The sequence below is a fragment of the Vallitalea guaymasensis genome (assembly GCF_018141425.1).
GTDB classification, from domain to species: Bacteria; Bacillota; Clostridia; order Lachnospirales; family Vallitaleaceae; genus Vallitalea; species Vallitalea guaymasensis.
The window spans coordinates 1095758-1153428 of sequence record NZ_CP058561.1 but is presented as its reverse complement, the minus strand read 5'-3'; the positions used below and the strand labels follow the sequence as shown (position 1 = coordinate 1153428).

Below are 57671 nucleotides of genomic sequence, written 5' to 3'. Positions count from 1 at the left end.
TGTAGTAGCTATGTCACAATTGAAAATCAAAACTATAGCTACACAGTCCATAAATGATGCAGTTAGAAAAACATTAGAAGAGAAACAAATAAATACTGATGAGTTAGTGACGTATTTCTATAATGAAAAAGGAGAGATAGTATCTTGTAGTGTTGATACTATAACCATCAATGAAATATGTGCTGATGTTATCAATAAAATCTCAGAAGAAGTGGATAAATACACAGATGAAACTATACCTATACCATCAGGTAATCTAATAGGGTCTAATATATTTGCGAATACAGGTCCTAATATAGAGGTGGAAATACTTCCTTTTGGTACAGCCACCATTAATTATGATAGGGAATTCAGATCAACAGGGATAAATCAAATAAATCATAGAGTATGGCTCAATATAGAAACCACCATGCAGGTTGTTGTTCCACTTGCATCTGAAAAAGTAACAGTATGTCAACAGGTAACTTTAGTAGATAGAATCTTAAGCGGAACAGTACCTCCTAATTATGTAAATGTTCCAGAAAGTAACATCTTGGATGTAGCACCAGGAGAATTCAATAAATAGAAATTATTAGTAGTGTCTTAATAGTGGTAAATGTAGAAAAAACCATATATAGTGATAATAAAGAGAGTTTATTATCACTATATTCTACCCAATTTCTAGTTTAATTGGGCTACAACATATCTTCGCCAGGAGCCCAATCAACTGGACATAGACCACCAGCTTGTAAAGCTTGCAAAACCCGTAGGGTCTCATCTACAGAACGTCCTACATTAAGATCATGTATAACGCTATATTTTACCACACCTTCTGTATCAATAATGAATAATCCTCTTAAGGCTATGCCTTCATCTTCAAGTAATACACCATAGTCCCTTGAAACTGATTTCGTCATATCAGAAGCTATAGGAAAATTAATTTTACCAAGATCACTATTTATCCAAGCTTTGTGAGAGTGTTCGCTATCTACACTTACACCTAATACTTCTGCTCCAAGTTTTTTGAACTCTTCTATTTTCTTACTATAACCTGTAATCTCAGTAGGACAAACAAATGTAAAGTCTAAGGGGTAAAAAAATAATACTAACCATTTACCTTTATAATCTTCCAGCTTTGCTTTACCAAAGTCACTTCCATCACCTAGGGCTGTTGCCATTTCAAAGCATGGAGCTTTTTTGCCAACTATCCTATCCATATAATTCCTCCTCATGATAATTTTTAACCTTTTATAAGAGTATTACATTTTTAGGGGAATATTATTCTATTATTAATGCATAAGATAGTTGTACAGTAATTTAATCCTTATTTAGCTTGATTTTATAAAATTATTTATGCTATAATAAAATAGTATTTGTAATTAGAACCACTATTTTATGAAAGCGTAACATATTAAGAAATCAAAATAAATTATAGCGAGGTGTTAATATGAAATTTACTAAAATGCATGGTTGTGGGAATGACTATATTTACATTAATGGTTTCCAAGTAAAAGTAGATAATCCTGCCCAATTATCCATTAAAATGAGCAATAGACATTTTGGAGTAGGTTCCGATGGAATAGTGCTTATATTACCTTCAGATGTAGCTGATTTTAGAATGAGAATGTTTAATTCAGATGGTTCAGAAGCTGAGATGTGTGGAAATGCTATCAGATGTGTAGGAAAGTATGTTTATGATAATAAGATGACAGACAAGACTAGTATAACAATTGAAACACTAGCTGGAATTAAGATACTAGATATGACAGTAGTTGATGAAAAGGTGACATATGCAAAAGTTGATATGGGAGAACCAATATTAAAGGCAGAAGATATTCCTGTAATCAGTGATAAATCTCCTGTAATTGGGGAAGAGATAGATGTTAATGGTAAAACATTTGAATTTACTTGTGTTTCCATGGGTAATCCTCATGCTATAGCTTATGTTGATGATACAGATACTTTTGAAGTAGAGAAAATAGGTAAGTTAGTTGAAATAGATGAAAAATTCCCTAAGAAAGTAAATGTGGAATTTGCACAAATAATAGACAATGAAACTATTAAGATGCGTGTATGGGAGAGAGGGTCTGGTGAAACTTTAGCATGTGGAACTGGAGCTTGTGCTACTCTAGTAGCATCAGTACTTAACAATTTAACTGATAGAAAAGCTGTTGTTAAATTAATAGGTGGAGATTTATTAATAGAATGGGATAAAGAGAGTAATCATATCTATATGTCAGGTGAAGCAGTAACTACATTTGAAGGAGAATGGTTATTATAGTAATAGTAATTAAACGGGAGGAAAACTAAATGGAGACTTATATACAAGAATTAATAGCAGACAGAATAGGTGGAAATCAATTTGGAAAGAGTACTGTAATATACAAATTTGAAAAAATAAAAAGAGCTAAAGCTGCTGCAATAAGCGAACATCCAGATATGGAAATCATTGATATGGGTGTTGGTGAACCGGATTTAATGGCAGATGAAGGTGTTGTTAAGGTGTTGTCAGAAGAAGCATCCAAGTGGGAAAATAGAAATTATGCTGATAATGGAGTTCCTGAATTCAAATCAGCCGCTGCAAAGTACTTGGAAGAGGTTTATCAAGTAAAAGATATCAATTGTGAGACAGAGGTTAATCATGCCATAGGTTCAAAACCAGCACTTGCTATGATGGCTCAGGCATTTATCAATCCGGGAGATGTTACTTTGATGACTGTACCTGGTTACCCAATAATGGGAACTATGACAAAATGGCTTGGTGGAGAAGTTTTCAATCTAAGTCTGCTTCAAGAAAATGACTTCTTACCTGATCTAAATTCCATACCTAAGGATATTTTAAAAAGGGCTAAATTATTATACTTAAATTACCCTAATAATCCAACAGGAGCAGTTGCAACTAAGGATTTTTTTAAGGAAGTTATTAAGTTTGCAAAAGAAAATGATTTGATTGTTGTACATGATTCAGCATATGCGGCTTTGACATTTGATGGGAACAAACCATTAAGTTTCTTAAGTGTCGATGGAGCTAAAGAGGTTGGAATAGAAATTCATTCACTATCTAAAGCTTATAATATGACTGGATGGAGAATTGCTTTTGTAGCAGGTAATGAAAAAGTAGTAAGCGCTTTTGCAGCTGTAAAAGATAATAATGATTCTGGACAATTCAAAGCTATACAAAAAGCTGGTATTTATGCTCTAGAACATCCAGAGATTACTGAAAAGACAGCCGCCAAGTATTCAAGAAGACATAATATGCTTGTTGAAGTTCTTAATAAGATAGGTTTCAATGCTAAAAAACCAAAGGGTTCTTTCTATTTATATGTTAAGATTCCTAAAGGTGTCAAAGGTGGCATTGATTTTGAATGTGCTGAAGATTTCTCTCAATTCTTAATAAGAGAAAAATTGATTTCAACTGTACCATGGGATGATGCAGGAGCATTTGTAAGGTTTTCTGTTACATTTCTAGCTGATACAGAGGCAGAAGAAAAGAAAGTAATTGATGAAATATATAATAGATTATCTGATGTAGATTTTATTTTTTAATTGGATTAGAATTGAATAAAATTAAATATGTAATTCAAATAATATGGACATTTCTTTAGGGAGGTGTCCATGTTTTAATTACATATATTTAATAAATTATAATATTAATTATTAAATAATGCTTAAAAAACATAATATTGAATAAAATAATAATTGAAAAATTTCAAAATAGTGATATAATATTAATAAATAGCTAATGATGATATGAAATATAAGATAAAAGAGGTGAATAGGAAAAATGCTATTGAACTGATGTGAGACATAAAACATAGCTTAAAAGAATAATTAAAAAATAATAAATAATAGGAGATGTAATTATGAAAAAAACAGTAAAATTATTAATGAGCGTATGTTTAAGTTTAGCAATGATGATGAGTATTTGTAGTTTTAACATTCAAGCAGCTGACGATGATAATGTAGATTTATATTATGCAAATATAAATAGTGTTTATGATCATGGGGTGTTACAGGGATGGAACATTCAAGGTAAAATTGCTGTAAAGAATCTGGCATATCAAAAAAATGTAGTAGTCCATTATACATATGATGATGAAACATGGAAAGATGTATCTGCTAGTTATGAGAAAACTTCAAATGACGGATATGAAATCTGGACTTTTGAAACACCTATGCAGCCATCAAACAAGTATTATTATAGATACAATTGTAAATTTGCAATTAAATATGAAGTAAATGGACAAACATATTGGGATAATAATGAAACAAAGGATTATTCTTTTAAAGGTCTTAATCTAACTAATAAACAGGATTATCAATTAAATAAGTGCCAAATGCTAGTTGATAGATGCTATTATAGATGCGGATTAAATGGAACAATAATGTTCCAAGATTTTAATCCAGATAAAGAAGTAACTGTTAGATATACAACTGACAACTGGGAAACATATAAAGATATCAAAGCTTACAAACATCCATTGTATAAACCATATAAAAATATGGAAACATGGATATTCAGAATTCCTGAAAGAGCTGATAAATACGAATTTGCAATCATGTGTGAAGTGAATGGAAATACTTTCTGGGATAATAACTTCGATAAAAATTATGTTTACACTAGATAATTATTTTTATAATAAAATAAAAGCTAATATATGATGTTGTAATAAATACTATTAATAAGTCTTATATGGATTTACATTTTTTAGAAAGATTATTATTGAACAGATTTGAGACATATGACATAGCCTAAAAGAGTAATTAAAAATATGATAAATAATAGGAGATGTAATTATGAAAAAAACAGTAAAATTATTAATGAGCATATGTTTAAGTTTAGCAATGATGATGAGTTTTTTTAGTTTTAATATTCAAGCAGCTGACGATGATAATGTAGATTTATATTACGCAAAAATAAATACAGTTGTAGATCATGGGGTATTACAAGGATGGAATGTGGTAGGTAAAATTGCTGTAAAAAATTTAGCGTATCGTAAAAATGTAGTAGTTCACTATACATATGATAATAAAACATGGAATGATGTATATGCCAGTTATTTAAAAACTTCTACAGATGGATATGAAATCTGGACTTTTGAAACACCATTACAGCCATCAAACGATTTCTATTATGAGTATAATTGTCAATTCGCAATTAAATATGAAGTGAATGGACAGACATATTGGGATAATAATAATACAAAAGATTATTTATTAAAAGGTTTTAATCTAAGAAGTTTGCAAGGGGATGTATTGAATAAGTGTCAATTATTAGTTGATGATTGCTATTATATAAATGGATTAAATGGAACAATAATATTCCAAGATTATAATCCAACTAAAGTGGTAACAGTAAGATATACAACAGATAATTGGAAGACATATAAAGATATCAAAGCGTACAAACATCCATTGGATATATATAATAATTTGGAAACTTGGACATTTAAAATTCCTGAAATAGCTGATAAATATGAATTTGCAATTATGTGTCAAGTGAACGGAAATACTTTCTGGGATAATAATTTTGATAAAAATTACGTTTACACTAGATAAATATTAATGAATTGGAATGATAGGACGTACCTATAAAGGGACGTCCTTATCTATTATTTGTTTTCAGATTACTTATAAGTATCCTATACCCATGTATATATTATAAAAAAATGATATTTACTTTATTTTAAAATATAATTAAGATAAATTAATATTTATTGGTTATTTTATATTATTAATTTTGATTCTATAACAATGTTACATATTATTAACTAAAATTATTATATAATATAAAGAAAATTGTGTTATGATAACAATTGAAAATATTCTAAATAATGGTATAATAACATGGTTAAAAATATTACTAGAAAGAAAGGGAGTTAAAATTATGAAAAAAACAGTAAAATTATTAATGAGTATTAGTTTATGCATGTGTATGATAATGACTCTATTTACATTTAACATTTATGCAGCAGCTGATGGTAATGTAAAGCTTAATTATGCAAGTGCAAAGCAAGAACGTGATTGTGGAGTATTAAAAGGATGGTATACTCAAGGTGAAATCTCAGTGAAAGATTTAGGCGATAACAAAAATGTAGTAGTACATTATACTACTGATGGAAGTACATGGGAAGATGTAACTGCCACATATTTAAAAACAGCAACAGATGGATATGATATCTATACTTTCAAAACACCTTTATGCCCTTGGAATGGATTTTACTATTATAACTATAACTGTCAATTCGCTATTAAATATGAAGTAAATGGACAAACATATTGGGATAATAATAATGGACAAGATTATTCAGTGAATGATTCAAATATGTAATGATATGGAGTTATCAAAAAAAGGCATTCTTTATGGAATGCCTTTTTTTAAGAAATAATCTCAATCTTATCTTTTAGAGTTTCTTTAGTAGATGCCAATATCTTAGAAACAATACCAACACCAATTTTTGATATGAATACTAATGTCATATCATCTAACCCCTTGGATTCATATTCAATAACATCTAATTTTTCATTTACCGTATCAATCTTATAAGTAATATCATTAACAGTTACAAACCCTTTAATCCGGTAACAGAATTCTTTTAGATTATTAAGAACTTTGATTATTTCGTCGAGTTCTATATTGTTATCTTTCAATTTCATTATTATGGTCTTAGGCTTGTTTTCAGTTGTATTTGAAGTTTCACCAATTTGATCATTAATGACAGATGAAAATTTCAGTGATTCAAAATCAATTCTACCATGAGTTATCTCATAGATTAAAGCTTTGTCATTGATTGAACGTATCCTAGCTTTTATTTCATCGGCTGTTTTTGAACTTATCAAGTCCATTTTATTAATCAAAATGATTTTACTATGTTTGATTTGGTTTTCTACGCTGACCATCATATCTATTTCTTTCATGAAATGCAAACCATCTACTATGCAAATAGCTCCTTCATAGGAAAAATTATTACTACATTGTTTTTTTAATAGGTCAATTATAGTTAACATATTGGCAGGATCTGCTAACCCAGAGCTTTCAATATAGATATTGTCCAGTTTTTTTTCTAAAAGAGCTCTAAGACTTTCTATGAAATTATCTTTTAGACAACTACAAAATATTGAGCCGTTAGTAAGCTCTATCATATCCATATCTTTTCTGCTTACTACAGAGCTGTCTATACTAATAGAACCGAATTCATTCATTAAAACACCTGATTTAGCTTCTTCGGAATCTAAAACATTTTGCAGAAAACTTGTTTTACCAGAACCTAAAAATCCTGTTATGAGATATATTTTTGTCATGAAGATCATCCTTTATAATATAAAAGTAATTGTTATATCAGAAATACATGTTCATAATATATTCTTCGTTGAATTTCATATTCGTTGATAGTTCAATATATTTACATTTTGATTTTATTACATCAAAATTATTGGAACTGTTATCATCTAGGAGATACTTGACGCAACCACCTAATGAACTATTACCGAGAATTTCCACTTTATCTTTTAGTTCTTTTTGAAGTAGTCCTATTGTTATAGCATTAGTAATATTAAGATTGCTGCCAAAGCCTCCAGCTAGAAATACTTTATCAACATCATCAAAGGATATGGAAGCTTCATCTATCAATACACTTATTCCTGCTGAAATAGCAGATTTGGCAAGTTGGAGCTGTCTGATATCTTCTTGATATAATCCTATTTCAGTTTGCTCATCTTTGTATAGTACAACTTCATCTATGTTTAATTTTCCTGTATTATCTATTACATCAGTATCAATCAACTGGGCAGTTATATCTACAAGGGCTGAACCACAGATACCTTTTGGAGTACTGTTACCAATAACATCATATTTGAATTTATCATCAACCAAGCTAATATTGCATATGGCTCCATCAATACTTCCCATACCGCATTTAATATTAGCACCTTCAAAAGCAGGTCCTGCTGCAGTTGCAGCACAGATAATAGAATCATCTTTTGTCTTCAGTGCTATTTCTCCATTGGTACCTATATCAATAAAAAGAATGTTTCCTTCTTGGTTGATAAGATCACTATAATAAAAACCTGCAGTTATATCAGAGCCAATGTAAGCTGAAACTCCAGGTAATAGAGTAACAGTACAATCAAGCAGATTATCTCCTAATAGTTGACTGTATAGGTATTCATTAAGAGATAAGTCTATTGTTGTGAAAGGACTTATGGATAATTTATAAGGATTAATACCAGTCAACAGATATTGCATGGTCGTATTTCCGCTTATAGTAATTTCCATTATATCTTTTTCATTTAATTCATATTTATCAACAATAGTTTTTATGCCAGAACTGATTTCATTGCAAATCAATTGGGTCTGAATGTTTTGCTTGTCTTTTATAGCGTAATTAATCCTGCTTATTACATCTGCGCCATAAGCCTTTTGAGGATTAACATTTTTATAAATGCCTATTTCTTTACTTTTAAGTAGGTCGATAAGTGTTATTACAATAGTAGTAGTACCAATATCAATACCCACACCATATGCAGTAATTTCATTATCAGCGGCTCTAAGTATTTCTTTGTTGTTCTTAGATAACAAATATATATCTTTTTTTAGATTATCTATATTAGATAGTCCTTTCACTGCGTTTAGAGAATATTTATAATTTGCTACTAACTTCTCATTAATTAGTTCTACAGCACTCTTATTGTTATCAGGACTTTCTATTATCCCATTAATTTTAAGTAGTTTATATTTTGGATTTTTGATATTACCAATTTTATAGTCCGTCTGTATTTTAGATGTAGCAGCTTCTTCTTTTAATTCTATAGTTATATCATTATCAATATTATGGAAGCAAGATAGAATTATTCCTTCTTCAATCTCACTATCTGTAAGGAATCTTCTTTCTTCATCTGATAATTTTATATTACCTTTTAAAAGTTTCACTTTACATTTACCACATACTTTTTTACCACCACAATATGCTTCAATAGGGAAGTTATAATGTCTAATTACGTTTAAAAGATTTTCACCTTTTTTCACTTGATATCTGTATGACTCATTTCCTTGTTTTATTATTAAATTATATTTTCTGAAAGGACAGGTCAAGTTACTGCATTTACTACAATCGTGGTCTACTGTAGTAGGAGGTATATTTGCTGAGGCTCCATAATAATAAGACAGAGTCTTAGTGGGAGAGAACATATATCCGGATGTTATAGTGATATCAGTTGTTTCTTTTTCATTAATCATATCCAGTATCGTCTTTTGGAATTTGATACTTGATTCACTAGAGCCAGGTTCTATTCTTGATGTCAAATTGATACCATTGTCACTTTGTTCTTTTTGCAGTAATTTGAATAGAGAATTACTTATATCAAATAACATCTGATCACCTATAGTATTCAACATCATACCTTTTAGATAATCATTGTTATCAAAATAACGTTTTATCTCTTCATCAATAAAACTACCTAGAGTAACTAAACAAAAAATTACTTGTTCACAATTATTGGCAATATAATTATCGTTATCTGTTATGATATAGTATCCTTTTGGTGTAATGTTCTTAACAGAATTATCAACCACTTCTTCATATATCTTGCAGTACTCGCTATAATTAGCACTATCTTCATAGCACTGCATAGTATTAAGTACTTCCTTTTTATTCATTATTTTACTAAATTCAATTACCATTCTTGATAATCACCTCCATAAGCTATCCATAAAGTTAGAGAGTTAAAATACGATTATAATTATATATTATAACTCTTAGTATTTTAACTCTCAAGGAATTCTACAGATATGATTCTATAACGCTGAATAATTCTTCTTTGCTAGGTATGATGGAAGACCATTTCAGTTCACCATTAATATATATACAAGGTAAATTGGTAACTCCCATTTTCTTACATCTAGCTATGTTAATTTTTTCTGTGAATTTATATTCAATTAAATCTATTTTATCGCCAAAGTTTTCTTTTGCTACATTAGCAGCATCCATCATATAAGTACAAGCAGCACATGAGGCAGAGTCAAGAGTAAATACTTCTACAAATGGTTTTTCTAGATTCTTGTAATCAGGTATCTCAACATCGATATCCTCATCTTTTGATTCATAGTTCTTAACCATTTCACGAATTGTATCAGTATCTTTAATAGTTTGACCTATGGCAATTGTATTATCAGTAGGTACAGCATATGGCATATCACAACCAGGAGAGATGATCAGATTTTCATGTGTCAATGTATCTATCATATTAACAACATACTTCATATTATCCTGTTGAGTTCCATGTAACATTAACGTTGTTAATGGAATATTACCACCAATAGTTATGTTATACTTATCTGTTATCTCTTTTGCTGATTTTATATCAACATTTTCATCTATAGATATTGAATCTGGACTAGTTTTACACATTACTTCAATTTGTCTAGTAGCATTACCACATACAAAGAAAGAAGATTTTGTATTCTTTACTTTTATATAATCGAAGATGGTACTAAATGAATCATGACATAAAGAAGTAAAATGTTCAGGTGATATTTGAGAAACTAGTGGGTCAACCACAGCTATTATATCCATGCCAGCTTCAGTATAGAAATCTATCATTTTTAGTGAAACTTCTGTACAATATTCCATTAATTGTTTTACATAGTTCTCATCCAATATCATATCCATAAAGAGATTGTTTCCTCTTAAATGTGATGCTAGTGTAAAAGGACCACATATCAGCCCATATAATGCAGTAGTATCACCAACTGATTCCTTCATTCTATTCATTACATCAAGAATAAGAGGAATTCTACCACTTTCTTTTGTTGGAAGTTTACATTTACATGGAATTATTGCTTCTTCTTCACAAGGATGTGTTTTTACAGATGGTGGACAATCATCAGACCATACAAGTTCACATCCAAGTATTTCAGCTTCTACTTGTAGATCAAAAATTACAGGCATACCATCTGGTTGGTATAATTTATGAGCTTCCATTAATGAGTCATATAACTTATTACCCTCTTTTAAGACTTCTTCGGCAGTATAACCTTTTATTGAACCTGCATGAACGCCAACAAATGGAACCCAAGGTATTTTATCTGTGGATTGATGTTCTAATATATTAAGTACACGCTCTTTTCCTGTCATATTAACACCCTAACCTCTCTTAAGTTTTAATTTAGTAGTTTTAGTTTAATACTAGTTCTTTAGCAATTTCTGCAGCTGAAGCAGCATCTACTGTATAACGGTCAGCACCAATCTCTTGTGCAAAGTTATCAGTAACAGGTGCTCCACCAATCATAACTTTTACTTTATCTCTTAATCCTTTTTCTTCTAATGCGTCAATAACTGCTTTCATATTAGGCATTGTAGTAGTAAGTAGAGCAGACATAGCAATTATATCTGGATTATTCTCTTCTACAGCAGCGATATATTTCTCAGGAGAAACATCAACACCTAGGTCAATTACTTCAAGACCAGCACCAACCATCATCATTCTTACAAGATTCTTACCTATATCATGTAAGTCACCTTTAACAGTTCCGATAATAACTTTACCAACTGGTTCTACTCCTTGTTCTTCCAATAAAGGCTTAATAACATCAAGACCAGCATTCATGGCTCTTGCAGCTATTAATACTTCTGGTACGAATACTTCGTTTTTCTTGAATTTCTCTCCGATAACACCCATTCCGTCTAATAATCCATTAAGGATATCAGATGGATCTAATCCTTCAGAAACAGCTTGTTCTGTTAATGCAACTACCTCTGGCATTTTACCTTTTTGTAGTTTTTCAGAAATATTTTGTAGTAATTCGTTCATTTAGCAGCACTCCCTATAATTTATTTATAATAGTATGTAATTATTCTAGTATACAATTGATATTAATTATAGAAATATAATATTTAATTTTGTACTATTTTATCTTATAGTTGATTTATCACAAAAAAATTACTAAGAGCTGGAAGAAAATGCATTTTTATGGTTACGTCAAAATGTATTTTACCACAGCTCTTTTGTTGGAATAACTATATTAATGGTTCTATATATTGTTACGAACAATTTCTTTTGCAACTTCAGCCGCACTGGCTGCATCAGTAGAATATACGTCGGCACCAATTGTCCTAGCATAATTGGATGTTATTGGAGCTCCGCCAATAAATACTGTAAGATTATCTCTTAGACCTTCTTCTTCTAACAATTTGATTGTATTCTTCATAGTTATCATTGTAGTGGTAAGTAGAGCAGACATGGCTATAATATCAGGATCATGCTTCTTGACTGCGTCCACGAATTCCTGTGGAGATATATCAACCCCTAGGTCTATAACCTGAAATCCCATACCAACCAACATCATTTTAACAAGATTCTTACCTATATCATGCAAATCACCTTGAACTGTACCAATCACTACTTTGCCAAGGTAATTAGTGACATTAGGGTCAATCAAAGGACTTATTATATCAAGAGCTATATTAAATGCTCTTGAAGCAATAAGTACTTCAGGGACATATACTTCATTCTTCTTGAATTTCTTACCTATTATATCCATAGCGTCAATAAGAGTATTTAATATTTGTTTGTAGTCATAACCTTTTTCCAATGCAGAAATAGTCAATTTCCGGACTTTTATTGATTGTCCTTCCTGCACGTATTTAGAAATTTCATTTAGAGTATTATCCATATTATCACCTTTTTAATATTGTAAAATAATTTGTCTTATATTAATTATACATTTTTCTGTATTTTCCTGGAGAGATGTTCTCATAATTCTTAAATACCTTTGTATAATAACTTTGATCGCTGAAGCCCATCATTACAGCAATATCACTTATACTGTATTTTAGGTCTAACAGATATTTTTTGCTTTCTTCAACTCGTACCATATTCAGATACTCGGAGAATTTCATATTGGTTTCTTTGCTGAAAAATCTACTGAAATAAGTAGGACTCAGATTGACGTGTTTTGCAACCTCATCTAAGGATATATTTTTATTGTAATTATTATTGATGTATTGCAAAGCTTTCTTGATTACGTTTGTATTTTCAACGTTATCTTTATTTAATTTGAATGCAAGTTCTGTAAACTTCTCTAGAACTTTAACTATCCATACACACAGTTCTTCTACATTATGAATACTAAATGCAGTCTTATAGAACTTGATATTTTGTTCAAATATTTCTTCAAAATTGCCGCCGCCTTCAACAGCAGCTCTAGACATAACAACGACTAACTCTATAATAAAAGAAATAACCTTATCATTATTACCACTATGCTTGAATAATATATAACCAAGCAGCTCATTAAGAATGGCTTTTGCTCCTTCAAGGTCGCCTCTTCTTACTTTTCCGCTTAATTCTCTTTCAAGCTCAATAGGGTATGCTTTACTAGTAAAATTATTTTCTTCTTTTATCTCTTGAATATTCTCATTTATTATTTTTTGTTCAAGATAAAAATCTTTCTTCTTTTTTAGTTCATATTTTTGGTCTCCTACAATATCCTTTGTAATGATAGATAGTAGGTTAGCTAAATATCTTACTTTTTCAGGGGCTATTATAGGTATTATCTTATAATATGATTGTAATATCCCTCTTGCTGATATAGGAATGTTATATACCTTTATTAGGTTGTCTATAACATACGGGTCAGTAATATTCATTTGGATGGGTCCTGCAACTAGAGCACCACGAAAAACATTTCCAATAATAATTGCACATGTGATATGAACTAATCCACCAGGGCAGAAGAATATATAGGATTCTCCTAATAATTCTGATTGTTTACTAGCGTATAGATGAGCTCCGCAACAAGGTGATTTATCACCTGTCAGTTCCATGAACTTAGTACAATAGTTAAACATTTCCCCTTGTGAGAATACTGTATTGCCAGTATCATCTATAAGCATACAATTTACTTCTGTTATCTTGTAAAACAGTTCCATATTTTTTTTGATAATATCTAATTCGTCGTCTTGAAAAAAATCTAGCATAATTATCACCTAACGTCTATATTTGTGTTTAGAAATATATATATATATATTATCATATATTTATAATTATTAGTTGTATAATTTTTTCTTTTTTTGGATTATTTTGTTCAAAGAATTGATATATCCAGTATTTTTTTGATTACATTAGAGTAATTTTACTAAAAATAAACCCCTCACTAACTTGACACATGTATAATTCTCATATATATATAAATCATGGTATAATATAAAGTAGAGAAAAAAATATGTATATTATAAAATATTGAGTTGGGGAGGGAAAAAATGTATAAAGTTCTTATAGTCGATGATGAATATGAAATAAGAAAAGGTATCAGTAATTATTTTCCTTGGAACGAAATAGGTTTTGAAGTTATAGGTGAAGCAGAAAATGGAAGAGAAGCTCTAAAAATCATTCAAAAGAATCCTGTTCATGTAGTACTTTGTGATATAAAGATGCCTCATATGACAGGAATACAACTGGCACAAATATTATATGAGCAATATAGTCATACAAAAATAGTATTTCTAAGTGCATATAAAGATTTTGAATATGCTAAAAAAGCTCTTGTCTATGGAGTTAAGGACTATATTGTAAAACCATCTAAGTATAAAGAACTTTTGAATGTATTTGTTAAGATAAAATCCGAATTGGACAAGTCTGAAGTTATAATAAATAAAGATAACCCTGTCAAAGACGACAAAACCCAAGATACAACTTATCATGATAAAATGATTATTACCATTAAAAACATTACTAAAAACAATTATCAGAATATAACCCTTCAACATGTAGCTGATAAAGTTAATATTAGTCCTTCATACTTAAGTAAATACTTCAAATCAAAAACAGGAGAGAATTTTTCTGATTATGTTCTAAAAATCAAGATGGAAAAAGCTAGGGAACTATTAATGGATATCAAATATAAGACCTACGAAGTCAGTGAGTTGGTAGGTTACACAAACCCTAAGAATTTTACTAGAGCTTTCAAAAAATATTTTGGACAAAGTCCCCGCAATTATAGAAACGGGGGTAAGAAATGAAAAGTTCAAGGCTGTTTATCAAAAATGTCATTGTTTTTCTGATTCCAGTTTTATTACCGGTTATTGTGCTAGGCAGTGTTTCTATTCTGATAACCAAACAATATGTATATGAGAATATAAAGCATAATAACAACAATATACTGAAACAAGAAAAAGGAAATATTGAACTTATTTTCAATGAAATAGATTCTCTGTACATTAATTTCAGTACCAACCCAGAAATAATAGTGGAGTTGAAGAAGATTCTCAGAAAGCCTTTACTTAATAGAGAAGAATATCAAATGGTTCAGACAATAAGAAAGTTCATTGATGCTCCAGCTAATGCCAAACCCTATATAAATTCTATCTATGTTTTCTTTGAAAACGATCATGGCCGCATTCTCACTACAACTGAAGGATTGATATCTAATTATGATTATTATGATATGGAGTGGAAAAAACAATTCTATGAGATGGATAATTCAAAAAATACATGGTTGGAAAATAGAACCATCAAACCCTATTCCTTTGATAAGAAAGGGAAAAGGGTAGTAACTGTATATCGTACCATAAATGCTTATGGTTCCAAAAAAAGAGAAGGTATGATTGTTCTTAACATTGATACTGATTATATAGATAATTTGTTGAACAAGCTTGATGTCATTCCAGAACAATGTATCCTGGTTACCGATGAAAACAATAATGTAATATTTAAAAATAAGGATTTGCCTTATCTAAAATCAATGAAGATAGACCAGATAATCAACAGTAATGATGAATATATAATCCAAGATATAGAAAATGAAAAATATATAATTTCTAAATTAAAATCCAACCAGTACGGTTGTAACTTTCTTTCAATAGTACCCGAGAAAAAATTATACAAAATACCTAATTTACTCACAAAAATTGTAACCTACATACTAGTTTTTCTAATAATCATTGGTATCACCTTCACTTATTATTTTATGAGAAAGAGAATCAAAAGACTTAGAAATATAGTAAGACTGTTAGATTATGCTGAACAGGGAGTAAATATATCCGGTTTCTTTCAAGACCCTAAGGATGAGTATGGGTACATTACCAATAAAATAATTGAAACGAATCTTTTGCAAAGATATTTTAAGGTACAACTATCTGAACGAAAATATAAACAGAAGACACTTGAACTATTAGCAATGAATTCTCAGATTAATCCACATTTCTTATATAATACTTTGGAAACAATCTATTGGAAAGCTTTTGAATTCACCAAGAAGCCCAATAAGATAACAGATATGATTGAAGATCTATCTGATATATTAAAATACTCTCTTCATGCAGAGAAGGAACAAGTCACTATCAAGGAGGAAATTGAAAACACAAAAAGTTATATTAAGCTCCAAAAGGTAAGATACCTTGATAAATTTCAAGTCATCTGGGAATATGATGAAGAAATATTAGAGAATAAAATAATACGTTTGGCTTTACAACCTATCATTGAGAATTCAATATATCATGGAATAAAAGAAAAGGAAGGCAATAGTGAAATAAGGATAAGGATTCATAGAGAAGGTGAGTATATCAAGTTCCAAATTATGGATAACGGATTAGGAATTAAGAAAAATAGGCTTATAGAGATAAGAGAGAAACTTGAAATGGAGGATCCGCCTAAAGGACATATAGGTATATTGAATACTAATAAGAGACTTTCATTAATGTATGGTATAGAATCCAAGTTATATATAGATAGTGAGTATCAAGAAGGGACTACAGTTCATTTTAGTGTTCCAAAGGAATAGATGGTAGTGAACAAGAAAAGATAATAAAAAATAAAAAAAGATACCTTCTGTTTTATTTGGCAAATATGTTAATAAAAAAAGATACTACTTAACAAATCGGAAGCCTTTTTGTACTAATTCAACAATGATATAATTAAATTGCTAGTTAATTAGGTGAATTTGCCTAAAAGACTTAAAATTTATTTATTATAGGAGGGTATTATGAGAACATTAAAGAGAATAGTAAGTTTGTTTTTTATTAGTTGTTTTTTGCTTTTTAGCATAGTTGGTTGTGGAAGTAAACAAGATACAGAAAGTTCCAATGGAAAAGATGATAGTACAGCAAAAAAAGATGAAACAATTGAGTTACGGTTTTCATGGTGGGGTGGAGAAGCAAGACACGAAGGTACATTAGCAGCAATAGATGCTTATATGAAAGAAAATCCAAATATAAAGATTGAAGCAGAGTATAGTGGATGGGACGGGTATTATCAAAAACTAGTTACCCAGTTAGCAGGACAGACTGCACCAGATATCATACAGATCAATTATAACTGGCTCTATGATCTAAGGCGTCAAGGTAAATTCTTTACAGATCCTAGAGACTTACAAGACATAATTGATATCAGTGGATTTAGCCAAGCAAGCTTGGATGCCATCTCAGTTGATGGAGAATTACAAGGATTGCCAACAGGCTTGAATGCAGTTGGTATGATCTATAACAAAGAATTCTTCAAGAAAAATAATATTCCAGAAGACATAGATTACTGGAATTGGGATAATCTCATAGAAGTTGGTAAAAGAGTTCACGAGGCAGACCCTAATCAATATCTCCTTAACGAATTCCCTAATTCCTTGACCAGTCTTGTGGATATGTATCTTGAACAGCAGGACAAAGAGATAATTAAAGGTGATTTCACATTAGGTGTGAATGTAGATGAACTTACAGAAGCATATGAGTATGTTCAAAAATTGTTTGATAATGGAGTTATCGCTCCTTTTGAAATTACAGCTTTATTCCAAGATAAGACTGAACAATTCCCTAAATGGCTTAATGGGGAAATCGGTATGTTCATGCAAGTTGCATCTGTAGTACCAGCTTTATCTAATAACTTTGAAGTTGGTGTAGTAAGAGTTCCATTAAAAGAAGGAGCAAAATCAAGTGGTGTGAGTATCAACGCAACTAATATATTTGCAGTTAATGATAATGGTAAACATAAGGAAGAAGCGGCCAAATTTATAAATTGGATGTTAAATCATGAAGATGGTATCAATGTCCTAAAAGATGTAAGAGGAGTTCAATCAACAGAAAATGGACGTAAGATATTATTGGATGCAGGCATCGTTAATCCAGTTATTTCACAAACTATTGATATTGCTTCAAAATATCCAGGAGAAACAAGTAATGAAGCTGAGCTGAATAGTGAATTAAAGAAAATTAAGTATCAATATATTGAAATGTTAGGATATGGCGAACTTTCACCAAGTGAAGCTGCAAGTGAGATGCTTGAAGTTCTAGAGGAAAAAATAAAAGAATTACAAGCAGATAACTAGATAAATTCAATAATAACAATAATTTTAGAATAAAGGGGCTGTTTAATTATAAAAACACCCCTTTATATACTGGAATATAAAGGAGTTGATTAAGGATGAAGCAAAAATACAAGAAAAGAAGAATGAAAGACTATGTAGGATTATTATACATCAGCCCTTTTATTATAGGATTTCTGATTTTTCAATTGTATCCGTTTATATCTTCGATCATTTATTCGTTTACGGATTTTACTATGATAAAGAAACCTGATTTTGTAGGCTTTTCCAATTATATTAACATGTTTACCAAAGATAGAGATTTTTGGAATAGTGTAAAAGTAACATTTAAATATGTACTGATGGCTGTACCGATGAAATTGATTTTTGCTCTTTTCATTGCCATGGTATTGAACATGAAATTAAAGAGTATCAACTTTTTTAGAACTATATACTATCTTCCATCAATCTTAGGTGGAAGTGTTGCTGTAGCGGTTATGTGGAGATTCCTATTTATGTATGATGGCTTAGTGAATAATTTTCTGGGAGTATTCAACATTCCACCTGTTTCATGGTTGGGAAATCCAGATATTTCATTATATACAATAGGATTGCTGGCAGTATGGCAGTTCGGTTCTTCCATGGTGCTTTTTTTAGCAGGACTAAAACAGATACCTGAAAACCTGTATGAAGCATCTGCTATAGATGGAGCATCTAAAGTAAAACAATTTTTCGTTATAACATTACCAATGCTGACACCTATTATTCTATTTAATATGGTTATGCAGACAATCAGCGCTTTCCAAGAATTCACCGGAGCCTTTGTAATTACTAATGGAGGACCAATGAAATCTACATACCTATATGGAATGATGTTGTATGATAATGCTTTTGTACATTTCAAGATGGGTTATGCTTCAGCGCAATCTTGGATACTATTCTTTATAATAGTTACCATTACAGCAATTTTATTGAAGTCGTCAAAACGCTGGGCTTATTATGAAGATGGGGGTGATTTTTAATGTCTATTGGTAAAAAAAATAAAAAGATGATTGTAAGAATCATTGCCTTTGTTTTCTTGAGTCTCTTAGGAATATTTATGACTTATCCGTTATTGTGGCTTATTTCATCTTCATTCAAGGAAAATAATGAGATATTCAAATCACTAAGTTTAATTCCCCAAAAGATTGTTATGAATTCTTATAGTGAGGGTTGGAAAGGTATTGGACAGTTTGGATATTCTACATTCTTTGGAAATACTTTTAAACTGGTTATTCCTATAACTTTCTTTACAGTCATATCTTCCACTATGGTAGGTTATGGATTTGCCAGATTCACTTTTCCATTCAAGAAGTTTTTCTTTTCGGTTATGCTTGCAGGACTTATGTTGCCAAGTTCAGTAATTATAATTCCAAGATATCTTTTGTTTAATAGATTCGGATGGTTGGATAGCTACTTACCTTTTATTGTACCAGCAATGTTTGCAACAAATGCATTTTTTATCTTTATGATGGTTCAATTCTTTAGAGGTATACCGAAAGAGCTTGACGAAGCTGGAATAATTGACGGATGTAATTCCTTGCAGATCTTAACAAGAATACTACTACCGTTATGTAAACCTGCTATTTTTTCAGCAATGCTGTTTCAGTTTATATGGGCATGGAGTGACTTCTTCTCACCATTGATATACATAAATAGCGTTAAAAAATATCCTCTATCATTAGCACTCAGAATGATGCTTGACCTTGGAGAACAAGCACAGTGGAATCAGATTATGGCTATGTCAGTATTATCCATAGTACCTCCTGTGATATTATTCTTCACTGCACAGAAATATTTTGTAGAAGGGATAAGTACCTCAGGTTTAAAAGGGTAGTAGAGATACGAATAAAAATAATGTATCATATAGAAATAATAGGGAAAAAGATGAGGTGAAGAAATGCTAACAATTGATTTGAATGGTAAATGGAAAATGAAAAGAACTACGGATGCTGATTGGATAGAAGCCAGAGTGCCAGGTTCAGTTTGTAGTGATCTACTTAATGCTGGGATGATAAGTGATCCTTTTTATAGAGATAATGAAGACGAAGCTCTTGAACTTGCTAATGATGATTATGAATATTATAGAGAATTCTATGTAGATGATGCAATTGCAGCGATGGATTGGGTTGAACTTTCCTGTGATGGACTAGATACCTTGGCAGAGGTATACATTAATGATGTGAAAATAGCAGATACAAATAATATGCATAGAACATATAAATTTGATCTTAAACATATACTTCAAAAAGGGATTAATCATATAAGAATACTGTTTAGGTCACCCCTAAGATACATGGCAGAAAAGCAAGAACAGAACCCATTATGGGGCGAACCAGAAGGTATTACAGGGTATGCACACATAAGAAAGGCACACTATATGCTAGGATGGGATTGGGGACCACAAATACCTGATGCTGGTATATGGAGAAGCATATCAATAAATGGATATAGATATTCACGACTTGAAGATGTATATATTACTCAGATCCATTCAGATGAAAAAGTACAGTTAGATATAAGAGTCCAGCATGAGAAGAAACAATCTATAGAGCTGACAGTTGAAACTGTAGTTAGAACACCAGATGATAAAAAGATTATGGAACATATGATTGTAGAGAAGGAAGAAAATCATGTCTTTTTAGACATTGATAATCCAGAACTTTGGTGGCCCAATGGATATGGCAGTCAACCCTTATATGAAGTAGAGATATTATTGAAGCAGGATGAGAAAATCCTAGATTCTAGAACCATGAAAATAGGATTAAGAACATTGACTGTCCGTAGACAGGAAGATGAGTGGGGAGAAAGCTTTGAGTTCAATGTTAATGGTGTATCCATATTTGCTATGGGAGCAAATTACATTCCAGAAGATAACCTTCTATCTAGATGTAATATAGAAAAAACAGAAACCTTGATAAAAGAATGTATTGAAGCTAATTTCAATTGTATTCGTGTTTGGGGTGGAGGAATATTTGCAGAAGATTATTTCTATGAACTATGCGATAAATATGGTCTTATCGTTTGGCAAGACCTAATGTTTGCATGTGCAGTTTATGAGATGAATGAAGAATTTACTGAAAATATAAAAATGGAAACAATAGATAATATGAAAAGGCTAAGACACCATCCATGTCTGGGACTTTGGTGTGGTAACAATGAAATGGAGTGGGGATGGGTAGAGTGGAACTTCCCTAAGACCTCAAAACTCAGAACTGATTACATCAAGCAATTTGAAATTATATTGCCAGAAATAGCAGAAAAAGTGGACCCTAATACATTTTATTGGGTAGCATCTCCATCATCAGGAGGAGGATTTCAAGATCCTAACAATGATAATATTGGTGATGTGCATTACTGGGCAGTATGGCATAAGCTTTTACCATTTACAGATTACCGTAATCATTATTTCAGATTTTGTTCAGAGTTTGGATTCCAATCCTTTCCTTGTTTGAAAACTGTAAAAGAGTTTACTATACCAGAGGATAGGAATATATTCTCTTATATAATGGAAAAACATCAAAAAGATGGTGATGCCAACGGTAAAATATTATATTATCTTTCAGATACATTCAAATATCCTAAGGACTTTGATTCATTGTTATATACATCGCAGTTATTGCAAGCTGAGGCAATCAAGTATGGCGTAGAACATTGGAGAAGAAACAGAGGAAGATGTATGGGAGCTATTTATTGGCAGTTGAATGATTGCTGGCCTGTTGCATCTTGGTCCAGTATCGATTGGTATGGCAGATGGAAAGCACTGCATTACTATGCTAAAAGATTCTTTGCGCCGATTTTATTATCAGCACATGAAGAAAATAGTAGTGTGAAATTATATGTAACCAACGAAACTATGGATAGTGCACAAGGGCATATTATCTGGAGACTTAGAAATAATTCCAGTGATATATTAGAAGAAGGAAAAATCCATTTTGAAATAGAATCTTTAACTGCCCAACTATGCAGTACACATGATTTTGAAGAGATACTTACTGATAAGTTGGTACGTAGAGAAACCTATTTTGAGTATTTCCTATATGTTAACGGAGATTATGTTGGCAGTGGCAGTTCTTTATTCGTAAAACCTAAGCATTTCAACTTCATGGAACCTGAAATATGTGCTTTGGTTGAAGAGTGTCAAGAAAGCATTATAATTCAGCTATCATCTAAAGCTTATGCAAAAGGTATAGAACTTGATTTAGAAGATATGGATTGTGTATTCAGTGATAATTATTTTGACTTATCAGCAGGAGACACTAGAACTATAGAAGTCAAAAAAGAACGTTTATCCAAGAAAATCACTGTAGATGAGTTCAGAGATAAATTAAAGATTAGAAGCATATTTGATATAACATAAGAGAAGTCTATTAAAATGATATAAGTTGCAAGTAATGGAGAAATAATTATTTGGGGGTGGCAACATGAATTTTCGTCCTATCATAGAAGGTTACAAAGATGAAATAATTCATAAACTACAAGAGCTTGTTAGGATAAAAAGTGTTAATGAAGAAGCTGTAGGAGATTATCCTTTTGGCGAGGGACCATACAAAGCTCTAGAATATGCACTGGATCTAGGAGAAAAGCTTGGTTATAAGACTGAAAATGTTGACAACTATGCTGGACATATAGAAATGGGGCATGGAGATGACATTATCGGTATATTAGCTCATTTGGATGTGGTGCCAGAAGGCGAAGGATGGACTTATCCACCTTATGAGGGAAGCATAGATAATAACAGAATTTATGGTAGAGGTACCAGTGATGATAAAGGTCCGGTTATTGCGGCTTTGTATGCGATGAAGACCATAGAAGCATCTGGTTTGGATATTAAGAAGAGAATACGATTGATACTAGGGACAAGTGAAGAAACAAGTCCTGAAGATATGAGGTATTATCTGAGTAAAAAGGAGAGCCCCACAATGGCATTTTCTCCAGATGCCAATTTTCCTGTAATTAGAGGGGAAATGGGTATATTAGAAATTATTCTAACTAAACAATGGGATAAGGTTTCTACTGAAAAATGCAGAATTAAGAATGTTATAGGTGGAAATGCAGCAAATATGGTACCTGATTTATGTACGTCCATCATTGAAGCAAATGAAATTTCTAAGAAGAAAGTTATAGAGGTCATTGATGAAATAAGAACAAGAAAAGGTATTTCTGTAGAAACCGAGGAAATTCAAGATGGAATCAAAATAATATCCAAAGGTATTTCTGCTCATGGAGGTAAACCAGAAGAAGGAATAAACGCTATATCCCAGATGCTTATGGTTTTAGAAATGTTGGATGCAGGGACTACACAGGTAAAAGAATTTATCAATACCTATAATGAGAAAATTGGTATGACATATAATGGACAAAAGATAGGTTGTGGGTTTGAAGATGACATTTCAGGAAAACTCAAATTAAATATAGGAGTCATCAATCTGGACGAAGATTCTTTGAATATAAGGCTGAATGTTAGATACCCCATAACAATAGATTCTAAAATAGTTATTGATAATATGAGAGAAGAACTTGGTAAGTGTGGTATTGATTTATTTGTAAAAAATCATCTGAAACCAATATATATGGATGAAGATCATTTTCTTGTACAAAAGTTGATGAAAGCATATAAAAAGGTAACAGGTGATTATGAAGCAGAACCTTTAGTGATATCAGGTGGTACATATGCAAGAGCCATGAAGAATGCAGTTGCTTTTGGTATCAATTTTCCAGGTGAAAAGGAAACAGAACATTTAAGTGATGAATACATAGACATAGATAATCTATTAAAATGCACAGAGATATTTGCAGAAGCACTTTACGAGTTGATAAATGACTAGATAGAAAATGCTCCTTATAACAGGTATATATGCTGTATCTGTTATAAGGAGCATTTTTATCTACTGGACACTAATTTATATTCATTAACTTAAATAATAATTATATAACTAATATATTATCTACAGAATTATATTTAGGTAACAACTTATTAGTAATAATTTTAGTTGGTTTGGTTATATCACCAATTCTATATGGTGCAACTTTGTTGAATTTATCACTATCAGCAAGTAATAACCAGCTCTGGGATTTGTTGATTATTGAAGTATAGATATTCTTACTGACTTCTGTTGATACTGAAATACCATAGTCTAAATCTATTCCTGAACAACTTGTGATTCCTTTGTTAATATTGTAAGATGCCAGATATTCATTTATCTTATTGCTAGCAGTAAATGAATGTTTTTCATGGAATACAACCTCTCCACCTACTAAAATCAATGTTTTGCATCTATCTTTTAGATGTTTGGTAGCTTCAATATTATTGGTTATTATTGAGACGTTATCATTGATATCAATATATTTTGAGAGGTAAGTACAAGTTAGTCCAGAGCCTAGAAAGATAGTATCACCTGGTTGAATGAATTTATATACATACTCAGCAAGTTTTTCGTTTTTGTTAGTTGTAGTCAATGTAGAAAATTGTGTATCATTGAGAGGCATATTTTTAGTGGAATCAGCTAAAACAGCACCTCCGTGAGTTTTGATTATCAAACCTTTTTTTTGTAAAAGGTTCAAATCTTTTCTAATTGTTACATCGCTAACGTTAAAAATCTTTGCTAAAGCTTGAACTTGGACTATTTTATCTTTTTTCAATAAATCTAAAATAGCATCTAATCTTTGTATTGCAAACATAATAGCTCCCTCTTTTATGTGAACAAGTCACTTAAAATTACATTTTTGTATTAATGATTATAACATATATGACATTTTTTTTCAAAAGAATATTTTATTTTAAGGTAACATTTGGTTATATTATGATTGTAAACAAAACAAAACAAAAATAAACGTAAGAAATTACTATGTTAACATTGCTGTATGATTTTAGTTATTGATTAGATGCTATGATAATACTAGTATTTAACCCATTTAGAACCATTATCAGCTGATTCTACACATTTTTCAATTAAACGGACACCTTCGATTCCAGCTTCAATATCAGGGAACCATAGATTATCTACCGCTTCTGTATTACCCTTATCCATAGCATCCATGGCAATAGCAAAACGATGATAAATGTTGGCCCAGGATTCAAATAATCCTTCTGCATGTCCACAGCCGATTCTATTTGCTCCAACACCAGGATCATCATTGTAATTGTAGCCATGTCCTCTATCTAACAGACGCTTAGGTTCGCCTTGTACCTCATATACTAATTGGTTAGGATGCTCATCCCACCACTCAATAGATGCTTTTGAACCTACAACACGAATTCTTTGCTCGTGGATTGCTCCAGCATTAACGCAGCTAGCCCATAGATTACCAACAGCACCATTATCAAAATGCATTAGAACAAAAGCGTTATCTTCTAATGGAGCACGGCTTTTCACAAAGCTCTGTCTAGTACACATCAACTCATCTATCTTCAGATTTGGAACCATGACTTCTGCTAAGTAATAAGCATGAGTACCAACATCACCAAGTACATAGGTAGGTCCAGCTACTTCAGGACTAACTCTCCATTTAGTTCCTGGATCATTTTTTTCTACTTCTTCTGAGTGCCATCCGTGAGCAAATTGCATATTGATTATTCTAATTTCACCAAGATCTCCGTTTTCAATCATTTTACGTGCTTGATGAATCATTTCATGTCCTGTATAACCATAGGTTACACCTATAACTTTATTCTTGCTCTTTGCTATAGATTTCAATTCTTCAGCTTCAGCTACTGTAAAAGTCAGAGGTTTTTCACATATTACATGTAAACCTGCTTTTAATGCAGCTTTTGCCATTTCATAGTGGAACTTGTTTGGTGTTGCTATAGAAACAGCTTGAATACCATCTTCTCTTTTGGATTCTTCTTCAATCATTACGTTATAATCAGCATAACAACGACTAGGATCCACTCCTATGTTTTTACCAAAGTCTACACAGCGCTCTGGATTAATATCAAAAGCACCTGCAACTAATTGAAATAAATTGTCACGAGCAGCTGAAGTTCTATGAATATAACCTATCTGACTGCCACGACCTCCACCAATCATTGCCCATCTTATAGGCTGTTCAAATCTAAACTCTTCATTAAACATTGAATTTACCTCCCAATCAATATTTCAGTCTAATAACCTAAATTACTTAGATATTCTCTGCTTTTTTTAATATCATTTAGACTACCATCAGCATCTAGTGGGTCACGCTCTTGTTCAATGGTAATCCAACCTTTGTAGTGTATTTCTTCTAATTTATCTTTTATTGCTTTATAATCAATGATACCTTGACCGATAGGACACATCACTTTTTCCTTACAGGCTTCAAAGAAACCTATCTTTCTGTTGATTACATCTTCATAAATGGTCTGGTTAATATCTTTGAAGTGTACATAATCAAGTCTTTCTGCATATTTTCCTAGCCATTCAACAGGATTCATACATGCATAATACAGATGTCCAGTATCCAAGCACAATCCAGCGATATCAGAAGATATATCATTTAGAAGATTGATTGTTTCATCTTCATATTCAATATAGCCTCCTGCATGTGGATGGATTACTGAACGTATACCATACTGCTCAGAAGCGATTCTTGATATTTCATGAATATGCTTCATCATAAGCTTCCAGTCTTTGGGGGATAATCTGGGAGCTTTATCAGGATGACCTGCAAAGGGACTTCTTATTTTATTAACTTCATCTATTATAACCAGATAAGGTGTCTTGTAATGTTGTCCACTAATAGTGGATGCTTTTGGTAACTCTGATATGAGTTTGCAAGTAATATGAGTTTTATTTAATACATTCTCATAGTTATCAGGTGAAACTAAATTATCATATAGAGTTCCTGCAACAATCTCCAAATTTCTCTTTGATAATTCTTCGTATAGCATTTTAGCGTCTTGTGGTAAATAACCGAAGGGACCTAATTCTATACCTTTATAACCTGCAGTTGAAGCTTCGTCGAGTACTTTTTGCCAAGGGGGATTATTAGGATTGTTAGCATCTTCAACTCCCCAACAGCATGGAGCGCTTGCTATTTTGAAACTCATATTCAGCCTCCTTTGATTTTAGTGTTTATCTGGCCAGATTACAGCATCAGGTTCTTCTGCCCATTTATGTTCATCTTTGAAAATAGGAGCTAGATATGGATTTCCTTCTAAATGTCTTATTGTCCAAATAAAATACATTCCATATCCAGGAGCCGCAACTTGGGGGTGATCTAAGTTAGGGCGTATAAGAACAGTATCATTTTGTTCTAATAATACTCCTTCATCTTCTAATTTCAATAAACCAAATCCATTGGAAGGATAAAACTTATAGAAATATATTTCAGGTTGAGGATGATAATGTGATGGAAAACCAGCCCATTTTCCAGGGTAGTGCATATCTTCACCAATCATTAAATTGGAATCTGGATTGATTGAGTGATCTATTATTGTACGAACTATACGAGTTGCAGTTTCATTCATAGTACCTTTGCCACGAATCTCAATCCTAATATCATCTTTAGTATATATTCTGCAATAATCAAGCTTATCATTTTCAGTCTTGAAAATAGCTATTTCAGTATCTTCATTTAAACACTCTATTTCAAATTCTACATTATAGCATACTTGAACCAAAATAGGATCATGATCGTAAAAGTTTTCTCTTTCTAGGATTTCTTCTTTATCTTGGAAAGATACTTTGATTTTACCATTGATAAGAAGATATGCTCTTTCTAATGGTTCTGAATTACTGTACTTTTGTCCTTGATTCATTTTTAATATTTCAAAATCCATCAAAAACTCTTTGTAAGGTCCTTTTGAGTCAACAATTGGTGTTATGCCTGGTTTGAATTCTTGTTGCTGCTTAATTTTCATCTTATTTCCTCCTAATTAAAGACCAGTTTTTTCGTTAATGAACTTACGAGCCTTTATTGCATATTCTAATGGATCTGCGATTCCCGGATCTTGTTCTGCTTCTATAACAATCCATCCTTCATAATTACTATCTGAAAGTACAGTGAAAACGCCATCCCAATCAACTAAATCGCCATCGCCTGGAACAGTATATATACCAGCTTTTACAGCTTGTAGAAAGCTTAATTTTTCATCTTTAACTCTTTGTAAGATATCACTGCGAACATCTTTGAAGTGAATGTGCTTAACTCTATCAATATATTTCTTTAATACTTCTACAGCATTTTCTCCAGCAAATGTAGCATGTCCAGTATCGAAAAGTGCATATACTAGATCAGGATCTGTCATATTCATTAATCTATCAAATTCTTCTAATGACTGGATTCCAGTTCCCATATGATAATGATATGCTATGTCCATACCTTTTTCTTTTGCTAATTTACCCATTTTATTAAGACCATTAGCTATTTTTTCAAATTGTTCGTCAGTAAGTATTGGAGCTGCGTCGAACATAGGAGCGTCCATGACACCTTGAATACTCACACCAACTTCAGCAACACCAATTACTTTTGCACCAAGACTGTGTAGGAAATCTCTATGCTCAATAAATGCGTTTAGTGTTTCTTCTTCAGGTTTAGTAGTGAAGAAGCAGCTAAACCAAGCATTACATATTTGCATACCTCTTATATCTAATGCTTTTTTTAGTGTAGGTAGATCTTTAGGATATTTATTTCCGATTTCACTACCTGTAAAACCAGCAAGAGCCATTTCACTTAAACATTGCTGATAAGTCAATTCTCCTCCTAATTCAGGCATATCGTCATTAGTCCAGTTGATAGGAGCGCATCCTAATTTGATATTATGGTTAGATAAATTCATTTTACATTCTCCTTTTTGTTATTAATAATTTTGTTTGGTTTTGTATTTTTAGTATGGTAAACATTTTGTGTTTACGATATTATTCACGTTTTTAGCAGCTTCTACAACTCTATTATCTTTTGCTACCTGAGCAGTTCCAACTCTCCAGAAGTGTTCAAATCCACCAGTCATTGTACCTGGTAATACTTTGATATCAATTAAAGTAGAAACACTTTGTTTTTTTGAGTCTTCTATAGCTGCAATCAATTCATCCATAGTTTTTACTCTATAGGTTTTAGCTCCATATCCTTCTGCAATCTTAGCAAAATCAATAGGAACATAGTCGCCAAGTAGAGCATTACCGTTTCTTGCTCTGAATTCAGTTCCAAAAGTATCGATACCTTGTGATCTTTGAAGATTATGAATACATTGATGTCCATTATTATCTAATAGGAGTACATTGATTTTTACACCTTCTTGTATACTGGTATATAAATCTGAATGACCCATCAAGAATCCACCATCACCAACGAAACAGTAACTTTCAACATCTGGATTTGCAAGTTTTGCTCCTAATGCACCACTAACCTCATACCCCATACATGAGAAACCGTATTCTAGATGATATGTATCAGGTTTAGTTGGGCACCAAATTCTTTCAAGATCAGATGGAATACTTCCTGAAGCAGATACAATAATTGCATCTTCATCAATTGTCTTGTTGATAGTTGATAGAACAGCAGTTTGACATAATCCATTCTCATTGGTTGCATTAGCCATGGTATCCAGTTCTACCTGCCAGTCCTTTTTTGCTTCACTGATCTCAGTTGTGTACTCTGATTTATAATTAGTTTCTTTTAAAGCTGAAGTTAATTTCTCTAAGGCTTTTTTTGCATCAGCTACAATTGATGTAGCATTCATTTTATATGCATCAAAGTCATTTATATTTATTGTCAAAATATCCAATTCTGGATTTTGATATGCAAATTTTGATGAAGTAACGAAGTCATTAAGTCTTGTACCAACAGCAATAATCAAGTCAGCTTGTTTTGCTAAACGATTGCTGGCTAGAGTACCACAGACACCGCCGCCACCCATGTTTAATTCATGAGTCCAAGGTATTATGCCTTTACCTGCTTGAGTTTCACCAAAAGGTATATTGAAACTCTTACAAAAATCAAGCAACTGTTGGTCGGCAAAGCTGTATCTAACACCACCACCACAGATTACCATTGGTTTTTTCTTGGATTTGATAAGCTCTATTGCTGAACTTAGATCATATTCATCAATATCTATTCTTCTAACACGATGTACTCTTTTTTTGAAGAAAGATTCTGGGAAGTCATAAGCTTCTCCTTGTACATCTTGTGGTAAACAAAGTGTAACAGCTCCTGTTTCTGCAGGATTAGTCAATACACGCATTGCTTGAATAGCTGATGTCATAAGTTGCTCTGGACGTTGAATTCTATCCCAGTACTTGCTTACAGCCTTGAAAGAGTCATTTGCTGATATTGAATAATCATATGATTGTTCTACTTGTTGTAATACAGGATCTGGTTGACGATCTGAATAACTATCAGAAGGAAGTAAAAGTACAGGAATTCTATTCACTGTTGCAGTTCCTGCAGCTGTTACCATATTTAATGAACCAGGTCCAATAGATGCTGTACATGCAAAAATCTGTGTTCTGCGTTTTTGTTTTGCATATGCTACAGCTACATGAGTAATTTCTTGCTCATTCTTACCAGCATAATAAATCATTTCATCTTTGTACTCGTCAAGAGCTTGACCAAGCCCCACAACATTACCATGTCCAAATATTCCCATAACACCTTTAACAAATTTAATCTCTTTTCCATCCACTTCAATATATTGATTGTTTAGAAACTTCAATAACGCTTGAGCGGTTGTAAGTCTAATGGTAGACTCCATAAATAATTCCTCCTTATTTAGATGATAAAATATATTACTTTAGTTATGCTTGAGTTTTATTTACTTTTGATTACTTTTAAATAGTACATCGTAGTATACATATTTGTCAATAATAATTTTAAAAAAAACATATTTTTGTATAAAATGACAAAGAGTGTTGACAAACGAAAATAAATGAAATATAATGTAATCAAACAGAACATGTTTAATGCGCATATATTTGTTCTTTTTTTATCTTATAAGCAAGTTCTACTTTGAAGCATAAGGAATAGGAGTTGTAAGTAATTATATTATTAGTTTTTTATCATTAAATTATTTTTAATATAATCCATAAAATTATCATATTAACAAATAATTTGATGAAGTAAGTAAAAAATATAATTAATAACAAAATCAAAAAATAATGATTAACTAAATTAGGAGGATTTATTTATGAAAAAACTTTTATCACTAGTACTAATTATTAGTTTGATGTCGATTTGGGTTGTTGGGTGTAGTGGAAATGATACTAAGAAAGATGAAGGTAATAATGAGGTTAATACTAATGATACTGCAAAAAAATATAAGATTGGTGTTGCAGGTTCAAGTTTCGCAGACAAATGGCAAACTTATCTATATGATGCCATAAAAGAAGAAGCAGATTCAATAGATGATGTAGAAGTAGTTTTTACTGATGCTAAAGATGATAGCTCAATACAGATTGCCAATATGGAAAATCTTATAGCTCAGAAAGTTGATGCAATTATTGTTGTTATGGTAGATACAGAAGGAGCTAAACCATATGTAAAAATGTGTGAAGATGCAGGAATACCTCTTATTGGAGTTAATCGTACTTTTGAAGGAGCAGATGTTTATGTAGGCTCTGAATCTATTCAAGCCGGTTTAATGCAAATGGAGCACGTTGTTAAGTTATTAGGCGAAAAAGGAAATGTTTGTATACTTGAAGGAGCTCCAGGATATGAAGCGGCGGTACAAAGAACTGCTGGTAATGTAGAAGTTGCTGATAAATATGAAGGAATAAACATTATTCGTCAAGACACAGGAAAATGGGATAGAGCAAAAGGAATGGAAGTTGCAGAGAACTGGTTACAATCCGGTGATGAAATTGATGCCATAGTAGCTAATAATGACGAGATGGCAATTGGTGCAATTCGTGCCCTTGAAGCTGTTGGCAATACTGATATTGTCGTTGCTGGTATTGATGCTACACTTGATGCATTAGAATATGTAAAAGCTGGAACTCTAGATGTTACAGTATTCCAAAGTCCATTTGGTCAAGGTTCTGAATCATTGAAAGCAGCACTAAAAATGGCTAAAGGTGAAAAAGTTGAAGAAGTGGTTTGGGTACCATTTGAAATAGTTAATAAAGATAACGTAGATGAATATATTGCTAAGTGGGAATAAGGGATTAACAAATATTATACCGGAGCGAAAGCTCTGGTATTAAATGAAGGAGAATGTACATGAGTTCTGATATTATATTGAAAATGAAAAATATTACAAAAACATTCCCTGGTGTTAAAGCTTTAGATAATGTCAGTTTAGAGGTTAAAAAAGGAACTGTTCATGGATTAATGGGAGAAAATGGTGCTGGAAAATCTACACTTATGAATATCCTTATCGGTATATTGCAGCAAGATGCTGGAGAGATTGAATTCAAAGGTGAAAAATTGAATCTTAAAAACACAGCTGATGCTTTGAATGCAGGAATTTCAATGATTCATCAAGAGTTGAGTCCTATACCAGATATGACAGTGGCGGAAAATCTATTTTTGGGAAGAGAACCTTCAAAATGGGGAATGGTAAACGAAAAAAAATTATATAAGAAAACAAAAGAGTTACTTAATGAACTGGGAATAACAATTGATCCACAAAAAAAGATGAGAAACCTGAGTACAGCTTATATACAGCTGGTAGAGATTGCAAAAGCGATTTCTTATAATTCTGATTTGATCATTATGGATGAACCTACATCAGCTATTACGGATAGAGAAGTCCTACAACTATTCAATATGATTAAAAAGTTGACTGCAAAAGGTGTTGCAGTAATCTATATTACTCATAAAATGGACGAAGTCTTTCAAATAACAGATGAATGTACTGTTTTTAGAGATGGGCAGTATATTGGAACAGGATTATCATCTGAATTAACAAGTGGTCAGTTAATATCTATGATGGTTGGTAGAGAAGTAAATCAGATTTTTCCAAAGATTGAAGTTGAAAAATTTGGAGATGTATTATTGGAAGTCAAGGGTCTATGTCATGAGGAATATTTTCAAGATGTTAGTTTTCAAGTAAGAGCTGGAGAAATTCTAGGTTTTGCAGGTCTAATGGGTGCAGGAAGATCGGAAGTCATGGAAACTATTTTTGGTATCAACAAATCAACTTCAGGAGAAATATTTGTTAATGGAAATAAAGTAAACATAAAATCACCAAAAGATGCTATAAAACAAGGTATAGGATTATTAACAGAAGATAGAAAGAGAACAGGTTTATTTTTACCTCTTTCAGTTTCGGATAACACCATTATGTCAGACTTGAATACTTATTCTAATAAAATTGGTATCGTTAATGAAAAGAAAGTTAATTCAGCATGTCTTATGCAAAAGGATAATTTGAAGATAAAAACCCCAAGTATAGCTCAAATAATTAATAATCTTAGTGGAGGTAATCAGCAAAAAGTATTAATTGCAAGATGGCTTCTGATGAATCCGGATATCCTTATAATTGATGAACCAACAAGGGGAATTGATGTTGGTGCAAAATCTGAAATTCATAAACTGATGTCACTACTGGCTAAGGAAGGTAAAGCCATAATCATGATATCGTCGGAATTACCTGAAGTATTAGGTATGAGTGACAGAATAATTGTAATGCATGAAGGCAGGATCACAGGAGAATTGGCAAGAAATGAAGCTAATCAAGAAGAAATTATGAAATATGCCACTAAATAATTATAGGAGGAAGCATAATGGAGAAGATAGGCTTTTTAAAGACAAAAGAAGGTAGGAAAGAGTTATTTAATAAATATGGAATGGTTGTTATTCTATTTATTATGATAATCGTAATGACAATGATCAAACCCATATTCATAAATACTTCAAATATCATTAATATTTTTAAGCAAGTTGCTGTAATCGGAACAATTGCATATGGTGTCACTTTAATCATCATCACTGGTGGAATTGATTTGTCATCTGGTTCAGTAGTCGCATTGGTCGGGGTAGTAGTAGCTAGTTTCTCTGCTCCTGGAGATAATATTATCATAGCAATCATCATTGGATTATTAGTAGGAGCATTGTGTGGAGCTATTAACGGTATTGTATTGTCATATACCGGGATTCCACCGTTTATTGCAACATTAGGAATGATGACTATAGCACGTGGAGCCGCTTTATTATATACAAATGGTCGTCCAATAAGTAATATCGATGAAAGTTTATTGGTTCTAGGTACTGGAAAAATTGGACCAGTTCCAATTGCGGTTATCATTTTCTTATTAGCTGGATTATTGACTCATATCATTCTTAGAAAAAGTACTTTCGGTAAGTCAATATATGCTATTGGTGGAAATGAACAAGCAGCAATCGTATGTGGTTTGAATGTAAAGAAAATCAAGATTCTCATTTATACTTTTGCAGGAGTAATGTCAGCTGTTGGTGGTATCGTTTTAACTGCAAGAGTTAGTTCAGGTAATCCGACTGCTGGATTATCATATGAGTTAGATGCCATTGCATCAGCAGTAATCGGGGGAACAAGCTTATCAGGTGGTGTAGGTTACATATCTGGAACTATTATTGGTGCCTTGATAATCGGTGTACTCAATAATGGTCTGACACTTATCGGAGTTTCTCCTTACTGGCAGCAAGTTGTAAAAGGATTAATTATTGTAGGAGCAGTAATTCTTGATGCATATAAAAATAAAAGATAACACTTTGGAGGTTTCAAAATGGATGGAATTAGTTTTGAACAAGACAGAAAACTTGATGTTATTGCAATAGGTAGAATTGGTATTGATTTTTTCCCAAATGAATATAATTGTCCATTAGAAGAAACAAAAACCTTTACTAAAAGCGTTGGAGGATCTCCAGCCAATATTGCAGTTGCTACATCAAGATATGGCATGAAAACAGGATTTATAGGCAGAGTCGCAGATGATGCATTTGGAAGATTCGCAATAAAATATCTTCAAGAAAAAAACATTAACACAGAAGGATTAGTTGTAGATAGATGTGATAATAAAATGGGGCTAGCCTATGTTGAAATAGTAAGTCCAAAAGAGAGTAATATAATAATGTACAGAGCTGATGCAGTTGATCTGAAACTTACTATGGAAGATATCACAGAAGATTATATTAAAAATTCCAAGGTATTGGTAGTGTCAGGTACAGCTTTGGCAGCATCACCATCAAGAGAAGCCGTGTTCTTAGCTATGAAATTAGCTAGAAAGCACAATACAAAAGTCTTTTTTGATATAGATTACCGTCCATACACATGGAAATCAGAAGAAGAAACAGGCTTGTATTACAGTCTTGCCGCTGAAAAATGTGATGTGATTATTGGTACTAGAGAAGAATTTGATATGCTTGAGAAAATAGATTTACCAGATAATAAAGAAGATAAAGTAAGTGCTAATCATTGGTTTAGCTATAATGCTAAAATAGTCATAGTGAAACATGGAAAAGATGGTTCTATAGCATATCTGAAAAATGGTGAAGAAAAGCAAGGAGAAGTATTCCCTGTGAAACCACTAAAAACTCAAGGTGCTGGTGATTCTTATGCAGGAGGAGTTATCAGTTCATTAATAAAAGGTAAAAGTATCACTGAAGCTATGAAATATGGTGCAGGTGCAGCCGCGATCGTTGTAACAAATAATAGTTGTTCTGATGCAATGCCGACAGAAGAAGAGATTACAGACTTTATAAAAAACTATGTAAAGGAGCATTGATATGTTAGTGAATATGAACAATATGCTGCAAACTGCTGTTAAAAATAATCGTATCGTACCAGGGTTCAATGTTTTTGGTTACGAAGATGCAAAAGTAATAATCGAAGTAGCGCAAACAATTGGAGCTCCTGTATTATTAATGACAAATAAGGATGCAGCAAATTTTATGCCAGTTAAATATTATGGTGCATTATATAGAAAAATGGCTGAGGAAGCTAGTGTTGATGTATGTATTCATCTGGATCATGGTAAAAATGTTGTAGATATTGCAAAAGCCATTCAAGCAGGATATACATCAGTTATGTATGACGGCTCAGCTTATCCAATAGAAGAGAACATAAAAAATTCCAAAGATATTTATAGTATATGTAGTCCATGTGATGTTTCCCTAGAAGTAGAGGTAGGATGTGTTTCTTATAGTGAACCAGGACTTAATGTAAGCGAAAAATTAACAGAGGTTGAAGAAGTTTTGGCTATGTCAAATGAAGTCAATGTGAATTGTATTGCAGTGGCAGTAGGTAATGTTCATCGTATGACAGAACAAAAAGCTGTAATTGATTTTGAAAGACTAGAAAAGATTGCAAAAGTTTGTCCAGTACCATTGGTAATTCATGGTTCAACAGGAATACCTGATGACCAAATAGAAAAGTTAAGATATTACGGTGTTGGTAAAATGAATATAGGTACAGCTGTACGCATGGCTTTTGGTAATACTGTGAGGGATTTTTCTAATGAAAATCCACATATCTTTGATAGAATCCAATTATTCCAGAAACCAATGGAAAAAATGAAAAAAGTTGTTACTGAAAAATATCGTTTACTTGGTTGGTAGGAGGTATAAATGTGAAGAAAGTAGTTGATTTAGATACTATCAAGGATTGCTTTTTTGATGGTATGACTTTGATGGTTGGAGGATTCATGGGGTGTGGAGCACCAGAAACTCTTATAGATTATATTCTTGAGCTAGGAATAAAAGATATTATACTTATATCAACAGATACTGCTACTGTTGATAAAGGTGTAGGGAAATTGATAGTTGCAAAAAGAGTTAAAAAATTATTTGCTTCACATATAGGACTTAATCCTGAAACTGGAAATCAAATGAATGACGGAACAATGGAAGTTGAACTAGTGCCTCAAGGAACTTTGGTTGAACGAATCAGATCAGGTGGAGCGGGCTTAGGTGGAGTTTTAACACCAACTGGAATAGGTACAATAGTTGAAGAAGGAAAACAAGTATTAGAAATAGATGGTAAGAAATATATATTAGAAAAGATTTTACAGGCAGATGTATCTCTAATAAGAGGAAGCGTAACTGATGTATATGGAAATACAGTTTATAGAGGTACAACTAATAATTTTAATCAAGTTATGGCAACAGCAGGTAAGACTGTGATTGTTGAAACAGAAAAATTGGTTCATGGTGGAACCTTATCTCCAGAAAGCATAAGTACTCCAAGTATATATGTGGATTATATTATTAGAGGAGGTAATAGGAAATATGTCTATTAGTGATGTGAAAAAGCGTATTGCAAAACGTGTTGCCCTTGAATTGAATGATGGTGACTTCGTCAACCTAGGTATAGGTCTTCCTACAAAAGTGGCTAACTATATTCCTAGTGGTGTAGAAGTGTTCTTTCAATCTGAAAATGGTATGTTATGTATGGGAGGTATTCCAAAAGAAGGGGAAGAATCCTTTGACATAGTGGATGCTGGAGGACAATATTCTACGTTATTACCATATGGAGCAGCTTTTGATAGTTCCAGTTCCTTTACTATGATACGTGGAGGACATGTAGATGTATGTGTTCTAGGTACACTTCAGGTTGATGGAGAAGGCAATCTAGCTAACTGGATAATACCAGGTAAAATAGTTCCAGGAATGGGTGGAGCAATGGACTTGGTAACTGGAGCAAAGAAAGTTATTATTGCCACAACCCATACTAATAAAGGTAAACCCAAAATACTTAAGAAATGTACTTTGCCCTTAACAGCAGTGGGGCAAGTTGATACTATAATTACAGAATTAGCAGTGATAGAAGTAACTGAAGATGGGTTAGTCTTAAAAGAAATCAGTCAAGACACTACAGTTGAAGAAGTAATAAAATTGACAGAAGCAGAATTGACAGTTAGTGAAGATATAAAAGTATGGAAGGATGAATAAAATGGATTCTGTTGTTATCTTATCTGCCGTAAGAACAGCTGTAGGAAATTACGGTGGAGCATTACAATATACTAGTGCAGTAAAATTAGGTGAAACGGTTATAAAAGAAGCTATTAACAGAGCAAAAATATCAAATGAAGATGTTGATGAAGTATTGTTCGGTTGTGTATTACAAGCTGGTTTGGGACAAAATGTTGCTAGGCAGGCGGCTGTAAATGCAGGGATACCCGAAGAAGTACCAGGTATGACAATAAATAAGGTCTGCGGTTCTGGATTACGAACTGTCAGCTTAGGTGCTCAGACTGTTCTTGCCGGGGATAATAATGTTGTGGTTACAGGTGGAACAGAGAACATGAGTGCTTCTCCATATGTACTTGATAAAGCTAGATTCGGATATAGGATGGGTAATGCAAATATGATAGACATGATGGTAATAGATGGACTATGGGATGCATTCAACGATTATCATATGGGTATTACAGCTGAAAATATCGCTGAAAAGTATAATTATACAAGAGAACAACAAGATGATTTTGCAGTAAAATCTCAAAATAAAGCAGAAGAAGCACAAAAATCAGGTCGTTTCAAAGATGAAATTGTTCCTGTTGAATTAATTGGCAGAAAAGGTAAAACCACTATATTTGAAGAAGATGAATTCATTAGATATGGTGCAACCCATGAGCAATTAGCAAAATTAAGACCAGCATTTAAAAAAGATGGTACTGTCACAGCAGGTAATGCTTCTGGTATAAACGATGGTGCTGCAGCAATAGTTATAGCTAATGAGGAATATGCTGCTAAAAAAGATTTGAAACCTATTGCAAGAATATTAAGTCATGCTTCAGTAGGATTAGATCCCAAAATCATGGGACTTGGACCTGTGAATGCTGTAAAAAAAGCATTAGAAAAAGCGAATCTGACTATAGATGATATTGGACTATTTGAATTGAATGAAGCTTTTGCGGTACAATCTCTAGGAGTGTTGGAACAATTAGGTATACAAGAAGAAAAAGTCAATGTAAATGGTGGAGCTATTGCAATAGGACATCCTATAGGGGCTTCAGGAGCAAGAATATTAGTAACGTTACTCCATGAAATGATGAAAAGAAAAGTTAGATATGGTGTCGCTGCTCTATGTATCGGTGGAGGTATGGGAACATCAATTATCGTAGAAAATATGAATATATAATAATAAATGAAGAATAAGGGCTGCCAAAATACTTTAGTCAAGTAAGGTATTTTGACAGCTTTTTTGCTCTCTAAATATGTTTTAACATATAGTAGATTAATGGAAAACTATTGCCAGAATAATATTTTTATAATATACTCTTAACTAATAAAGATTGCTGATAATATTAATACTATATGAAAAGGAGGCAATGTTATGTTAGGAGATAGCAGATATACAAAAGAAGATATAATTAAAATCACACGTGAAGAGGATATCAAATTCATAAGACTTCAATTTGTAGACATTCTAGGTACTCTCAAAAATGTAGCTATTACAGATGAACAACTAGAAAAAGCATTAAACAATCAAATATTGATTGATGGTTCATCAATAGAAGGATTTGTTAGAATGGAAGAATCTGATATGTATCTAAAACCAGATTTGGATACTTTTGAGATATTTCCCTGGAGACCTCATCAAGGTAAAGTAGGTAGAATGATATGTGATATATATAATCTTGACGGTACTCCTTTTCAAGGCGATCCTAGATATGTTCTCAAGAAAGTAATAAAAGAAGCTGCAGATATGGGGTACGATTTCAATGTAGGACCAGAATTTGAATTTTTCCTATTTCAGATAGATGAAAATGGTTATCCTACAACAACAACTCACGATAATGCAGGATATTTTGATCTGGGACCAATTGATTTGGGAGAAAATGTAAGACGGGACATAGTACTTACACTTGAAGAAATGGGATTTGATATTCAGACATCTCACCATGAAGTAGCTCCAGGTCAACATGAAATAGATTTCAAATACAGTGATGCGTTAAGGTCTGCAGATAATATAGTAACTTTTAAGCTGGTAGTTAAGGTCATTGCAAGAAAACATGGGTTACATGCCACATTCATGCCTAAGCCTATATTTGGGATAAGTGGTTCAGGGATGCATTGCAACCTGCTCATGTATGATGAAGATGGTAGAAACATCTTCTATGATGAAAAAGATGAGCTGAATCTATCAAAAGAAGCATATTATTTTATTGGTGGATTACTTGAACATGCAAAAGCTTTAACTGCTGTAACTAATCCTACGGTAAACTCTTATAAAAGATTAGTATCAGGATTTGAAGCACCTGTGAGAATTGGCTGGTCAACTATAAATGCCAGTCCACTTATTAGAGTTCCAAGAGGTAGAAACAAAAATTCTCTGATTGAACTTAGAAGTCCAGACCCATCCTGCAATCCTTATTTGGCTGTTGCAGCAATGTTGAAAGCAGGACTTGATGGTATTAAGAACAAGATAGAACCACCAAAAATGATGGAACAGAAAGAACTAAGTAAAGTACTTGATACACTTGATGTAGAATCAACAATTCCAAGTACTCTGAAAGAAGCGTTGATAGATTTATCAAAAGATGAAATAATAAAAGATGCATTAGGTGATGTTTACGAGAGATACATGAAAGCGAAAAGTCTAGAATGGGATGAATATATATCAGTAGTCCATTCATGGGAAGTTGAAAAATATATTTCAAGATATTAAGAAAATATTTATAGCTGAGTAAAAGGATGTTTTGTGTATGGGAGCTAGAATCATAGTAGGATCCTCTAACAAAAAAATATTGAAGCAATTATCGCACTTCCTTAATGAAAATGGATATAATGTAGTAGGTGAAACAACAGATGGATATGATATCCTAAGGAGAATCCATACTGTTTATCCGGATTTATGTATTATGGATTTCAACATGAAGGGATTAAACGGTCATGACGTGAGTGAAGTGCTGATAGCAGACAACGTATGTCCAATCATTACCATAATTGGTTCATCTGAACTGCATTATTTTACTAACTTAAAACACGAACCCATATTTAGCTTGCTTATCAAGCCTATCAATAAGGATTCATTAATTAATACTATTGATTTATTGGTTAAAACATCTAGGAGTATAACTCAGTTGCGAAAAGAAGTCAGTACTCTGAAGAAGAAGCAGGAAGATAAGCAATTGATTAATCAAGCTAAACAATTATTGATAGAGGCTAATGGTCTAACAGAAGAAGAGGCACATAGGAAGATTCAGAAACTCAGCATGAACAAAGGTATCTCCAAAAGAATAGTAGCTATAGAGATTATTAACAAATATAAATGACAATAGTTTGAAAATTATGAAAGATAATTTCTGGGCAATTAATACTTGCATTATCAATTATGATATGATATATTATATATAGATATGACTGGGCAAAGGAGTCCGACTTTAACTAAACTTTTAGAACAATGGCGTTCTTAGGGAAGTTCCCTTAGTAACGCTTTTTTTATTAGATTTTTATATAAAAAGTATAGTTGAAGGCTCTAATTGCTTAATAAATAATGGTTTTTACAAGATATAATTATTAAAAAAATGTAATCATAAGAACGTATGAGAAAACCAATGAAAATATAAAAATAAAAATTTGATTAGGATTTAGGAGGACATAGTATGAGTATCAACGATTTATTCGGAACAAATGTATTTAGTGATGCAGTTATGAAAGAAAGACTTCCAAAAGAAACATATAAATCACTTAAAAGAACAATAGAGATGGGAGAGCCACTAGAGAAGACAACAGCCGAAGTAATTGCAAACGCTATGAAAGATTGGGCTATCGAAAAAGGAGCAACTCATTATACACACTGGTTCCAGCCTATGACAGGAAAGACAGCAGAAAAGCATGACTCTTTTATATCATTGACTCCTGACGGAAGAGCAACTATGGAGTTCTCTGGTAAAGAATTGATTCAAGGAGAGCCTGATGCTTCATCATTCCCTAATGGAGGACTTAGAGCTACATTTGAAGCTAGAGGATATACAGCTTGGGACCCAACATCACCAGCTTTCCTAAAAGAAGATTCAGCAGGTGTAACATTATGTATACCAACTGCTTTCTATTCTTATACTGGTGAAGCTCTTGACAAAAAAACACCATTACTTCGTTCAATGGAATCTATTTCAAAACAAGCAATGCGTGTATTAAAATTATTCGGAGAAACAAGTTCTAAGAAAGTAATAACTACAGTTGGAGCAGAACAAGAGTATTTCTTAGTAGATAAAAAATATTATCAAGCTAGAAAAGATTTAATATTCACTGGAAGAACATTATTTGGTGCAATGCCTCCAAAAGGTCAAGAATTGGATGACCATTATTTTGGAAGTATAAAAGAAAGAATTGCCAATTTTATGAGAGAGTTGGATGTTGAACTATGGAAGCTAGGGGTATCTGCTAAGACAAAGCATAATGAAGTAGCTCCAGCTCAATTCGAAGTAGCACCAATATTCTCAACAACAAATATTGCAACAGACCATAACCAATTAATGATGGAAATCATTCAAAAGGTTGCAATGAGACATGATCTAGTATGTCTACTACATGAAAAACCATTTGCTGGAGTTAATGGTTCTGGTAAGCATAACAACTGGTCATTAGCTACTGATGATGGTATTAACTTATTGAACCCAGGAAAAACACCTGAAGAAAATGCAAGATTCTTGCTTTTCCTATCAATAATTATTGCAGCAGTTGACGAATATGCTCCATTACTAAGATTATCAGCAGCTAACCCTGGTAATGATCATAGATTAGGAGCTAATGAAGCTCCACCAGCTATAATTTCAGTATTCTTAGGGGATAAATTAACTAGTATAATCAATCAAATTGAAGCTGGAGACCTTAATATAGAAAAACAAGTAGAATTACTTGAAGTAGGTGTTTCTACACTTCCAAAACTTCCAAAAGATTCTACTGATAGAAATAGAACATCACCATTCGCATTCACTGGTAATAGATTCGAGTTCAGAATGTGTCCTTCATCAGCATCAATAGCTGGACCTAACATTGTTCTTAATACAATTGTTTCTGAATATCTTAGAAGAGTTGCTGATGAATTAGAGAAAGCTGATGATTTCAATGAATCTCTTAAAAAAGTTATGGTAAGATTAATAAAAGATCATAAGAAAATCATATTTGATGGTGATGGTTATTCTGATGATTGGATTAAAGAAGCAGCAAGAAGAGGACTTCCTAATCTATCATCAACAGTTGAAGCTTATACTTATTTTGATAAACCAGAAGCTGTTGAATTATTTGAAAGACATGGTGTCTTTACAAAAGGAGAAATAGTTTCTCGTAAAGAAATCGTATTTGAAGAATATGCAAAAATAATTAATATAGAGGGACTTACAATGTCTCAAATGGTTAAAAAGCAGATTATTCCTGCATGTATTAATTACATGACTGATGTTGCTGAATCTATCAGCAAGATTAAGGGTGTATGTCCTTCAGTGGATGTATCTGTACAAGAAGAACTTGTTAATAAGATTTCAAAACTGTTATTCGATGTTAGAGTCAAAGTTGCTGATCTCAATAAAGCAATTGAAGAAGCTAAGGGAATTAGTAATATTGAAAGTATGGCATTCGCTTATAGAGAAAAAGTATTCCCAGCTATGGCAGAGTTAAGAAAACCATGTGATGAACTTGAAAAAATAGTTTCAGAAGAAGCATGGCCATACCCAACATATGATGAACTATTGTTTAGAGTTTAGTTCTATCATATACACATAATTACGGTTATAATATACTCCTTAATGTAAATATATTATACTAGGCTAACCATGAAGAAAGCTGTTTACAGCAATCTTCATGGTTTTTCTAATATCTATTACAATTAAGAAATATATAACATCTAATTATTTAACATTTGTCTATAACCTGAAGGTCTGTTATAATATTAAATAATCTATAAGATTAAACATATTGTTGAGGTGGAATAAAATGATTGTTACTATAGCACTTAATCCTTCAATTAACAAATTAGCTGTTATTGATGGGTTAGAAGTGGATGGTGAAAACAAAGTACAGGATTATCGTATAAGCCTTGGAGAGAGCCCGATATATACAGCGTATATAATAAAGTTACTTCAGGGAGAACCATATGTATTAGGATTTTTAGGCGGAATGGGCGGAAGGTTCATTCATAATGTAATGCAGAAAAACAGAATAAAATCTGATTTTGTATTTAACATGGGTGAAAGTAAATCTATTTATAGAATTGTTGATTCAGTAAACGGAACACAAACTACATTATTGGATGACAATATGTTAGTAGATGAAAGAGATGAGAAAAACCTTAAACATAAGCTTCAAAATAGAATAAAAGATGCTAAAATAATGGTTTTAGGTGGAGATATGCCAAGAGGTACAGATTTTAACCTGATTGAAGACATAAGTTCAGTAGCCAAGAAACATGATATTAAGGTCATTACTGCATTAGAAGGGCAAAATCTACGTAAGTCGTTAAATCTTAAACCATATGCATTGAAGATAAGTGATAAAAACATTTCCGATCTGGTTAACGTAGATACTTTAACCTATGACAAGTACTATGTAATAAAAGAGTTGTACGATATACTTATATCAAATAAGATTCATTATATGTTATATGATTCTAATGAGGGTCTATATGTACTCTCAAAAAATAAGATCTGCAAAGTTATACTTAGTGAAACTCCAGAAATATCTGACGGTATTGGTGCAAGTGATTCAATGGTTGGAGCGTTTGCTGTTTCTATAGAGAGAAAATATGAGCAGGAAAAGATGGCTAAACTGGTTATGGCAAGCAGTATTGCTGTAAAAAGTTCAAAATATCCTACTATATGCAATAGAAAGGATATAGATTATTATAATAATAAGGTAAAAATTGTTGAAATAATGAATAGGAAGAGGGGTTTTATAGAATAAAACATATTACATTAAATATGATAATAAAAATATCGCAGTAATATCATATATATGACGGTATTATACAGAGATGCTAAGAGGTAATGAAATGATACGTCGAAAAGAGTGATTTTCTACATTGATTTGCGATATGTTTATATAGAATACCTACTTTAAGTAATATATAATGATGATAAGGCATGAAACTACAATATGTATTGTGATAGAAAAAAATAGGTACTACATATTGTGGAAATATTAATGATATTTCTAGAAAGCTAGGGGATAGTTTGGACATGTCTATTAGATTTTATTACAGAAAGCGGGGATGTTATTATGAAAAAATACCTGGAAGGAACAAGACAAGTTATAACTGAGAATAATCTAATTATTAACCTAGAGTATTATTTAGTTGAATCTACATACTACGAAAAAGATGAAACGAAAGTTGCATATGGTGTTGAAATACTTAAGAGAGATAATTTTAATTATTTAGAATCGGATATTGTTTCTAAGGTAACTGACAGTAAAGATAAGATTATAAACATAATTAATAAGCTCATAGCTAATATAGTAACCCCTGTGGGTATGGTTTGTGTGGTTGATGAATTATTTTAATTTAATATAGAAGTGGCTGTCCCGAGATACAACGTAAAATATATTATCCGACAGCCACTTTTCTATATGATTCAATCAGGTTTTATGTGATTTTGTTTGAAGGTATTAGGAGTCATTCCGCTAATTTGTTTGAATATCTTACTGAAATGGCTCTGAGTCGTGTAACCTAATCGGGTAGATATCTCCACTAATGATAGGTTAGTGAACAGAAGCAGATGTTTAGCTTTTTTTATTCTGTTAATATGAATATATTTGGTAAAACTAATTCCAATTTCCTTTTTAAAGGTTCTGGATAAATAACTGCTGTTAGCATTAACATGATCTGCAACATCAGTCAAAGTAAAGTTGGTACAAAGATTATCATTAATATATTTAATCACTTCTTTGGTTAAGGGAGAGTAATTATTCTTATTGGAAGATAGACTATTCTTTATCTGAGTCATGAAATCAAGTATCATTATAGCATTAAGATTAAGTAAAGATTCTTCATCACGTAGAGATTCTACTTTATTAATATACAGGTCACTAAGGAAATACGCATAATTTTCTTCTAAGCCAGTTTCAATAGCCATTCTAGTTATAAGTGCACAACTGCATATCATATTGTTCTTCAAAGACCTTATTGAGTTGTTTTCACATAATACTGAAGAAGGATAATTACTATACTCATATCCAACTTTTTCTAACTCGTCTATATTACCAGTAATAATTGCTTGGTAAAGTCGTTTTTCCAATTCATAAGGGTAATGGGAATGGTTGATAGAATCATTTTTTGATTCTTGGTATAAATATTCCTCTTTCTTGGACATATCGGTTATTTTGAGTGAGTTGAAAATCTGACTGAAATCCATATTGCCTATAAACACAAAATCCCTCCCAAAAGTAAAATATACGAAAAAAATAGTAAATAAAATGATATACAGTGGATAGATAAATCTTTACAATATAATCAATAACATTAATACAATTATATCAGATTGAGAGGTAAATAAGTAGATAAAATTAAGGAGGAGATAGTATGCAGGAAAAGATTAATAAGCTTCTATCAGAGTTGACATTAGAAGAGAAAGCTTCTTTATGTTCAGGTAAGGATTTTTGGACTACCGAGCCAATTGAAAGGTTAGATATTCCTTCAATCATGGTTACTGATGGACCTCATGGATTAAGAAAACAAGCTGGTGATTCAGACCATCTTGGAGTTAATACCTCAGTACCATCAACTTGTTTTCCTTCTGGTGTAGGATTAGCATCATCATGGGATAGAGATTTAGTAGAAAAAGTCGGGGTAGCATTAGGTGAAGAAACACAAACAGAAAATGTATCAGTCCTATTAGGCCCAGCAGTAAATATTAAGCGGTCACCTCTATGTGGGAGAAATTTTGAATATTTTTCAGAAGACCCATATTTATCAACTCAAATAGCTAAACATCATATATTAGGTGTTCAGAGTCAAGGAGTAGGAACATCTATAAAACACTTTGCTGCCAACAATCAAGAATACAAGAGAATGAGCGTTGATACTTTAGTTGATGAAAGAACCTTAAGAGAAATATATCTTGCTAGTTTTGAAACTGCCATCAAAGAAGCAAAACCATGGACTGTCATGTGTGCCTATAATAAATTAAATGGAACTTATTGTGCTGACAACTACAAACTGTTGACGGAAGTTCTTAGAGATGACTGGGGTTATGAAGGTTTGGTAATCTCAGACTGGGGAGCAGAAGATGATAGAGTAGAAGGAATCAAAGCTGGTATGGACCTAGAAATGCCAGGTAATGGAGGACTCAATGATAAAAAAATCGTTGAAGCAGTCAAAAAGGGTATTCTAGATGAAAAAGACCTAGATAAAGTTGTAAGAAGAATATTGGAACTAGTTTTTAAAGGAATAGAGAATGCAAGGGATATGAATTATGACAAAAAAGAACATGATTCATTAGCTAGGAAAGTTGCATCAGAATGTATGGTACTTCTTAAAAATAATGATAAAGTACTTCCATTGGATAAAGATAAAAAAGTTGCTGTAGTTGGTGAACTAGCAAATAACCCAAGATATCAAGGTGGTGGAAGTTCACATATAAACCCTACGTTTTTACACAATGCATTAGAAGAAATGGAGAAGCTTGGTACAGTTAATTTTGCAAAAGGATATGATGCTAATGTTGACGATCCTAGCCAGAAATTAGAAAATGAAGCAATAAGCTTAGCAAAAGAAAGTGAAGTGGTTATAGTATTTGCAGGTCTTCCGGATAGATATGAATCAGAAGGATACGATAGAAAACATATGCAAATGCCTGAAAACCAAGTTCATCTAATTGAAGAACTAAGTAAAGCTAATGAGAATATAGTAGTAGTATTGTTTAATGGTTCTCCTATAGAAATGTCTTGGATAAATAGTGTAAAAGCAGTATTAGAAGGATATCTAGGAGGGCAAGCAGGGGGAGGAGCTGTCGCTGATATTTTATATGGCAAGGTTAACCCTTCAGGCAAATTAGCTGAAACATTCCCAATTAGGTTGAATCATAATCCATCATCATTGAATTATCCAGGAAAAGAGAACAAAGTCTCCTATAACGAAGGATTATTTGTAGGATACAGATATTATGATGCCAAAGATATGGATACTCTATTTCCATTTGGACATGGACTTAGTTATACTATTTTTGAATATATTGATATTGAAATGAACAAAGATGAAATAGAAGACTCAGAAAATGTGGAAGTTACTGTAACAGTTAAAAATACTGGGGATACAGCTGGAAAAGAAGTTGTTCAATTATATGTAAGAGATATTGAATCATCAGTTATAAGACCAGTAAAAGAGTTAAAGGATTTTGCTAAGGTAGAACTAGTACCAGGTGAAGAAAAGAAAGTGAAATTCATATTGAATAAACGTTCTTTTGCTTACTATAACGTAGACATTAAAGACTGGCATGTGGAAACAGGTGAATTCCAAATATTAGCAGGTTCTTCAGTAGTCAATCTACCTCTTAAAGCAAATATTAGAGTCAATTCAACTAGAAAAATTAAAAAGTTATTTAATAGAAATTCAACATTCGTAGAAATAGCAGGTCATCCTGTAGGTGCAATGATAGTAAAACAGATTACTGAGAATATGAAACAAATGTTCAATGATTCAGATATATTTAATGAAAATGCATTGGAGGAGATGGCGGCAACTAATACTCTCAGATCACTTATAACATTTGGTGCCATGAACGAAGAAGAATTACAGAATCTAATCAATCAATTGAATGCCTAGTATTAATATGAAATGCAGGTCGGTCATTAGGATCGGCCTGTTTTTTTGTTTGAAATAATAGTCAATAACAAGTATAATCATATTATATAAAAACAAGATTTTAGTTAGAAGAAACTCATTTTAATACATATACAAATATAATAAATATTTATTCTTATAGGAGGTATTTATGAAACAAGCAAAAGTTGTAATAAGTACAAGCTTAGACCCATGGAAGAATTTATCTATTGAAGAATATTTGGTTAGGAATCTTGAGGAAGATCAATGTGTTTTATATTTATGGAAAAATGATAAGACTGTAGTTGTAGGTAAAAACCAAAACCCATGGAGGGAATGTAATATATCGCTTTTGGAAGACGAAGGAGTCAAATTATCAAGAAGGATAACTGGCGGAGGAGCCGTTTATCATGGACTTGGAAATCTTAATTTTTCATTTGTGATAAATAAATCTGATTATGACTTGGAAAGACAGCTAAAAGTAATATTGAATATGTGTGAAAAGTTAGGTATCCATGGTAAGCTTACTGGGCGCAATGATTTAACTGTAGATGATAAGAAATTTTCTGGTAATGCATTTTATCATGGCAAGAAGGTTTCGTTGCATCATGGTACTCTACTTATTAATGAAAACATGAGTAATCTAGCAAGATATCTAAATGTTTCTAAAGAAAAAATAAGTTCAAAAGGTGTAAAATCAGTTAAGTCAAGAGTTACCAATTTAGCAAGTTTCTATGAAGGTCTAAGTACTGAGATTGTTAGTGATATGTGTATAAAGAGTTTCGCAGATGAATATGCACATGGAAGTGATGGAATAATTATTGAGAAAGATCCTGAGTGGTTCAATAATGAAGATATCAATGGATTATATGAAAAGAATGCTTCATGGGATTGGAGATATGGCAAAGCAGCCAAATTCCAAGTGCTATTGGAAACCAGATTTAATTGGGGAGAAATACAGATTCATATAAATACTAAAAATGCTATAATAGATGAAGTAGCCATATATTCAGACTGCTTAGATCAAGATTTTATTGGGTTGTTACCTGATATGTTTATACAAGAGAAATATAATTCATCAATCATAGCACATAAGTTAAGAAATAATAAGTTATCCCAAGGAAGACAAAAAATGTTGGAAGATATTGCTGATTGGATAGAAAACAAGAAGTTTTAGTAATAAATAAGAAGTATAAGGATGATATCGTATGGTAGAAAAATATTTGACTATATTTGAAGATAATGAAGCTGAATTAGTGGAGAAAAAATCTCGATTCATAGCTACAATAAAACATGTAGAAACAGAAGAAGAAATAAAAGATTTTTTAGAGGGAATACGTAAAAAATATTGGAATGCAACTCATAATGTATTTGCTTACACCATAGGACTTAAACAACCGTTAGAACGATGTAGTGATGATGGGGAGCCTAGTGGTACTGCTGGTATGCCTATTCTAGAAGTAATAAGAGGTAGCAAATTACATAATGTAATAGTTGTTGTAACTAGATATTTTGGAGGGACTTTACTTGGTACAGGTGGGCTTGTAAGAGCTTATGGAGGTTGTGCTAAGTTGGGAATAGAATCATCCAATGTAGAAGAGAATATATTATATTATTTAATTGATGTTAAAGTAGATTATACTTTATCAGGTAAAGTACAATATGAAATATTACAGAATGATTATATCATTAATGATACTGGGTATCTTGATCAAGTATGTTATTCAGTATTAGTTGAATATAACAAGAAAGAATCATTCTTGAATAAGATGGTTGATATAACTAGTGGAGCAGCTGATATTGTTAATAAAGGAATACATTACGGAACAGGTACTAATGATAAAATTAGATTAAGAAAAGTAGATCTGCCAGAAAAATAGACCATATTAAACATTTGAGATGTTAATATATAGTGGTTCATAATTCTAAAAGGATTATCAATTGAGATATAGAATATATCTAATAAGGTGTAATTTTTTTTATACTCTATAATAATTAATTTTAACAAAAGGAGGAAATAGAATGACAAAAAAACTAGAAATCTATAAATGTCCACATTGTGGAAACATTGTTGAGGTTTTTGTAGGAAATGGCGCGCCAATAGTATGTTGTGGTGAAAAAATGCAATTATTAGAAGAACAGACAGCTGATACTTCTAAAGAGAAACATGTACCATTTATTGAAGAGATAGAGAACGGTTATAAAGTTAGAATTGGAGAAAATCAAGCTCATCCAATGACTGAAAAACATCATATAATGTGGATAGAATTAGTTGCAGACTCTCATATATATAGAAAAGAATTAACTCCTGATGACGAACCAGAAGCCACATTCATAGTACCAAAAACAGATAATGTTTTTGCAAGAGAATATTGTAATATCCATGGATTATGGAGAAAAAATTAAGATATAGATAAACAAATTGAATACGGAGGAATTGTAATGAAATCATTAAAGGGAACAAGAACAGCTGAGAATCTTTTAAAAGCTTTTGCTGGCGAATCACAAGCAAGAAACAGATATACTTTCTATGCATCAATTGCTAAAAAAGAAGGATATGTACAAATATCCAATATATTTTATGAAACAGCAGACAATGAGAAAGAACATGCAAAGAGATTTTTTAAGTTTCTGAAACAAGATTATAAACATGAAGCAATTGAAATAACTGCAGGTTTTCCTATTACTCTTGGAGATACAAAAGATAATCTGTTAGCTGCTGCCAATGGAGAAAATGAAGAATGGTCTGATTTATACCCAGCATTTGCAGAAGTAGCAAGAGAAGAAGGATTTGAAAATATTGCAGTTGTATTTGAGAAGATTGGTTCTGTAGAGAAGCATCATGAAGAAAGATATAGAAAATTATTAAGTAATATTGGAGACGGCAGTGTTTTCAAAAAAGAAGAAAAAACTTTATGGAAATGCGATAATTGTGGCTATATACACGAAGGAGATAGCGCACCTCAGGTATGTCCAGCATGTGCACATCCACAATCATATTTTGAACTTTTATGTGATAATTTTTAATAGTGATAAATAGAGCATACTAGTATTATTATGAGCTGTTCATATATATCACAAAAGTATTCTAATGGATATTTTTGTATAAATTATGGCAGCTCTTTTTAGTGTTTTAAAAGAGAATCCAAACATTTACCATCAATATTTTTCATAGGTATATTCATTATCTTAGCTATGGTTGGCGCTACATCAACTAGTGTAGCTTGTGGTATATATGTGTTATTGATGTTATTACCTTTGGCAAAAAGAAGTGTTCTCATATTAGGATGAGTAGGTAAAAATCCATGGTCAGCTATATGGGGTCTTGATAATTTGGTTCTAGGGATTATTAATTGATTGCATATGTGATTATTGAAGACATAGCCATCCTTAGCTTCTAGAACAAACTGAAAACTATTATCTAGGTGGAATAATCTATTAGTTTCTTCACTTGTATATACTTTCTTTATTCCACTTTCTGGATTAGATTGTAATTCTAATAATTGAGCATAAACCTTTTTGTATAATTGTTTATCTCCTTCATTTTTGATACATATCTGTGCAGAACCACCACATGCGTTACAGAATGCTTTCCAAGATATGATTCTATTTCTATCATTTGTTATTATCAGTTTGTTTTCTTTGAAAAAAGAATTCATACATATATAATATTTGTAATTATTCATACCATGATCACCTAATATTATGAAGTCTGTTTGATCATATATATTAGCCTTTTTAGTAGAGTTAATAAGTCCTTCTATACGAGAATCCATAGTATTTAATATACATTGGATTTTAGTTGCGCTAGTACCAAGTCTATGCATAGTGTAATCCAACTGAGTGAAATGAATGAATAATAGATTTGGCTGTTTTTTTAAGATCAGATAGTTGGAAATATCATCAGCTATGTTATCCAAGGTGGGTTGAGCTGAACAACTTAATTTTGCATTTTTTAATGCAGGAATAATAAGATTTCTACTACTGTTTTTTATATAATTACTTATAAAACAACCTGGTTCTATAGGCCATAATTCGGGCATGTTATATGTTATTGTAGCACCAGCCATTACTGGCCATAATATAGAAGCACATGTATATCCCTGTTTCTTTGCATAGTCAAATATAGTTGGAACTTTTATGGATTTTTCATACCAATACCATTCTGGTTTCTTATATCTCTCTGGCTGACATTTTTTATTGGATACAATACCATGTTTATTGGGATATGTACCGGTTATTATGGAAGTGTGGCAGGGATATGTTAAGCTAGGATATATACTATACATATTTCTTACATAAGAGCCTTCTGAGATGTATGATTTAAAAGTAGGCAAGTCTTTTATATAATTAAAATCGAGAGCATTTAATGCATCGATACTAATGACTATGATATGCTTATTATATTTGTTCATTGTATTGCTCCTGTTTTGTTATTATATTATACAACTATGCTCATATTTGTAAATTTGTGTTAATTATAGTTATAAATAGTATATCCATATATGGTAATCTTTATAGATGGTATAAATAGTTCTTGACAATGGTATGTATATCATTATATAATTTTATAAGAAATTTGTTTAAGAAAGGAAGGTTGTTTTATGATAATTAAATTACATATCACATCAAATAAAACAGTAAATACCCAATTACAATCTAAGAAATATAAAACAACCTGTGTTAGTGATAAATAATAGTTAAATATTATAAGTGAATCTTATATAATTATAGTTAGCTAGTCACAGGTATATATAACTGTGGCTATTATTATGCCTTATTATGAGAAAGGTATAATAACTTGTATGTAATATTGATTTGTCAATGAGTAAATCTATAATATTACGACTATAATTATGCATACCTTGTATAGATATATAGCCATGGAACGTAAGTTACGTTAACATGGCTTTTTTATATTGTAGAAAAGGTGAATTATTGAAAAGTGGATTTATTTGTAATGCTTCTATTAAAAAATTAATACAGACAAAAGGAGAACTAGGATTATGCAGAGGTTAATGAAATTAATAGAACCATATCGAGGATTAAAAAGAGAAATATATATTATATTTATCGCAAAAACTGTCAATGCAATGGGAGCGTTTGTCTTTCCATTTCTAACATTATTATTAAACAATAAAATAGGTTTATCAGAAAGTGAAACAGGAACTTTTATAGCCATTAGCGGGTTGTTATTTATACCCTCAAGTTTAATTGGAGGAAAGCTATCGGATATCATAGGGAGAAAGAAGCTTATAGTTATTTTTGAGACATTAGGCATATTATGCTATGGTGCTTGTTGCTTTATACAGCCTACCATGTTAATGGCTTATTTGCTATTATTATCCGGAATATTATTTGGTATAGCTGGACCAGCTCATGATGCAATGACTGCTGATTTAACTACTCCGGAAGAGAGAGAAGGGGCATATTCACTTAACTATTTAGGGTTTAACTTTGGCTATGCTATAGCTATGCTATTTGCAGGAACTTTATTTGAATATAATCTAAAACTGTTTTTTCTATTAGATGTTGTAACTGGTTTAATTGGAATAACACTTATAGGATTATTTGTTAGTGAGACTCTACATAATAGTAGTAAAGAGATATCACAAGATCGTGAATTAGAAAAGAAAGAAGAAGGATCTATACTGGACGTATTATTCTCTAGACCAATATTAATCGCATTTGCATTAGCACTTTTTGGTTATAGATTCGTATATTCTCAATGGTCCTTCATGTTGCCATTACATGCAAAAGATAATTTTCCCGCTGATGGAGCAGCTTTGTATGGTGCTTTAGGGACTTTTAACGCAATTATTGTTGTTGTATTAACACCTGTGCTGACTTCATTATTTAGTAAAAAAACTAATGTAAAAAGAGTATTCTATGCAGGTATATTATTTACTATAGGATTTGGTATGTTAGGGTTTATTTCAACGAGAGTAGCATTCTTCACTTCAGTGTTTATATTTACTCTAGGAGAAATACTTGAAGCTATAAGTGTAATGCCGTTTATTATGAATCATACTCCTGCTACTCATAGAGGAAGGATGAGTTCAGTTTTACCTATAACTATGGGATTAGGTTTTACAGTAGGACCACTAATAATGGGACATGTTCTTGAAGCAACGAGTTTTTCTATTGCTTGGAAGATATGTGCTTTGATTGTAGGTGTATCCACATTGTGGATGATAAGAATAAACAAGAATGAGATTAAAAGCAGAGTAGATGAAGAAGAAGCTGTTGTTGCTAATTGATTATAGAATTGATAGATATATAAATAAAAAGTGCAAAGGATGAATAAGGTATTCTTTGCATTTTTTGTCGAGGCATTGTTAACCTCTATACCTTTGTAGTTGACAATAGGGGTTAACAAATGTATAATACAATTAATCAAATTAACGAGGAGATAAAATTATGAAATTACAACTTAGAGAAATGATTATGATTGGTATTTTTGCAGCGTTAATGGTAGTTGGAGCTAAGTTAAGTATACCTACACCTTTTGGTGTGCCTTTAACATTTCAACTGTTTTTCAGTATTTATGCAGGGCTTTTATTAGGAGCTAAAGCAGGTTTTTTATCTCAATTAATATACATACTCTTAGGTCTTGTAGGACTTCCCGTATTTACTATGGGAGGGGGAATAGCTTATATTTTCAACCCTACTTTTGGTTATATTATAGGATTTGCTGTTGCTCCATTGATAGTAGGTGCATTATTGAACAATAAAAAGAATATTAATTTTATTAAAGTTTTAGGTATATCTATAGTTGGATTTGCAGCAATTTATATCATTGGTAATGTGTATCTTTATTTTATAAAAGATTTATATCTTAATAAACCAGCTTCACTAGTCGGTATTTTTAAATCAATGATACCTTTTATGGTAAAAGATTTTATTCTAGTTATTATAGCTGCTTATTCTTCAACCATTATAATTCCTATTCTAAGAAAGTCTGGAGTTATGAATGGAGTCTGCAAAAACAATATTTAAATAGCTTTAATTTTTATACTAATATATGGTAGCTATTATTGACAACATATAGTACAATATATTTAACTTAAATTAGGAGGTTATATATATGATGAAAAAGTTGATTTTGAATAATGGTGTGGAAATACCACAATTAGGATTTGGTACATTTCGTGCTAAAGATGATGAAGCTTACCAAAATGTAAAATGTGCTCTTGAAAATGGCTATCGTCATATTGATACTGCAGTAGCTTATGGTAATGAAGAAAGTGTTGGAAGAGCTATTAAAGATAGTGGAATAGATAGAGGCGACATTTTTGTTACAACAAAACTTTGGAATGATGACCAAGGTTATGAAGAAACAAAAGCGGCTTTTACAGATTCTTTAAATAAATTACAACTTGATTATGTTGATTTATATCTTATACATTGGCCAAAAGGTTATGATAAAGCTCGTGCTTCATGGCGTGCTATGGAAGAGTTATATGAGGAAGGTAAGATTCGTGCTATAGGTGTTTCTAATTTCAATATTCATCATTTGGATGATTTATTAAAAACAGCTAGAATTATGCCAGTAGTAAACCAAGTTGAATGTCATGTCGGTCTACAAAATCGTGTTCTTCAAGATTACTGCAAGAAGTTTGGTATTTATCTAGAAGCCTATGCGCCTTTGATGAGCAGTAATATAGGTGAATTATTAAATAATGAACATATGATTGAAATTGCCAAGAAATATGGTAAAACTGTTCCTCAAGTTGCTATCAGATTCTTGTTGGAAAGAAATATAATTCCTTTACCAAAATCTTCTACACCAGAACGTATTGCATCAAATAAAGATGTATTTGATTTTACACTTACTAAGGAAGATATGGATATTATAGCTACTTTGAATAATGGAAGAAAGTTATTTCCAGAGCCTGATAATATTAATTTTTAGTAGGAATAGTAGTATTTTTTTAGGAAGATAGTTTAAGGTTTTACCTAGACAAATATAAGAGACCTGTAGATGACATTTTATTGTGGAATGTTTATCTATGGGTTTTTATTTTTATGGTTGTTTATTAGATATTAGTAGCATGAAAGTTATTTAGGAATCATTTTATTAATTTTTTATATAATCTTGGAATAGAATATAATAAAGATTTTATAGAAGTGTGATGGAGGATTATGAATAGAACACGTCTAAATACAAAGGTTTTGATTAAAGTTATAGGTGTATTGTTAATTATATTGGCAATAATGATGCTTAGTAATGTTTTGATTGAAAAAACAATAGCTACGTTATCAACGAGTAAGAAGCAATTGCCTATTTATTGTGTTGATACGGATGAGAAGAAGGTTGCAATAAGTTTTGATGCAGCGTGGGCTGATGTCATTTATAGACACAAACAGAGATAGTATAATTAAATAGAATAAGTATATTATTTTTGGTAAAAATAAGAAGTATTAATTATGGAAGATATTTCACCAATAATAATAGAGGTGTTCTTATTAATGGATAAAAAGATATTTAGAGAATCAAGTCTTACAGGAGTTTTGAAAAAAGATATTAAGCGTTACCAAGATATTTTTAAGGATGATGAAACTTTTGAATTTCGATTTATTGATAATCAAGATTGTAGTATTAGATGTGGTATTGTTTATTTAAGTCCTCTTATAGATAAAAATATAATAAACAATAATTTGATTTCACCAATAATGAAAAGTGATATAGAAAAGAATATAAAAAATGAAGATATAATTGATTTTATTAAATATAAGATAATAAACATCCTCACTGTAAAGAAAACATCAGATGAACAA

The 57671-nt window shown here is 31.7% G+C and carries 51 protein-coding genes (2 of these 51 running past the window's edge); 36 read left to right on the top strand and 15 right to left on the bottom strand.

The genetic code is table 11. The features are described 5' to 3' along the window. Positions 1-565: the 3' portion of a sporulation protein YunB gene (gene yunB, locus HYG85_RS05255; protein ID WP_113671969.1), read on the top strand. The gene continues 146 nt to the left of window position 1, outside the view; the window shows 565 of its 711 coding nt (coding positions 147-711); its start codon lies beyond the left edge, outside the window; the stop codon is at positions 563-565. A 109-nt stretch (positions 566-674) separates the two neighbouring features. On the opposite strand, the gene HYG85_RS05250 is transcribed toward yunB, so the two are convergent. Further along, entirely contained in the window at positions 675-1196 is a 522-nt protein-coding gene (locus tag HYG85_RS05250; protein WP_212692597.1) for a peroxiredoxin, read from the bottom strand. 230 nt (positions 1197-1426) lie between these two features. Here HYG85_RS05250 and dapF point away from each other — a divergent pair, with 230 nt between their 5' ends. The 5 genes from dapF to HYG85_RS05225 all read left to right on the top strand — a co-directional run bounded on the left by dapF (position 1427) and on the right by HYG85_RS05225 (position 6310). Further along, on the top strand, positions 1427-2260 hold the full coding sequence (gene dapF / locus HYG85_RS05245; RefSeq protein ID WP_212692596.1) for a diaminopimelate epimerase: 834 nt from the start codon (positions 1427-1429) through the stop codon (positions 2258-2260). A gap of 29 nt (positions 2261-2289) precedes the next feature. Continuing rightward, complete coding sequence (locus tag HYG85_RS05240; RefSeq protein WP_212692595.1) at positions 2290-3525, top strand: LL-diaminopimelate aminotransferase; 1236 nt, start codon at positions 2290-2292, stop codon at positions 3523-3525. 317 nt (positions 3526-3842) lie between these two features. Then, entirely contained in the window at positions 3843-4607 is a 765-nt protein-coding gene (locus HYG85_RS05235; protein WP_212692594.1) for a carbohydrate-binding protein, read from the top strand. 169 nt (positions 4608-4776) lie between these two features. Next, positions 4777-5538 carry a carbohydrate-binding protein gene (locus tag HYG85_RS05230; protein WP_212692593.1) on the top strand — a complete coding sequence of 254 codons (762 nt, stop codon included), beginning with the start codon at positions 4777-4779 and terminating at the stop codon, positions 5536-5538. 328 nt (positions 5539-5866) lie between these two features. Continuing rightward, positions 5867-6310, top strand: a complete 444-nt coding sequence (locus HYG85_RS05225; protein ID WP_113671963.1) for a carbohydrate-binding protein — start codon at positions 5867-5869, stop codon at positions 6308-6310. Positions 6311-6357: 47 nt separating this feature from the next. Here the strand turns inward: HYG85_RS05225 and HYG85_RS05220 are convergent, their stop codons facing one another. The 6 genes from HYG85_RS05220 to HYG85_RS05195 all read right to left on the bottom strand — a co-directional run bounded on the left by HYG85_RS05220 (position 6358) and on the right by HYG85_RS05195 (position 13955). Beyond that, on the bottom strand, positions 6358-7281 hold the full coding sequence (locus tag HYG85_RS05220) for a GTP-binding protein (RefSeq protein WP_212692592.1): 924 nt from the start codon (positions 7279-7281) through the stop codon (positions 6358-6360). Between the two features lie 37 nt (positions 7282-7318). After that, positions 7319-9658, bottom strand: coding sequence for an ASKHA domain-containing protein (locus HYG85_RS05215; protein WP_212692591.1), 2340 nt, complete (start codon positions 9656-9658; stop codon positions 7319-7321). Positions 9659-9758: 100 nt separating this feature from the next. Next, entirely contained in the window at positions 9759-11111 is a 1353-nt protein-coding gene (locus HYG85_RS05210; protein WP_212692590.1) for a uroporphyrinogen decarboxylase family protein, read from the bottom strand. A gap of 40 nt (positions 11112-11151) precedes the next feature. Then, complete coding sequence (locus HYG85_RS05205; protein ID WP_113671959.1) at positions 11152-11787, bottom strand: corrinoid protein; 636 nt, start codon at positions 11785-11787, stop codon at positions 11152-11154. Positions 11788-12007: 220 nt separating this feature from the next. Next, the gene (locus HYG85_RS05200; protein ID WP_212692589.1) at positions 12008-12649 is read right to left on the bottom strand and encodes a cobalamin B12-binding domain-containing protein; all 642 of its coding nucleotides are present in this window, start codon (positions 12647-12649) and stop codon (positions 12008-12010) included. A gap of 40 nt (positions 12650-12689) precedes the next feature. Beyond that, positions 12690-13955: a PocR ligand-binding domain-containing protein gene (locus tag HYG85_RS05195; RefSeq protein ID WP_212692588.1), complete on the bottom strand. Its 1266-nt coding sequence runs from the start codon at positions 13953-13955 to the stop codon at positions 12690-12692. A 282-nt stretch (positions 13956-14237) separates the two neighbouring features. On the opposite strand from HYG85_RS05195, the gene HYG85_RS05190 reads away from it, so the two are divergent. From HYG85_RS05190 to pepV, 7 genes are all read left to right on the top strand, one after another. Further along, entirely contained in the window at positions 14238-14996 is a 759-nt protein-coding gene (locus HYG85_RS05190; RefSeq protein WP_212692587.1) for a response regulator transcription factor, read from the top strand. Continuing rightward, positions 14993-16756, top strand: coding sequence for a sensor histidine kinase (locus tag HYG85_RS05185; RefSeq protein WP_212692586.1), 1764 nt, complete (start codon positions 14993-14995; stop codon positions 16754-16756). Before HYG85_RS05190 ends, HYG85_RS05185 begins: the two co-directional genes overlap by 4 nt. A 201-nt stretch (positions 16757-16957) precedes the next feature. Further along, entirely contained in the window at positions 16958-18289 is a 1332-nt protein-coding gene (locus HYG85_RS05180; RefSeq protein ID WP_212692585.1) for an ABC transporter substrate-binding protein, read from the top strand. A 95-nt stretch (positions 18290-18384) separates the two neighbouring features. Continuing rightward, positions 18385-19287: a carbohydrate ABC transporter permease gene (locus tag HYG85_RS05175; RefSeq protein WP_212692584.1), complete on the top strand. Its 903-nt coding sequence runs from the start codon at positions 18385-18387 to the stop codon at positions 19285-19287. After that, the gene (locus HYG85_RS05170) at positions 19287-20141 is read left to right on the top strand and encodes a carbohydrate ABC transporter permease (RefSeq protein WP_212692583.1); all 855 of its coding nucleotides are present in this window, start codon (positions 19287-19289) and stop codon (positions 20139-20141) included. The genes HYG85_RS05175 and HYG85_RS05170 overlap by 1 nt, the downstream gene beginning before the upstream one ends. A gap of 63 nt (positions 20142-20204) precedes the next feature. Beyond that, entirely contained in the window at positions 20205-22664 is a 2460-nt protein-coding gene (locus HYG85_RS05165) for a beta-mannosidase (protein WP_212692582.1), read from the top strand. A gap of 64 nt (positions 22665-22728) precedes the next feature. After that, on the top strand, positions 22729-24132 hold the full coding sequence (gene pepV / locus HYG85_RS05160; protein WP_212692581.1) for a dipeptidase PepV: 1404 nt from the start codon (positions 22729-22731) through the stop codon (positions 24130-24132). Between the two features lie 100 nt (positions 24133-24232). Here the strand turns inward: pepV and HYG85_RS05155 are convergent, their stop codons facing one another. From HYG85_RS05155 to iolD, 6 genes are all read right to left on the bottom strand, one after another. After that, the gene (locus HYG85_RS05155; RefSeq protein WP_113671950.1) at positions 24233-24985 is read right to left on the bottom strand and encodes a DeoR/GlpR family DNA-binding transcription regulator; all 753 of its coding nucleotides are present in this window, start codon (positions 24983-24985) and stop codon (positions 24233-24235) included. Between the two features lie 218 nt (positions 24986-25203). Then, a complete protein-coding gene (locus HYG85_RS05150) occupies positions 25204-26379 on the bottom strand; it encodes a Gfo/Idh/MocA family protein (RefSeq protein WP_212692580.1) in 1176 nt (391 codons plus the stop codon). A gap of 29 nt (positions 26380-26408) precedes the next feature. Then, positions 26409-27332, bottom strand: a complete 924-nt coding sequence (locus tag HYG85_RS05145; protein ID WP_212692579.1) for a sugar phosphate isomerase/epimerase family protein — start codon at positions 27330-27332, stop codon at positions 26409-26411. An 18-nt stretch (positions 27333-27350) separates the two neighbouring features. Beyond that, positions 27351-28145 (bottom strand): 5-deoxy-glucuronate isomerase, encoded by a 795-nt coding sequence (locus tag HYG85_RS05140; RefSeq protein ID WP_212692578.1) that lies wholly within the window; start codon positions 28143-28145, stop codon positions 27351-27353. Between the two features lie 15 nt (positions 28146-28160). After that, positions 28161-29063, bottom strand: coding sequence for a myo-inosose-2 dehydratase (gene iolE, locus HYG85_RS05135; RefSeq protein ID WP_212692577.1), 903 nt, complete (start codon positions 29061-29063; stop codon positions 28161-28163). 48 nt (positions 29064-29111) lie between these two features. Beyond that, positions 29112-30974, bottom strand: coding sequence for a 3D-(3,5/4)-trihydroxycyclohexane-1,2-dione acylhydrolase (decyclizing) (gene iolD, locus HYG85_RS05130; RefSeq protein WP_212692576.1), 1863 nt, complete (start codon positions 30972-30974; stop codon positions 29112-29114). A 432-nt stretch (positions 30975-31406) separates the two neighbouring features. Here iolD and HYG85_RS05125 point away from each other — a divergent pair, with 432 nt between their 5' ends. From HYG85_RS05125 to HYG85_RS05065, 13 genes are all read left to right on the top strand, one after another. Further along, positions 31407-32378 carry a sugar ABC transporter substrate-binding protein gene (locus HYG85_RS05125; protein WP_212692575.1) on the top strand — a complete coding sequence of 324 codons (972 nt, stop codon included), beginning with the start codon at positions 31407-31409 and terminating at the stop codon, positions 32376-32378. Between the two features lie 59 nt (positions 32379-32437). Further along, positions 32438-33928, top strand: a complete 1491-nt coding sequence (locus tag HYG85_RS05120) for a sugar ABC transporter ATP-binding protein (RefSeq protein ID WP_212692574.1) — start codon at positions 32438-32440, stop codon at positions 33926-33928. Positions 33929-33945: 17 nt separating this feature from the next. Then, entirely contained in the window at positions 33946-34905 is a 960-nt protein-coding gene (locus HYG85_RS05115) for an ABC transporter permease (RefSeq protein WP_113671942.1), read from the top strand. Between the two features lie 18 nt (positions 34906-34923). Beyond that, the gene (gene iolC / locus HYG85_RS05110; protein WP_212692573.1) at positions 34924-35922 is read left to right on the top strand and encodes a 5-dehydro-2-deoxygluconokinase; all 999 of its coding nucleotides are present in this window, start codon (positions 34924-34926) and stop codon (positions 35920-35922) included. 1 nt (position 35923) lies between these two features. Then, positions 35924-36754: a class II fructose-bisphosphate aldolase gene (locus tag HYG85_RS05105; RefSeq protein WP_113671940.1), complete on the top strand. Its 831-nt coding sequence runs from the start codon at positions 35924-35926 to the stop codon at positions 36752-36754. Positions 36755-36765: 11 nt separating this feature from the next. Next, positions 36766-37434, top strand: coding sequence for a CoA transferase subunit A (locus HYG85_RS05100; protein WP_276515021.1), 669 nt, complete (start codon positions 36766-36768; stop codon positions 37432-37434). Next, the gene (locus HYG85_RS05095) at positions 37424-38086 is read left to right on the top strand and encodes a 3-oxoacid CoA-transferase subunit B (protein ID WP_212692572.1); all 663 of its coding nucleotides are present in this window, start codon (positions 37424-37426) and stop codon (positions 38084-38086) included. Before HYG85_RS05100 ends, HYG85_RS05095 begins: the two co-directional genes overlap by 11 nt. 1 nt (position 38087) lies before the next feature. Further along, the gene (locus HYG85_RS05090) at positions 38088-39275 is read left to right on the top strand and encodes an acetyl-CoA C-acetyltransferase (RefSeq protein WP_212692571.1); all 1188 of its coding nucleotides are present in this window, start codon (positions 38088-38090) and stop codon (positions 39273-39275) included. Between the two features lie 195 nt (positions 39276-39470). After that, positions 39471-40805 (top strand): type I glutamate--ammonia ligase, encoded by a 1335-nt coding sequence (glnA, locus tag HYG85_RS05085; RefSeq protein ID WP_113671936.1) that lies wholly within the window; start codon positions 39471-39473, stop codon positions 40803-40805. A 37-nt stretch (positions 40806-40842) separates the two neighbouring features. Continuing rightward, positions 40843-41412: an ANTAR domain-containing response regulator gene (locus tag HYG85_RS05080; RefSeq protein ID WP_113671935.1), complete on the top strand. Its 570-nt coding sequence runs from the start codon at positions 40843-40845 to the stop codon at positions 41410-41412. Between the two features lie 330 nt (positions 41413-41742). Next, complete coding sequence (locus HYG85_RS05075; protein ID WP_212692570.1) at positions 41743-43842, top strand: glutamine synthetase III family protein; 2100 nt, start codon at positions 41743-41745, stop codon at positions 43840-43842. Between the two features lie 229 nt (positions 43843-44071). Then, positions 44072-45037, top strand: a complete 966-nt coding sequence (locus tag HYG85_RS05070; RefSeq protein WP_113671930.1) for a PfkB family carbohydrate kinase — start codon at positions 44072-44074, stop codon at positions 45035-45037. Positions 45038-45352: 315 nt separating this feature from the next. Beyond that, complete coding sequence (locus HYG85_RS05065) at positions 45353-45634, top strand: DUF6514 family protein (protein WP_212692569.1); 282 nt, start codon at positions 45353-45355, stop codon at positions 45632-45634. Positions 45635-45705: 71 nt separating this feature from the next. Here the strand turns inward: HYG85_RS05065 and HYG85_RS05060 are convergent, their stop codons facing one another. After that, positions 45706-46500: a helix-turn-helix domain-containing protein gene (locus HYG85_RS05060; RefSeq protein ID WP_212692568.1), complete on the bottom strand. Its 795-nt coding sequence runs from the start codon at positions 46498-46500 to the stop codon at positions 45706-45708. A gap of 152 nt (positions 46501-46652) precedes the next feature. Here HYG85_RS05060 and HYG85_RS05055 point away from each other — a divergent pair, with 152 nt between their 5' ends. The 5 genes from HYG85_RS05055 (at position 46653) to rbr (ending at position 51917) form a co-directional block, all read left to right on the top strand. Next, complete coding sequence (locus tag HYG85_RS05055) at positions 46653-48893, top strand: glycoside hydrolase family 3 C-terminal domain-containing protein (RefSeq protein ID WP_212692567.1); 2241 nt, start codon at positions 46653-46655, stop codon at positions 48891-48893. Between the two features lie 169 nt (positions 48894-49062). Beyond that, positions 49063-50067, top strand: a complete 1005-nt coding sequence (locus tag HYG85_RS05050; protein WP_212692566.1) for a lipoate--protein ligase — start codon at positions 49063-49065, stop codon at positions 50065-50067. A 31-nt stretch (positions 50068-50098) separates the two neighbouring features. Further along, positions 50099-50770 (top strand): YigZ family protein, encoded by a 672-nt coding sequence (locus HYG85_RS05045; RefSeq protein WP_212692565.1) that lies wholly within the window; start codon positions 50099-50101, stop codon positions 50768-50770. 142 nt (positions 50771-50912) lie between these two features. After that, positions 50913-51296, top strand: coding sequence for a desulfoferrodoxin (locus HYG85_RS05040; RefSeq protein ID WP_212692564.1), 384 nt, complete (start codon positions 50913-50915; stop codon positions 51294-51296). 30 nt (positions 51297-51326) lie between these two features. Then, entirely contained in the window at positions 51327-51917 is a 591-nt protein-coding gene (gene rbr / locus HYG85_RS05035; protein WP_456300829.1) for a rubrerythrin, read from the top strand. A 98-nt stretch (positions 51918-52015) separates the two neighbouring features. Here the strand turns inward: rbr and HYG85_RS05030 are convergent, their stop codons facing one another. After that, positions 52016-53305, bottom strand: a complete 1290-nt coding sequence (locus HYG85_RS05030; RefSeq protein ID WP_212692562.1) for an alkaline phosphatase family protein — start codon at positions 53303-53305, stop codon at positions 52016-52018. 591 nt (positions 53306-53896) lie between these two features. Between HYG85_RS05030 and HYG85_RS05025 the strand changes: the two genes are divergently transcribed. From HYG85_RS05025 to HYG85_RS05005, 5 genes are all read left to right on the top strand, one after another. Continuing rightward, entirely contained in the window at positions 53897-55150 is a 1254-nt protein-coding gene (locus HYG85_RS05025; RefSeq protein WP_212692561.1) for an MFS transporter, read from the top strand. A 160-nt stretch (positions 55151-55310) separates the two neighbouring features. Further along, positions 55311-55889 (top strand): biotin transporter BioY, encoded by a 579-nt coding sequence (locus HYG85_RS05020; protein WP_212692560.1) that lies wholly within the window; start codon positions 55311-55313, stop codon positions 55887-55889. Between the two features lie 88 nt (positions 55890-55977). Then, positions 55978-56805 (top strand): aldo/keto reductase, encoded by an 828-nt coding sequence (locus tag HYG85_RS05015; protein ID WP_330619226.1) that lies wholly within the window; start codon positions 55978-55980, stop codon positions 56803-56805. A gap of 230 nt (positions 56806-57035) precedes the next feature. Further along, positions 57036-57266: a hypothetical protein gene (locus tag HYG85_RS24335; protein WP_244971281.1), complete on the top strand. Its 231-nt coding sequence runs from the start codon at positions 57036-57038 to the stop codon at positions 57264-57266. Positions 57267-57362: 96 nt separating this feature from the next. Continuing rightward, a protein-coding gene (locus HYG85_RS05005; RefSeq protein WP_212692559.1) for a spore germination protein crosses the window boundary here: on the top strand, positions 57363-57671 show its beginning. Its footprint extends 1167 nt past the window's final position; only the first 309 of its 1476 coding nucleotides appear in the window; its start codon is at positions 57363-57365; the stop codon falls past the right edge of the window.

What these genes read in the sequence shown, in the direction of transcription:
- HYG85_RS05155 (WP_113671950.1), bottom strand. Translation starts at nt 24,985, where the DNA reads ATGTTTGCAATACAAAGATTAGATGCTATTTTAGATTTATTGAAAAAA.
- HYG85_RS05225 (WP_113671963.1), top strand. Translation starts at nt 5,867, where the DNA reads ATGAAAAAAACAGTAAAATTATTAATGAGTATTAGTTTATGCATGTGT.
- HYG85_RS05070 (WP_113671930.1), top strand. Translation starts at nt 44,072, where the DNA reads ATGATTGTTACTATAGCACTTAATCCTTCAATTAACAAATTAGCTGTT.
- iolE (WP_212692577.1), bottom strand. Translation starts at nt 29,063, where the DNA reads ATGAATTTATCTAACCATAATATCAAATTAGGATGCGCTCCTATCAAC.
- HYG85_RS05115 (WP_113671942.1), top strand. Translation starts at nt 33,946, where the DNA reads ATGGAGAAGATAGGCTTTTTAAAGACAAAAGAAGGTAGGAAAGAGTTA.
- HYG85_RS05150 (WP_212692580.1), bottom strand. Translation starts at nt 26,379, where the DNA reads ATGTTTAATGAAGAGTTTAGATTTGAACAGCCTATAAGATGGGCAATG.
- HYG85_RS05180 (WP_212692585.1), top strand. Translation starts at nt 16,958, where the DNA reads ATGAGAACATTAAAGAGAATAGTAAGTTTGTTTTTTATTAGTTGTTTT.
- HYG85_RS05075 (WP_212692570.1), top strand. Translation starts at nt 41,743, where the DNA reads ATGAGTATCAACGATTTATTCGGAACAAATGTATTTAGTGATGCAGTT.
- HYG85_RS24335 (WP_244971281.1), top strand. Translation starts at nt 57,036, where the DNA reads ATGAATAGAACACGTCTAAATACAAAGGTTTTGATTAAAGTTATAGGT.
- HYG85_RS05140 (WP_212692578.1), bottom strand. Translation starts at nt 28,145, where the DNA reads ATGAAAATTAAGCAGCAACAAGAATTCAAACCAGGCATAACACCAATT.
- HYG85_RS05215 (WP_212692591.1), bottom strand. Translation starts at nt 9,658, where the DNA reads ATGGTAATTGAATTTAGTAAAATAATGAATAAAAAGGAAGTACTTAAT.
- HYG85_RS05050 (WP_212692566.1), top strand. Translation starts at nt 49,063, where the DNA reads ATGAAACAAGCAAAAGTTGTAATAAGTACAAGCTTAGACCCATGGAAG.
- HYG85_RS05250 (WP_212692597.1), bottom strand. Translation starts at nt 1,196, where the DNA reads ATGGATAGGATAGTTGGCAAAAAAGCTCCATGCTTTGAAATGGCAACA.
- HYG85_RS05230 (WP_212692593.1), top strand. Translation starts at nt 4,777, where the DNA reads ATGAAAAAAACAGTAAAATTATTAATGAGCATATGTTTAAGTTTAGCA.
- HYG85_RS05030 (WP_212692562.1), bottom strand. Translation starts at nt 53,305, where the DNA reads ATGAACAAATATAATAAGCATATCATAGTCATTAGTATCGATGCATTA.
- HYG85_RS05125 (WP_212692575.1), top strand. Translation starts at nt 31,407, where the DNA reads ATGAAAAAACTTTTATCACTAGTACTAATTATTAGTTTGATGTCGATT.
- iolC (WP_212692573.1), top strand. Translation starts at nt 34,924, where the DNA reads ATGGATGGAATTAGTTTTGAACAAGACAGAAAACTTGATGTTATTGCA.
- HYG85_RS05025 (WP_212692561.1), top strand. Translation starts at nt 53,897, where the DNA reads ATGCAGAGGTTAATGAAATTAATAGAACCATATCGAGGATTAAAAAGA.
- HYG85_RS05015 (WP_330619226.1), top strand. Translation starts at nt 55,978, where the DNA reads ATGATGAAAAAGTTGATTTTGAATAATGGTGTGGAAATACCACAATTA.
- HYG85_RS05165 (WP_212692582.1), top strand. Translation starts at nt 20,205, where the DNA reads ATGCTAACAATTGATTTGAATGGTAAATGGAAAATGAAAAGAACTACG.
- HYG85_RS05240 (WP_212692595.1), top strand. Translation starts at nt 2,290, where the DNA reads ATGGAGACTTATATACAAGAATTAATAGCAGACAGAATAGGTGGAAAT.
- HYG85_RS05040 (WP_212692564.1), top strand. Translation starts at nt 50,913, where the DNA reads ATGACAAAAAAACTAGAAATCTATAAATGTCCACATTGTGGAAACATT.
- HYG85_RS05200 (WP_212692589.1), bottom strand. Translation starts at nt 12,649, where the DNA reads ATGGATAATACTCTAAATGAAATTTCTAAATACGTGCAGGAAGGACAA.
- HYG85_RS05175 (WP_212692584.1), top strand. Translation starts at nt 18,385, where the DNA reads ATGAAGCAAAAATACAAGAAAAGAAGAATGAAAGACTATGTAGGATTA.
- dapF (WP_212692596.1), top strand. Translation starts at nt 1,427, where the DNA reads ATGAAATTTACTAAAATGCATGGTTGTGGGAATGACTATATTTACATT.
- HYG85_RS05105 (WP_113671940.1), top strand. Translation starts at nt 35,924, where the DNA reads ATGTTAGTGAATATGAACAATATGCTGCAAACTGCTGTTAAAAATAAT.
- HYG85_RS05095 (WP_212692572.1), top strand. Translation starts at nt 37,424, where the DNA reads ATGTCTATTAGTGATGTGAAAAAGCGTATTGCAAAACGTGTTGCCCTT.
- HYG85_RS05045 (WP_212692565.1), top strand. Translation starts at nt 50,099, where the DNA reads ATGGTAGAAAAATATTTGACTATATTTGAAGATAATGAAGCTGAATTA.
- HYG85_RS05055 (WP_212692567.1), top strand. Translation starts at nt 46,653, where the DNA reads ATGCAGGAAAAGATTAATAAGCTTCTATCAGAGTTGACATTAGAAGAG.
- HYG85_RS05190 (WP_212692587.1), top strand. Translation starts at nt 14,238, where the DNA reads ATGTATAAAGTTCTTATAGTCGATGATGAATATGAAATAAGAAAAGGT.
- HYG85_RS05145 (WP_212692579.1), bottom strand. Translation starts at nt 27,332, where the DNA reads ATGAGTTTCAAAATAGCAAGCGCTCCATGCTGTTGGGGAGTTGAAGAT.
- HYG85_RS05080 (WP_113671935.1), top strand. Translation starts at nt 40,843, where the DNA reads ATGGGAGCTAGAATCATAGTAGGATCCTCTAACAAAAAAATATTGAAG.
- HYG85_RS05195 (WP_212692588.1), bottom strand. Translation starts at nt 13,955, where the DNA reads ATGCTAGATTTTTTTCAAGACGACGAATTAGATATTATCAAAAAAAAT.
- HYG85_RS05090 (WP_212692571.1), top strand. Translation starts at nt 38,088, where the DNA reads ATGGATTCTGTTGTTATCTTATCTGCCGTAAGAACAGCTGTAGGAAAT.
- pepV (WP_212692581.1), top strand. Translation starts at nt 22,729, where the DNA reads ATGAATTTTCGTCCTATCATAGAAGGTTACAAAGATGAAATAATTCAT.
- HYG85_RS05170 (WP_212692583.1), top strand. Translation starts at nt 19,287, where the DNA reads ATGTCTATTGGTAAAAAAAATAAAAAGATGATTGTAAGAATCATTGCC.
- HYG85_RS05210 (WP_212692590.1), bottom strand. Translation starts at nt 11,111, where the DNA reads ATGACAGGAAAAGAGCGTGTACTTAATATATTAGAACATCAATCCACA.
- HYG85_RS05065 (WP_212692569.1), top strand. Translation starts at nt 45,353, where the DNA reads ATGAAAAAATACCTGGAAGGAACAAGACAAGTTATAACTGAGAATAAT.
- HYG85_RS05205 (WP_113671959.1), bottom strand. Translation starts at nt 11,787, where the DNA reads ATGAACGAATTACTACAAAATATTTCTGAAAAACTACAAAAAGGTAAA.
- HYG85_RS05020 (WP_212692560.1), top strand. Translation starts at nt 55,311, where the DNA reads ATGAAATTACAACTTAGAGAAATGATTATGATTGGTATTTTTGCAGCG.
- HYG85_RS05185 (WP_212692586.1), top strand. Translation starts at nt 14,993, where the DNA reads ATGAAAAGTTCAAGGCTGTTTATCAAAAATGTCATTGTTTTTCTGATT.
- HYG85_RS05120 (WP_212692574.1), top strand. Translation starts at nt 32,438, where the DNA reads ATGAGTTCTGATATTATATTGAAAATGAAAAATATTACAAAAACATTC.
- HYG85_RS05220 (WP_212692592.1), bottom strand. Translation starts at nt 7,281, where the DNA reads ATGACAAAAATATATCTCATAACAGGATTTTTAGGTTCTGGTAAAACA.
- glnA (WP_113671936.1), top strand. Translation starts at nt 39,471, where the DNA reads ATGTTAGGAGATAGCAGATATACAAAAGAAGATATAATTAAAATCACA.
- HYG85_RS05235 (WP_212692594.1), top strand. Translation starts at nt 3,843, where the DNA reads ATGAAAAAAACAGTAAAATTATTAATGAGCGTATGTTTAAGTTTAGCA.
- iolD (WP_212692576.1), bottom strand. Translation starts at nt 30,974, where the DNA reads ATGGAGTCTACCATTAGACTTACAACCGCTCAAGCGTTATTGAAGTTT.